The following is a 53,929-nucleotide window of genomic DNA, read 5'->3' as shown; positions in this document are numbered from 1 at the left end:
CTCTTGCGTGGGAATGCGTATTACCCAATCGTCATCAAACTGGCATTGCCACCCGCTGCTGCGGTATTGGTGCTAATGCTTTGCTCATGGACCAGGCCCAGCCAGGGATATTGTTTGCCCTGGATGATTTCTTCCGGGCTTAATCCGTAAGCAATAATAATTGGCCCCTTGCGCTGGCTTAGCCGCAGGTTCAGGCTGCGCAGGTCATCACTGTCCCCTTCAAACAAGGCGGCATCAAAGCCGGTCTCGTCAATTTGGGTATCGGCAATCAGGCTTGCCTGTTCACGCAGGCTAGGATCTGCCTGGTCCAGCCATTGGTGGGTTTCGGGGGTATCAATAAACAGGGCTTTGTTGCCGGTGGCGGTGATCTGGTGCAACTGGGTGGTAAAGCCTTGCCCGCTTTGTGGAAACGCCAATACCGTGCCTCGGGGTACCAGACGGTACACGTTGGTTTCTCCGGTCGGGCCGGGCAGGGTCAGCGAAAGGCTGTCCGGCTGGCTTGGGTTGAAAGGGGCTGGCAGTTGGTCGTTGCCCTGGGAGAGCAGGCGGAACAGATATAAGGGACCACCCGCTTTCGGTCCGGTGCCTGACAGGCCCTGGCCGCCAAACGGCTGTACGCCAACCACGGCACCGACAATATTGCGGTTGACATAAATATTGCCAGCATGAATGCGTTTGGAAAGATGGGTAATGGTTTCGTCAATCCGGGAATGGATGCCAAAGGTCAGGCCATAACCGGTCTGGTTGATGGCATTCACCAGGGAATCCAGATCCTGGCGCTGGTAGCGCGCCACGTGCAGGACGGGTCCAAATACCTCACGTTCCAGCTCTGCAATATCATTGATTTCAATCAGGGCTGGCGCAACGAAGGTGCCAAATTCCGTGTTCTTGTCCATCGAAATTTGCGTAACCTTGTGGCCGGCCTGGCGCATTTTTTCAATATGGCGCTCGATAATCTCCTTGGCTTCCCGGTCAATGACGGGGCCTACGTCGGCAGACAGCAAATCGGGCCGGCTTACCGAAAGTTCTTTCATTGCCCCTTTGAGCATGGTCAGGATTTGATCGGCGGCGTCTTCCTGCAGGCATAAAATACGCAGGGCGGAACAACGCTGGCCAGCGGAATCAAAGGCCGAGTTCAGGACATCAAAAACCACCTGTTCGGACAGGGCAGAGGAGTCGACGATGAGGGCGTTCTGGCCGCCGGTTTCGGCAATCAGGGGAATGGTGTGGCCGTGTGGGTCAAGCCTGCCCGAGAGTTTGCCGGCAAGAATGCGCGCCACTTCGGTAGAGCCGGTAAACATCACGCCACGGATGGCTTCATGTGAAACTAGTTGGTCGCCCACGGTTTCGCCATTGCCGGGTAACAGCTGGACGGCTTCACGTGGAATGCCTGCAGCGTGCAAAATGGCCACCGCCTGTGCGGCAATCAAGGGGGTTTGTTCGGCAGGCTTGGCCAATACGGTATTGCCTGCCGCCAGGGCCGCACTGACCTGGCCTGTAAAAATGGCCAGCGGGAAGTTCCAGGGGCTAATGCAAACCACGGGTCCCAAGGGGAGATGTACTTCTTCTTTGAAGTTAAGTTCGATCTGCTCGGCGTAATAACGCAGGAAGTCAACCGCCTCACGTACTTCGGCAATGGCGTTAGGCAGGGACTTGCCCGCTTCCCTGATAATTAGCCCAAGCAGTACCTGCATATTGTTTTCCATGAGCTGGGCTGCGGTGCGCAGGCAATGGGCGCGCTCCTTGATCGGCGTGGCTTGCCAGATGGGTGCCATCTTGACTGATGCCGCGACGGCCTGGCGGACGTCGTCCTCGCTGGCCTCGATGACCTTGCCTACTTCATCGCGATGGTCTGCCGGATTCAGTGATGCCAGTGCACGTTCATCGCTCCATGCCTCTTCGGGCAGGAGGGTAGGGGCTGCCTTCCAGGCCTGGGAGGCGCTGTTCAGCAGGGCGGCAGACAGGGATCCAAGGCGGTGTTCGTTGCTTAGGTCAATGCCCGAGGAGTTTTGGCGCTTGCTGCTGATACCTGGTTTGCTGGCGTGGTAGATCTCAAGTGGCAGGGGGATTTTTTCATGGGGAGCGCCCAGTGGCGTGATGCGGGCAACCGTTTCCAGCGGATTTTCCACCAGCGTGTTGATATCAATGCTTTCATCGGCAATCTGGTTCACAAAAGACGTATTGGCACCGTTTTCCAGCAGGCGGCGCACAAGGTAGGCCAGCAGGGTTTCGTGGGTGCCAACGGGAGCGTATACACGACAAGGACGGTTCAGTTTTTTGGGGCCAACCACTTCTTCATATAAAGGCTCGCCCATGCCATGCAGGCACTGAAATTCGTACTGGCCAGGGTAGTAGTTTTTGCCGGCCAGGTGATAGATGGCTGACAGGGTTTGGGCATTATGGGTGGCAAATTGCGGGAAGACGGCATCGGGAGCATCCAGCAGTTTACGGGCACAGGCCAGATAGGCCACGTCGGTATAGGATTTGCGGGTATAAACCGGGTAGCCTTCCAGGCCCTCTACTTGGGCCCGCTTGATTTCGCTGTCCCAATAGGCGCCTTTGACCAGGCGGATCATGAGACGGTGGTGGGTGCGCCGGCCCAGGTCAATGACATAGTCAATCACATACGGGGCACGTTTCTGGTAGGCCTGAATCACAAAGCCGATGCCGTTCCAGCCGTCAAATTCGCTGTGGTGGCAAAGCGCTTCGAGCAGGTCCAGCGACAGCTCCAGGCGGTCGGCCTCCTCGGCGTCAATATTCAGACCGATATCGTAGGATTTGGCCAGTTTGGTTAATGCGACCAGGCGTGGCAGCAGTTCATTCATGACGCGTTCGCGCTGGGCGCGGGAATAACGCGGATGCAAGGCCGACAGCTTGATGGAAATGCCCGGTCCTTCATAAATGCCGCGACCCTGTGAGGCTTTGCCAATCGCATGAATCGCTTGTTCGTATGAATCGTAGTAGCGTTGGGCGTCTGCCATGGTGGTGGCTGCTTCACCCAGCATGTCATAGCTGTAACGGAAACCGCGGGCTTCAAATTTGCGGCTGTTGGCCAGTGCGGAAGAAATGGTTTGTCCTGACACGAACTGTTCACCCATCATGCGCATGGCCATGTTCACGCCCTGGCGAATCAGGGGTTCGCCACCCTTGCCGATCAGGCGGGTAAGGGCCGAGGAAAGGTTTTGTTCACTATTGACGGCTACCAGTTTGCCGGTCAGCATCAGGCCCCAGGTAGCGGCATTGACAAACACTGATGATGAGCCGCCCATGTGGGATTTCCAGTCGCCATGGCTTAATTTGTCGCGAATCAGGGCGTCACGGGTGGCTTTGTCGGGAATGCGCAGTAGCGCTTCGGCCAGGCACATCAAGGCCACACCTTCCTGGCTGGATAGGGCAAATTCCTGGATCAGCCCTTCAACCCCACCCGAAGGTCGCTTGTCTTTGAGGGCTTTCACCAGCGACAGGGCCAGTTCCCGGGTTTGTTCGGGCTGGGCAATGTGCGCTTGCTCCAGCAAAACGGGCAGGCATTCGGTTTCGGGGCGACGATAGGCAGAGGTAATGGCTGCGCGCAGTACCGACTGGGGCTGGATATCCTGGCCAAACTCGTAAAATGGCGGGTTGACCGCATCATTGTCGGGAATGTCGATGTCGCCTTCGCTTGCCTGGATCACCAGATGAGCCAGTTCTTCGGGGGTGTGTCCCCGTTCGATCTGGTCCAGATAGGCCAGCAGGGCCTGTTTGTGGAGCCAGTGAGGGGTGCAGTTGAGTTTGCTGGCATTGTGCTGCAAACGTTCTTTCAGGGTGGAATCGACCTTGATTCCCAGGGTGGTGTTATTGTTGGCCATTTTTTTCTGCCGTCACGGGTTGCTCATGACAGCATAGGTTATAGATTTTTATGGCCTTGTAATATTAGGGTTAACCATTATTAAGAAAAGGTTAACCCAATGAAAGTAAATTGTTTATATAGGGGTAATACTACCCAGCAGGGCCCCGGCAATCAGAAAAATACCGGTCCAGATATTGGCGCGAAACAGGGCAAAGCTTTTGTCCCGGCGGTTAATGTCGAAGGTGTACAGCTGCCAGAAAAAATGCAGCACAATAATGGCCATGAATACGCCGTAACCCCAGCCCATTTCCATTTCAAGACCGGCCCAGATCCACAGCATCGCCGTTGCCGCATAAAATCCGCTTAGCCAGGTCAGGCCTTTTTCACCAAATCTCAGGGCGGTTGAGCGTAGTCCGAGTTTGATGTCGTCTTGCATGTCGGCATAGGCATAAATGGTGTCATAACCAATTTGCCACATGACGGCGCCCAGCCACATGGCAATGGCAGCGGTGGGAACCGTATTTTGGGTGTCTGACCAGGCCATGAGCATGCCCCAGTTGAAAGCAACGCCCAGTACGGCTTGGGGCCAATAGGTAAATCGCTTGCAGAGCGGGTAAATAAAGACGATGGGCACTAGCAATACCGCCAGCCAGCGGCTGTAACTGTTGATGAAAAATAGCAATACGGCAGCCAGGGCCAGTTGGGCAAACAGGAAAACATAAGCCTGCTTAAGGGTGATTTGGCCGCTGGTCAGGGGGCGGTAACGGGTGCGCGCCACGTGTTTATCAAAATCGCGGTCGCAAATATCGTTAATGGTGCAGCCCGCACTGCGCATGAGCAGGGCGCCCAGGCAAAAAATGAACAGGCGCCAGAAATCGGGCAGGCCGTTGGCCGCCTGAATCAATGCGGCAATGCAAGGTAACAGGGTAAGCCAGGTGCCAATCGGACGATCCAGCCGGCAGATACGGGCATAGGGTCCCCAGGAGGCAGGCAGGTAACGCGCGACCCAGTCGTTATGGTGAATATCGCTTAAATCGGGTTGTTGGGTGTTGACAGTCATGGATATTGCGCATCGGTTCAGGACAAAGTAGCCGCATTTTAACGTGTTTATCGGGTTCGCGGCAAAACCCGGCGGTTTGTGTCAAGGCGGCAAATAAATTGCAAAAGTATGTTGCATAAGGGTGATATGGCGGTTGGGCTGCGTTTGTTCCTATACAATAATTTCTTTTGGTAACAGACCCGGCACCAAATAACTACATTTTCAGTTGCCTTCTGTTTGATTGGTCACCTTGTTTTCAGGTTCATTTTATATGCCCGGCTATATAGAGACACTTGCAACCGTTTTGTTTGCAATCGCGATTATTCATACTTTTTCGGTTTCTTATTTTGCAAAACTGGCCCATAAGCCCGGACCCCATGCGGGCATGTGGCATTTGCTGTCTGAAGTGGAAGGGGTGTTCGGTGTCTGGGCTGCCATCCTGATCGTTTGCATGGCATTGGCCGGTGGGTTGAATGCCGCGGTTGAATACATGGACAGCCGCAATTTCACCGAGCCCCTGTTTGTATTTGCCATTATGGTGGTGGCCGCCAGCCGGCCGATTCTTCAGCTGGTTAGCGGTACAGTGCGATTTATTGCCAGAGTGGTTCCCGTGCAAACCGAAGTGGCCACGTTTTTCATTACCCTCTCGTTGGTGCCCCTGGCCGGCTCTTTCATTACCGAGCCCGCTGCCATGACGCTGGCTGCCTTGATGTTAAAAGAAGGTTTTTTTACCCGCAGCGGCAATGTGCGCTTTAAGTACCTGGCGCTGGGCGTATTGTTTGTCAATGTCTCTATTGGTGGCGTGCTTACCGCCTATGCGGCGCCACCAGTGTTGATGGTGGCACAGAAATTTGGCTGGGACTCCTTGTATATGGCCACTCATTTTGGCTGGAAAGCCGCTATTGCGGTCATTGCCAATGCCCTGATCATTACCTTGATTTGTCGCAAGGATATCAAGGCGCGTGCAGTGGGTACCGGTCGTGGTATCAATGCGCCTAAAAATCAAACCCCTGAGAAGGTTCGTCCGCCGGTACCGTTGGGCGTTATCCTGATACATTTGCTATTCCTGGTGGGCATTGTGTTGTTTGCGCATCATGTAGCCATTTTCCTTGGCCTGCTGATGTTGTTTATTGGTTATTGTGAAGCCTATAAACGCTACCAAGACCCACTCATGATCCGTGAAGGCCTGATGGTTGGCTTCTTCCTGGCCGGGTTGGTTATCTTGGGCGGACTGCAGCAGTGGTGGTTGCAAGATGTGCTGGGCGGCATGTCGCCAACCGTGCTGTATTGGGGATCTACGGCCTTGACGGCAGTCACTGATAATGCAGCGCTGACTTATTTGGGTTCCCTGGTGGAAGGTACCAACGAAATCTGGCGTTATATGCTGGTTGCGGGTGCGGTAACCGGGGGCGGTCTTACGGTTATTGCCAATGCCCCCAACCCGGCCGGGTTTTCCATTTTGCGTGGTTGCTTTCCCCATGGCGCGATTTCACCGAAATGGTTGCTGGTGTCTGCCTTGTTGCCAACAGGCATGGCTGCCATCATGTTTTTATTGCCCGCATAGAATTCTTCAGGTACAGGTTTGTAAAAACACGTTAAAATAAACGGTTTTATTGGATTTTACATTGGGCAAGGTGTATTTATGCCTGCCCGTGTTTATTTTTTGTGAGTTAAGCCGTGCCAATTTATGCGTATAAATGCAGCGCTTGCGGTCATGAGCAGGATGTGCTGCAAAAAATGTCTGATGAACCCCTTACCGTTTGCCCCAAGTGCAATCAGGAAACCTACGCCAAGCAGGTTACTGCAGCCGGTTTTCAATTAAAGGGAACAGGGTGGTATGTGACTGATTTCCGTGGTGGGAACTCGTCTTCTGGTGGATCATCAGCAAGTTCCAGTTCATCTTCCGCTTCAGGAAGCAGTGCCGCCGCCTCATCAGGAAGCAGCAGTACTTCAGCTTGATTTTTAACTAGGATATTGGTGGCATTGTTTATGCAATGCCCATCGTTTACAGATTTTTCGGAGCATTTCAATTATGCGTACCTGCTATACCGGTCAGGTTTGTCTTGATCACCTGGATCAAACCGTTACATTATTTGGTTGGGTGCATCGTCGTCGCGATCATGGTGGCGTTATTTTTATCGACCTGCGCGATCGTGAAGGGCTGGCACAAATTGTGTTTGATCCCGACAATGAAGCCGCATTTGAAATTGCCGAAAGCATTCGCAACGAATACTGTATCCGTATTACTGGCCTGGTGCGCAAGCGTCCCGAAGGCACGATCAACCCCGACCTGAAATCCGGTGAAGTAGAGATCCTGTGCCGTGAGGTTGAAGTCCTGAATGCATCGGTCACGCCACCCTTCCAGCTGGATGACGACAATCTGTCTGAAACCACCCGTCTGACCCATCGTGTCCTTGACCTGCGTCGTCCGCAAATGCAGCGCAACCTCATGTTGCGTTACCGTGTTTCAATTGAAGTGCGCAAATACCTGGATGACCTGGGCTTCATCGATATCGAAACCCCCATGCTGACCAAGAGCACGCCAGAAGGTGCCCGCGATTACCTGGTGCCTTCCCGCGTTCATGACGGCCAGTTCTTTGCCTTGCCGCAGTCTCCCCAGCTGTTCAAGCAAATGCTGATGGTATCCGGTTTCGACCGTTATTACCAAATCACCAAATGCTTCCGTGACGAAGACCTGCGCGCCGACCGCCAGCCTGAATTTACCCAGATCGATTGCGAAACCTCTTTCCTGAACGAAGAGCAGATCCGTGATATTTTCGAAGGCATGCTGCGTCATATCTTCAAGGTAGTGCAAGGGGTAGACCTGGACGCTACTTTCCCGATCATGACTTGGGACGAGGCCATGCGCCGCTTCGGTTCAGACAAGCCCGACATGCGGGTGAAACTTGAGTTCACCGAGCTTACCGATGTCATGAAAGACGTTGATTTCAAAGTGTTTTCTGGTGCAGCTAACCAGGCCGGTGGCCGGGTTGTTGCCCTGCGTGTGCCACACGGTGCTGCCCTGTCACGCAAGGAAATAGACGACTACACCCAATTCGTGGCGATTTACGGTGCCAAGGGCCTGGCCTGGATCAAGGTTAATGAAGTGGCCAAGGGTCGTGATGGCCTGCAGTCACCTATCGTGAAAAACATTCACGATGCGGCCCTGGCCGAAATCATCAAGCGTACCGGAGCCCAGGATGGCGATATCCTGTTCTTTGGTGCTGACAAGGCCAAAGTGGTTAATGATGCCATCGGTGCCCTGCGCGTCAAGCTGGGTCACAGCGATTTTGCCAAAGAGCATGGCCTGTTCGAGCAAACCTGGAAACCGTTGTGGATTATCGACTTCCCGATGTTTGAGTACGATGAGGAAGAAGAGCGCTACACCGCTGCACACCATCCATTCACCAGCCCCAAAGACGGTCACGAGAACTATCTTGAAACCGATCCTTCCAAAGCCTATGCCAAAGCCTATGACCTGGTGCTGAACGGTTGGGAAGTGGGTGGCGGATCAGTCCGTATTCACCGTGAAGAAGTCCAGAGCAAGGTATTCCGCGCCCTGAAAATCAGCGCTGAAGATGCACGTGCCAAGTTTGGCTTCCTGCTGGATGCCCTGCAGTATGGCGCACCTCCGCACGGTGGCCTGGCCTTCGGCCTTGACCGCCTGGTTACTTTAATGGCTGGCGCCGATTCCATTCGTGATGTGATTGCCTTCCCCAAAACCCAGCGTGCCCAATGCCTGTTAACCCAGGCACCTTCTGCGGTAGACGAGAAGCAATTGCGTGAGCTGCATATCCGCCTGCGCAATATTGAAGTGAAGTAAGCATACCACCCGTACTCATTCCCACGCTCTGCTTGGGAAATGCAGACCACCCCGGCGCTTCGCGCCACCCCTCCATAGAGGGGAATTGTTGGGGGCTTCGTTGGGCGGTTGGTTAGGTTAGAACCACCCCATCGCTTCGCGACACCCCTCCACCGGAGGGGAATGTGTGGCACAGACGTTTCCACGAAGAAGGAAAATTCCCCTCCTGCGGAGGGGGGGCAGGCGAAGCCTGACGGGGTGGTCGCGTAACAAGTCACGGTCCCAAGCGAAGCTTAAACACTTTCGCTTAACTGTTCCATGACATGAGGATTCTCTAGCGTAGAGGTGTCCTGGGTGACCGTTTCGCCTTTGGCCAGTGTCCTTAGCAGGCGGCGCATGATTTTGCCTGAACGGGTTTTGGGCAGGTTTTCACCAAAGCGGATGTCATCAGGCTGGGCAATCTTGCCAATTTCGTGAGCAACCCAACTCTTCAGTTCGGCAGCTACTTTCTTGGCTTCTTCACCTTCGGGACGATCGCCTTTGAGCACCACAAACGCGACCACAGCCTCACCTTTTAGTTCGTGGGGCTTGCCCACTACAGCGGCTTCAGCCACCAAGGGGTTGGCTACCAGGGCTGATTCAATTTCCATTGTGCCCAAGCGGTGACCGGATACGTTCAGCACGTCATCAATACGGCCCATAATCCAGATATAGCCCTGCGCATCGCGGTAGGCGGAGTCGCCGGCCAGATACATCTTGCCGCCGAATTCGTCGGGGAAATAGGTGGCAGCGAAACGTGCATCATCACGCCAGATGGTGCGTAGCAGTGACGGGAATGGTCGTTTGATGACCAGAGAGCCGCCTTTGCCTTGCTCTACCGAGGCGCCAGACTCATCAACAATGTCAGCCATAATGCCGGGCAATGGCAGGGTGCAAGAACCGGGCTTGATAGGGAAGGCACCGGGAATAGGGGCAATCATGTGCGCACCGGTTTCGGTTTGCCACCAGGTGTCCACAATCGGGCAGCGGCTTTGGCCAACGGTTTCGTAGTACCACATCCATGCTTCAGGGTTGATCGGTTCGCCCACGGAACCGAGCAGGCGCAGGGAAGACAGGTCAAACTTGCCAGGCAGATCGGGGCCCAGTTTGATCAGCGAACGAATCGCGGTGGGGGCGGTGTAGAAGGTCGTGACCTTGTGTTTTTCGATCATCTGCCAGAAGCGCGAGGCATCCGGATAGGTGGGTACACCTTCAAACACGATCTGGGTGGCACCAACGGCCAGCGGCGCATAGCAGATAAAGGTATGACCGGTAATCCAGCCCACATCGGCGGTGCACCAGAACACATCATTGGATTTGTAATCGAACACCCAGCGCATGGATAACACGCCACCTAGCAGATAGCCGCCAGTGCTGTGCTGAACGCCTTTGGGCTTGCCGGTACTGCCGGAAGTGTAAAGGATGAATAAAGGATCTTCGGCGTTCATCCATTCGGGTTCGCACTGGCTGGGCTGGCCCTGGATGATGTCATGCCACCAGACATCGCGTGAATCGTCCCACGAAGTCTCGGTGTTGGTGCGTTGCAGGACAATCACTTTTTCCACGCTGCTGCAGTCACCATGCGACAGTGCTTCGTCAACGGTTGATTTCAGTGGAGTGAACTTGCCGCCTCGCACGCTTTCATTGGCGGTAATAATGATCTTGGCTTCGGCATCAAGGATGCGGTCACGTACGGCACCAGAAGAAAAGCCCCCAAAAACCACGGAATGGATCGCACCGATACGGGCGCAAGCCTGCATGGCCACGACAGCTTCGGCGGTCATGGGCATATAAATGATTACACGGTCGCCTTTGTTTACTCCCAGGCTTTTCAGGGCATTGGCAAACTGGCATACGCGGTCGTGCAGTTGCTGGTAGGTAATATGTTCGCTGTGTCCATCATCTTTTTCATAAATAATGGCGGTTTTGTCAGCCTTGTCGATAAGATGGCGGTCGATACAGTTATAGGAAGCATTCAGTTCACCATCGGCAAACCATTTATAGAATGGCGCATTGCTTTCATCAAGCACCTGGGTGAAGGGTTTTTTCCATGTCAGGTTTTCCCTGGCTGCATCTGCCCAAAAGCCCTCGTAATCTTCATTGGCCTTGTTGCACAGGGCGTTGTAGGCATCGCTGCTGATATTGGCGTTATTTACAAAATCGTCGTTGGGTTGGAAAACCCGGCTTTCTTTCAATACAGATTCAATTGCTGACATGATTTGTCCCTTGTGTTTTAGTTAAAATTTAATAGTTGCCGGATAGATGATAACCAACTATCCGGCCGTTATTTTATTTTAATGTTGTGCGGCTCCTGCGGCACCAATACCCGTCATTGAGCGAACATATTGTGCCTGGAATCCTGCTTTGTCCAGTTTGGCCCGTTCAGAGGTATCTGTAACGGAAACCAGCCATGCCACGATAAAGGTCAGGGGAATGGTAAACAGTGCGGGGTTACCATATGGGAAGATGGGTGCTTCATTATGCAGCACGCTTACCCATACGGTTGGTCCCAGCACAATCAGGACAGATGCTGCAATCAGGCCACTGAAGCCACCCACCACGGCACCGCGTGTGGTCAGGTTCTTCCAGAACATGGACAGGAACAGGATAGGGAAGTTGGCAGAAGCGGCCAGTGCAAAAGCCAGGCCCACCATAAAGGCCACGTTCTGGTTTTCGAAGGCAATGCCCAGGATAATGGCCAGCACACCCAATACTAATGTTGTCAGGCGGGAAATGCGCATTTCATCATGGGGACGGGCTTTACCTTTCATAATGACCGACGCATACAGGTCATGGCTTACGGCAGAGGCACCGGACAGTGTCAGGCCGGCAACCACGGCCAGAATGGTGGCAAAGGCAACCGCTGAAATAAAGCCCAGGAAAATATTGCCACCCACCGCATTGGATAAATGCACGGCAGCCATATTGGTGCCACCAATAATCTGGGTAATTTCAACGCCGTCTTTAATCGTGGTTTCAAAAAACTGTGGATCTTTGGTTAGCAGCATAATGGCGCCAAAACCGATAATGAAGGTCAGGATGTAGAAGTAGCCAATAAAGCCGGTTGCTACAAACACCGATTTACGTGCCTGTTTAGCGTCTTTTACCGTGAAAAAGCGCATCAGGATATGCGGCAGGCCTGCGGTGCCAAACATTAAGGCAACACCGAGTGACAGGGCATCAATCGGGTTTTTCACCAGTCCGCCGGGACTCATGATGGAGGTGCCTTTTTCATGCACTTCGGTGGCTTTTTTAAACATGATTTCAGGGCTGAAATCGGCAATTTTCAAGACCATGAAGGCCATGAATGTTGCACCCGACAGCAGCAGGACTGCCTTGATAATCTGCACCCAGGTGGTGGCCAGCATGCCGCCAAACAGCACGTACAGCACCATTAGCACGCCTACAATCAGCACGGCCCAGATATAGTTCATGCCAAACAGCAACTGGATTAGTTTGCCGGCACCAACCACCTGGGCAATCAGGTAAATCATCACTACCAACAGGGTGCCCGAGGCGGCAAAAAGGCGTACAGGTGTTTGCTTAAGGCGATAAGCGGCCACATCGGCAAAGGTGAATTTGCCCAGGTTGCGCAAACGCTCGGCAATCAGGAACAGCACGATGGGCCAGCCCACCAGAAAGCCGGTGGAATAGATAAGGCCATCGTAGCCGGTGGTGTAAACCATGGCGGAAATGCCCAGGAATGAAGCGGCAGACATATAGTCACCGGCAATGGCCAGGCCATTTTTAAAGCCCGAAATGCCACCGCCGGCGGTATAGAAATCGCTGGTGGTGGTGTTTTTACGGGCGGCCCAGTACGTAATGTACAGGGTGGCGGCCACGAACAGGAAGAACATGATAATGGCCGGATAGTTCATGGGTTGTTTTTCAACGGCGCCGGTCAGGGCATCGGCCCATACCGAAGTGCTGAATAGGCTAGCTAGTGAAGCCAGTAAATACTTATTCATGGTTTTGCTCCTGCACGGCACGAATTACCCGTTGGGTGGTTTCTTCGAATACGCCATTGGCTTTATGCACATAAATCCCGGTAATCGCGATGGCAAACAAAATCACGAACAGGCCAATATAAATGCCCCAGGTAGTAATGCTGTTGGTTCCTACGGGTACCCCGAAGGATTCGGGACTGATCCCGATATACAGGATGTAAACCACATAGATGCTGAACATGAGGATGGAGAAGCTCCACCCCAGCACACTTTTTTGATGTGCCATTTTTTGGAACTCAGGGTTATCCAATACCCTTTGTGTCAGTTTATCCACTTTATGTCTCCGGTAAAGTAAAACTGTTTTTTTAAAAAGAAGGGACTGCTTTGTTGTTATTGGACTTTGCGTAATGTAAAGGCCATAGGGCAGGTTTTTCTAATTTTCTTTTTTGATTGTTATTATTCAATCAAATTATGAGTGCTTTTAAATATCAATAAAATCAAATACTTATTGATTAATTCTGGATAATTAAGGAGAGTTGTAAAATATTTCCAGGATGATTTTTTTGATTGAAATCAAAATATAAATTCTTTTCTTCGGAAAAGTTTTTGTGTCACAGGCGTACAATAAATACGCGTTAAGCAAACGTTGTCAAAACGCGTACTCAAGACATTTAAAAATACTAAAAAAACAATTATTAAAAAGTTTAAATTTAAACCGTAGTATCCAGGAGGAGAAATGGATCTGACTCAACTGAAAAGTTTTGTGGCAGTGGCCCATTACGGGCATTTGACGCAGGCGGCAGAATCCCTGCACTTGTCACAACCGGCAGTAACCGCACAAATCAAGGCTATAGAACGCAACCTGGATGTCAATTTGTTTGAACGCAATACCCAGGGCATGAAGCTTACTCCGGCGGGAGAAGCCTTTTTACCCAAGGCCGAATCCATCTTGCAGCAAATGCGAGAACTTGATGTGTTTGCCCTGAGCCTGTCATCCACCTATGTGGAACAGGCTAAACTGGGCATTATCCAATCGGTTGACCGGCAGATGCTAAGCCGCCTGGTCAACCGTGTCCTGGAGCTGGATAGTTCCCTGTACCTGCACGTGGAAAACAGCCTTAGTGGCGAGGTCTTGAACAAGGTGCGCAAAAAAGAGCTGGATGCCGGTTTTTTCCTGGGTGACAACCCTTACCGCACGGTTTATTCCATAGCACTGGACGAAGTGCATTACGTGCTGGTCGTGGCGGTGCAGCGGCTTGCCGAAGCCATTGAAAATCCCAGGACATTTTTCAACACCACCACCTGGATAGAGCGCCCGGCCTTTTCAGCCGGAGACAAAATCAGCAACCGTTTCTGGCATCAGCACAAGCTGTCACCGCAAACTGCACTGGTTTGTGATGACATTGATTTATGCATAGAACTGGTGGCCAGCAACCTGGCCATCACGCTTATTCCTTCGCGTGAAGCCTACCGGGCCATCAAGGCAGGTAAAAACATTGCCTTGGTGCCCGGCTATGAAATGCGTTCCCGGCTTAGTTATATTTATCCGGCCGAATACGAAACGGATAAAAACAGTCAGCTTATCCGCCAGGCAGTTTGTGATACGTGGGGTGTGTCACCATAAGCTTCATCATTCTTCCGCTTAAACCTATGCTATGCTTTTTGTGCGTTAATATTTGCAAATACCCGTCGAATTCATGACGGATTCAAAATAAGTACATCAAATGGCATTAAGATCGTTTAATTAAACCCAAACAGGAATGGAGTTAAGCATGACAACAGAAGTACAAACCTCGTTGAAAGGAAAAGTGGCTTTGGTAACGGGCGCTGCCAGTGGCTTGGGACGTGAAATCGCCCTGGCCTATGCCAGGGCGGGCGCAGCGGTTGGGATTGCCGACCTGAATATTGACGGGGCTAACAAGGTTGCCGATGAAATCATTAATGCCGGTGGCAAAGCTATTGGGGTTGCCATGGATGTGACTAGCGAAGAACAGGTCAACCAGGGAGTTGATGCCGTGGTGGCCGAATTCGGTTCAATCGACATCCTGGTTTCCAATGCGGGTATTCAGACCATCGAATCCATCGACAAATTCGATTACGCCAAATGGAAACAGATGCTGGCGATTCATCTTGACGGCGCATTCCTGACGACCAAGGCGGCCCTTAACCACATGTATCCCGCTGGCCGTGGCGGGGTGGTCATTTATATGGGATCGGTTCATTCCCACCTGGCTTCCAAACTGAAAGCGCCTTACGTGACCGCCAAGCACGGTTTACTAGGCCTGGCTCGTGTACTGGCCAAGGAAGGTGCCGAACATAATGTCCGTTCGCACGTCATTTGCCCCGGATTCGTGCGTACCCCGATTGTTGAAAAACAAATTCCCGAACAGGCCAAAGAGTTGGGTATTTCCGAAGAGGAAGTGGTTAAAAATGTCATGCTGGGTGGCACGGTAGACGGGGAGTTCACCACCACTGAAGATATTGCCCAAACGGCCCTGTTTTTGGCGGCTTTCCCCAATAAAGCCCTTACCGGCCAGTCAATTACGGTCAGCCACGGCTGGTACATGCATTAAGTTGTTTTTATTCGGAGAAGTCATTGAATTTGCCTAATTATGAACGCATCGCCCTGGTGTTGCAGGGTGGCGGGGCACTGGGTGCTTATCAGGCCGGGGTGTTTCAGGGCCTGGATGAAGCGGGTATCGTGCCCAATCATATTTCCGGGATCTCTATCGGGGCCCTGAATACGGCCATTATTGCCGGTAATCCCCCCAAGGATCGGGTTGAAAAACTGCATCAATTCTGGGAAAGCATCTGTCAGCCCAATCTGGGCATGTCAATGTTGCCGTTTTTCGAGCAGGGCCTGTTCAATATGCATGACTGGTTCAAGATTGGCCTGGGCAATATGTACGGTTTAAGTGCTATTTTTGATGGCCAGAACGGTTTTTACAAGCCACGTTTTCCACCGCCGGTGATGGTTGGGAATGGCCAACCAGAGCGGGCCAGTTACTACGATACCTCGGCCCTTAAAGACACCCTGGAAAAATTCTGTGATTTTGACCGTATTAACAGTAACAAATGCGATCTTCATGTGTCGGTGGGGGCAGTGAAAGTCCGTACCGGCAACTTTGTTTATTTTGACAACGAATGCCACCAATTGCGGGCAGAACATTTCATGGCTTCGGGGGCACTGCCGCCGGCCTTTGCCCCGGTGGAAATTGATGGCGATTACTATTGGGATGGCGGTATTGTTTCCAATACGCCATTAACCTACGTGCTAGATGCCAAGCCCAGCCGTGATACCCTGGTGTTTCAGGTTGACCTCTGGAGTGCCCGCGGACATGTTCCACAAAACATGGAACAGGTCAATGATCGGCAAAAAGAAATTCAATATTCCAGCCGTACCCGTATGCTGACCGATTACTGGAAGCATGTTCAGGAAATGCGCCACGCGATTGGCCACTTGCTTGAGCTGGTACCCGCTGAAAAACTGGCTGAAAATCGTTCGCTTGAAAGACTCAAAGAACTTTCTGACCGGCACAAATTCAACGTTATCCAGTTGATTTATCGCGACCGCCCTTATGAAAGCCATAACAAGGACTATCAGTTTGGCCTTGCCAGTATGAAAGACCACTGGCAATCGGGTCTGATGGATATTCGCCAAACTCTGGCTAAACCTGAATTCCTGGCCATGCCTGACAATGATATCGGTTTCGTCTCACATGACGTTCACCGGGATGAGGTCTATGTTCCCAAGGGGGTGAAAGCCAAATGAGTTCCACGCCTTACCGTAGCCTGCCTTATTTGATGCTTACCGTGCGAGAAGCATTGATGGTGCATTTTCGTCCCCTTTTGCATGCGGAAGGCCTGACCGACCAGCAATGGCGGGTATTGCGTGCCCTTGGAGAGCAAGAGCCCCTTGAGCCTAACCAGCTTTCCAGCGTCTGCATGTTGCTGGGCCCCAGCCTGACTCGCATGTTAACGGGTATGGAGCGGTCTGGACTGATCAGTCGCAGTCGCTCGCGCCAGGACCAGCGCAGGCAGGAGGTGTACCTGACTGAAAAAGGGCTGGCCTTGCTGGACCGGATCAAGCCACTGATTGAAAACCGGCATCAAGAACTGGAAGAAAAAGTGGGCAAGGAATTGATGGACCGGATATATGGCGATCTTGATAGCCTGCTGGAAAAAATTCCGCAGGAAACAGTGATAAGGAAATGAACCCCTGATGACTTTTTTACAAAAATACAGTCATAAAGCGGTATTTTTGCCTGCAGCATCACTTTTAATTATGACATTTCGTTGCTTATCATGAGCTGGATCGATAAACTCAAATTTCATCACCTGAAAATTCTGGTGGCGCTGGCCGAGCAGAAAAACTTGACCCGGGTGTCCGAACTCATGAACATCACCCAGCCGGCCTTGTCAAAATGGCTGTCCGGCCTGGAAGAAGAAATTGGCATGCCCCTGTTTGAAAGGCATAGCAAAGGCATCAGGCCTACACCGGGCGGTATGCTGGTGGTTAAGCATGCGCGTCGCCTGGTTAACGATCTGGAGCGTTCCTCCAAGGACATTGAGCTGTTCAAGGAGGGCATACAGGGAACCCTCATGATTGGCAGTTCGCCGGTTGCCACCGATGTTGTTTCAAAGGCCGTGCTGGCCCTGCTCAAGGACTATCCGAATGTTCATGTGCGGATCATAGAAAGTGTCATGACACCACTGCTGGAGCAACTGGTTTCGGGTCATATTGATGCCGTGATTGGCCGGGTGGGTGGCAACGCCCTGCGACTGCCCCTGAATTACAAGGTGCTCTATACCGAACCCATTTGTTTTGTAGTCAGGCCGGGACATCCCCTTGCAGGCCAGAATAATCTTGATTGGGTGCAGTTAGCTGGTTATTACTGGATTGTCTGGCCCACCGGTACCCCTATTCGAAGCAGTATCGACCATGCCCTGGTTGACCTGGGCATGATGATGCCGGCCAATCATGTGGAATCCGGTTCAATGAGTGCCACCGTGCGCATGCTGCAGGGGAGCGATATGGTGGGTATTTTGTCACAGCGCCTGGCTGAAAGTTTTGCCAATGAGCAGCAGCTGGTTATTCTGGATTTGCCTAAAATAGCGCAAAAAGGCAGTGTGGGTATTTTCTGGCGCCAGAACGAACCTCCGTCAGATGCGCTGGAAGCCTTTTTAGGGCATTTGGAGCAAGCTTCAAAATAAGGTACTGAACCTGCCTTGGGTTGTTAGTGGTTTGTGATCTACCCCTTGCAGGCAGGCATATGTGTGCCCATGCTCCTGCGTGGGCACGAGTATATCAGGCAGTAGCTGGCACGATATAGTCGGGCTGGTTTTCAGGGGCTGCGGCCTTGAAGGCGGGCAGTGCTGTGCAATGCTCATATACTTTCATGCAACGTGGATAGGCACTTACGTCGCATTTCATGCGGATGGCATTGGCCAGTTGCGGAATCAGGCAGCAGTCGGCCAGGGTAGGGGTGTCTCCCACGCAGAAATGGCCGGAGTTGGCTTTTTCCAGCAAGGCTTCGATGCTTTGCAGGCCCATCGCGATCCAGTGCTCGTACCAGGCCTGTTTTTGTTCATCGCTGACCTGAAGGTCTTTGCTTAAGTACTTCAGGATGCGCATATTGTTCACGGGGTGAATGTCGCAGGCAATGCCATAGGCAATTTCCAGAACCAGGGCACGCTGTGCAGTGTCTTCCGGGATTAGCGGGGTAGCGGTGGGATATTTCCGGTCCAGATAATCAATAATCGCCAGTGATTGGCCAATAGCACCCTCTGGAATATCCGTTAGGGCAGGTACCAGGGCCATTGGGTTCACTTTGCAAAAATCAGGTTCATTTTGCTCGCCGACACGAATATTAATGCCTTCGGTATCGTACTGGACGCCTTTCAGGGCCAGGGCGATACGTACACGGTAAGAGGCGGAACTGTTGAAAAAGCTGTAAAGTTTAGTCATTGTTTGTCTTCTTTGATGGTTAATGCCATTTGGCTGCTGCGGAAGATAGCCCTTGAAGAAGGGTTATCTTCCAATTTTTATGCTTTGGTTTAGCGATAAATACGACTTGATTTACGATACATTGGCAGGTGTTGCGTTAATTTGGCTACCATGGCGGTTATGTTTTTGTTTTGCTAGCGAAAACATATACAGCACCAGAATGCAGGAAGCGGTAATTAAGGCCGGGAAGGCCAGTGTCTTGAAGATGGTGGTGAATTCATACCCCCATGAAATCATGGTGCCACCGGCAAACGCACCGAAGATGGCGCCACAGCGTCCGGCTGCATTGGCCCAGCTAACGCCGGTTGCACGGCACTCGGTGGGATACAAAATGGCCGACAAAGAATTGAATCCGACCTGTGCGCCACTAATGCCCACGCCTGCCCCAAAAATGCCCAGCACCAGGAGGGGGATATTGCTGGTTGAAAAGCCAATTAGTGCAATGAAGCCGGCACCCAGGATATAACTGATAATCAACACTTTATAAGGGTTGCGCTTGTCCATCAGGTTGCCTAAATAAATGGCGCCCAGCGTGCCGCCAATCTGGAATGCAGCGGTAATCCAGGAGGCTTTGGACAGTTCTACGCCAATGCTGCCAAGCAGGGTGGGTACCCAGCTGGAAAACAGGTAAATAATCAGGAAGCTCATGAAAAAAGCCAGCCACAAGACGGCCGTTACCATGACCAGGCCGGGCTGGAACAGGGCGGTCACCGCACTTTTGCCGGTTTTGATTTCATCCAGATGGAAGACGGTATTGGGGTAGGCTTTGCCGGTAATCTTGCCCATGAAGGCGGCAATGCTTTCGGCCGGTTCGTTTTTGCTGACGCGATAGCGGGGAGACTCATCCAGGAAGAAGTAAAGCACAACAACCAGTACTAGTGGTAGCACACCACCCAGCACCAAAATACCGTGCCAGTCAACCAGATGCAGCAATTGTGCGGTTAGCACACCACCCAGGGCCGAGCCTAGCGTAAATCCACAAAACATCAGGGTGACCAAGGCCGAGCGACGACGGGCAGGCAGAAACTCGGAGGTCATGGTAATGGCGGTTGGCATTGCGCCACCCAAGCCGATTCCGGTTAAAAAGCGCAGGAAGGCCAGGGTTTCCATGTTGGGGGAAAACGCCGATAACAGGCTCATCAGGCCAAAAAAGAAAACACTGAAGATAAGGATTTTCTTGCGTCCCAGGCGGTCAGCCAGCGGGCCAAAAATTATAGCGCCAATGGTCAGGCCAACAAGGCCCGAAATGAAGAGGGGCGTTAGCTGGGGTTTCGTTAAGCCCCAATCGGCAATAATGGCCGGGGCGATGAAGCCGATGGCAGCCGTATCAAGGCCATCGGTGGCAACAATCAAAAAGCACAGCAGGATGGTTTTCCACTGGTAGCGGGAAATGGGGGCATCATCAAGGGCTTTTTGGACACTTAATGACTGGGACAGATTGGGCATTAGAAAAACTCCGGAAAGACATTGCCGGGTCTTTGCAACGAGTAACAGTGGTTCCCGGCAGTATCATGAAAACAATGCATTTTCATGTGTGTTGCCAATGTAACCTGAGGTAGGGTTGAAAATAAAATGGTATTTATGGCGTTGTCATAACTTTTTTATTATGACAATCTTGCTGCTCACTTATTAGACGGGAGGTTGGTTTTTATATGCTTATCGGGCGCTGGCAAAGGTATCGCACTGTGCGATATTGCCGTTTTCCAGGCCCCGCTTGAACCAGGTCATGCGTTGTTGCGAGGTGCCGTGTGTAAACGCATCGGGAACTACATAACCTTGTTGCTGCTTTTGCAGGCGGTCATCGCCCACAGCCGCTGCTGCATTCATGGCCTCGTCAATATCCCCGGATTCAATAATATCTCCCTGGCGGTGCAGTTCATTGGCCCAAATGCCAGCCAGGCAATCTGCCTGCAACTCGGACAGCACTGAAATGGCATTGGCCTGTCGTTGGTTGCCACGGCTACGCACTTGGTCTACCTGTGCTAGGATGCCCAGCTGGTTTTGGACATGATGGCCAATTTCGTGGGCAATGACGTAACCTTGGGCGAAGTCGCCATGTGCTCCCAGGCGCTGGCCCATTTCCCTGAAAAAGCTTAAGTCCAGATAAACTTTTTCATCAGCCGGACAATAAAAAGGTCCCATTGCCGCTTGGCCCATGCCACAGGCACTGCGTGTGATCCCACTGTACAAGACCAGCTTGGGTTGCGGATAGGCTCCCCATCCCTGTTGCTGAAATATTTTGCCCCAGGCATCTTCGGTGGTTTTAAGCACTTTGGCCACAAATTTTTTTTCTGCATCGCTGATGGCTGGTGTTGAACTTTGTGAGTATGTGGTTTCTTCATATTGTGAAGGGGCGTCTGAACCGGTCATTTGCAGTAGCATGTTAGGGTCAATCCCGAAATACATGGCAATCAGGATAAGCACGATAGTTCCGAGGCCAAATTTTTTGCCGCCGCCACCACCACGGCCAAACCTGCTACTACCCATACCTGTGCGGCTGTCCCGACGATCTTCTATGTTTTTGCTTTCAGCGGATTCATCCAAGCGCATCTTATTTTCCTTGAAACCATGGCTGCGTCACTGCGTGCGCCGTTCAAAAGTCTTGTCCCATTTTAAACAAAATAGTCACAAGATTCTTAGGCTTCATGTAAATGATTGCAAGTTTTGCGTTCTTGCAAGCCAGTCTTTTTACTTAACAAGCCAGCAAAGAACTTGCTGTTAAAATGAGACTCTATAACAGGGCATCGCATTAATTTACAAACATAATACTGTGATGCACGTTTGCCCGCCCATGTTGGGCCTACCGGTTTTCTGGAGTCGTTTTGTGGATTTTGGCCAAATAGTTCAATCAATTACCGTTTATGCGTTGCCGTTGCTTTTTGCAATTACTTTGCATGAGGCTGCTCATGGTTATGCCGCCCAAAAATTTGGTGATCAAACCGCTTTCATTCTTGGGCGAATCAGCATAAATCCGGTCAAGCATATTGACCCTGTAGGTACCATTGTCGTTCCTCTGGCCATGGCCCTGCTCAATACCGGATTTATTTTTGGCTGGGCCAAACCGGTGCCAGTTAATTTCAACAATTTGCGCAATCCCAAAAAAGACATGATCTGGGTCGCCGCAGCCGGGCCTGGCGCCAATCTGGTCATGGCTGTTCTTTGGGCCATCATGGCTAGAGTTGCGCTGGAACTGGGTGGTTTTGGCAGCTTTTGGTGGCTCATGGCGATTGCAGGCATACAGGTTAATGTCATTTTAATGGTGTTCAACCTGTTTCCCTTGCTACCTCTGGATGGTGGGCGGGTGCTGTCGGGATTACTGCCACCAAAACTGGCTTGGGAATATAATAAAATTGAACCTTATGGCATGTTTATACTCATAGGATTAATAGTAACCGGTTTGCTCACCCCTATTATTTTTCCAATTATCCAGATGGTTGTTCAATGGCTGGTTACCCTGTTCATTCTTTAAGGAACAAGCAAAAACATGACAGTATTAAAAATTGTCAGTTATAACATTCACAAAGGAAAAACGGCCTTGGGGCGTCGCAGTTCGCTGCTTGAGCTTAGTGCCGGCTTGTCTGGCCTGAGGGCGGATCTGGTTTTCCTGCAAGAAATACAAGGGCGAAATGAAATAGAACATCATCAGCACGCCCAGCCTGCTTTATTGGCCGGGAATTTGCATATGGAAGTGGCCTATGGGTGTAACGCTGTCAGGAAAAAAACCGATCATGGCAATGCCCTGTTGTCGAAGTATCAAATTATTGATCATGAAAATGAAGATATTTCCGACCATAAGCTGGAACAGCGTGGCGTACTGCATGCACGGGTAAAAATCGGTGAGCAGTTGGTGCATTGTTTTGTCGTGCATCTGGGGCTGTTCAATGGTAGCCGGATCCGTCAGGTAGCGGCCATCATCGAGCGGATCAAGCGCCTGGTGCCCGAGGACGAACCTTTGATTATTGCTGGCGACTTCAACGACTGGAATGAAAAACTGGCACCTTATTTTGCAAGGCAACTGGGCGTTCATGAAGTATTTGCCAACACACCGGTTCGGATTGATGACGAACTGCCTCGCATGAAGGTTTCTTTCAAGCGCCTGTGGGATACGTTCAGTTTCAGGAAAATGATGGAAACCGAAAAACAGTTGCGTTACCAGCGCATTAAAATGTCCCGAATTTCCCTGAAAACCCTGCCAAAAGTGCTTAAGCATTTGCAAGAGTCAAGCGAATTGCCCCCACCGCGTACTTTCCCGGCAGCGTTCCCTTGGTTAAGGCTGGACAGAATGTATCAGCGCGGTTTTGAGATTCGCTCGGCCCAAGTGTTAAAAGGCCGGCCTTGGAGCAAAATATCCGATCACGCACCACTTTGCGTTGAGCTGGCTTTGGCGAAGCCTCAGACTGCGGCTTGAGGCTGCCCAGCCTTACGCAACCACCCCGGCGCTTTGCGCCACCCCTCCGCAGGAGGGGAATGTGTAGTACAGACGTTGCCAAGAAGAAAGAAAATTCCCCTCCCGTGGAGGGGTGTCAGGCGAAGCCTGACGGGGTGGTTGTATAGCAACTCACAGTCCCAAACGAAGTGACGGGGTGGTTGTATAACAACTCACAGTCCTAAACGAAGCCTGCCAGAGTGGATGCATAACCACCCGCTTACCGTTGGTCGTCCTGGTGGATATCCAGCGCTTCCAGAAAACGTGACACCATATTGTAGGCGCCAATAGTGGCGGTTAATTCCACCAGTTGCTGGTTGCCGTAATGTTTGCGCACGGCCTCAAACACTTCTTTAGGTACCTGGATTTGCCGGGTCATTGAATCTGTGTAGGCCAGTACGGCGCGGGTTTTGGCATCAAACAAATCACTGTTTTCCCACTGGTCCAGCGCATCAAGCTGGGCCTGGGTGATACCCTCTTTCAGGGCAATCGGGGCATGTTGGTCTGCTTCGTAGGGGGCACCGTTCAATACCGCCACCCGCATGATAATCAATTCACGGATATCACCGGGCAGGCTGCTTTTCTGGCGTATTGCGGTTAAATAGTCTAGCCAGCCTTGTGCAATGGTGGGGCTGTGCAGCAGCATTTGGTACAAATGAATCACACTGCCGCGTTCGGCCACAATCTGGTCTACCAGCGGTTTGGTTTGCGGGGTGGTTAAATCGGCATAAGGTAAACGTGCCATTGAACGGGATCTCCTGTTGTTATATAAAATTGGCTTCGCCCCGCTTTTAATAGCGGGGTTTGCCGTGTCATGACTAATAATAAGAAGCTAGGACAGGCAGTTTGCCTTGTCATGATTAATAAAAAGAAGCTTGAACCGGTAATTTGCCTGAGCTACAAGACTTTTTGTATCGTATCGGCCAGCCGGTTCACAATTTCACTAATGTCTGCATCGGTGCAAATGAAGGGTGGGGCAAGTAAAATGTGGTCGCCCTGCCGACCGTCGATGGTGCCGCCCATGGGGTAAACCAGCAAGCCGTTTTCCTTGGCCTCTGCCTTGATTCTTGCGTGGGTTTTAAGGGCCGGGTCCAGGGGTTTCTTGCTGTCCCGGTCTTGTACCAGTTCAACTCCCACAAAAAGCCCGCGCCCGCGAATGTCGCCAATATACGGGTTATCGGCAAAGGCTTGCCGTAATTCGCTGCGGAGTTGTTCACCACGTTGCAAGACATTGGCCAGCAGGTTTTGTTCCTGAATGGTTTTTTGCACAGCTAGCGAAGCCGCACAGGCGGTGGCGTGCCCAATATAGGTATGGCCGTGCTGGAAAAAACCGCTGCCATTAATAATTACATCGTAAATTTTATCGGTGCAAAGGGTGGCGCCAATCGGTTGGTAACCGGCCCCCAGGCCTTTGGCGATGGTAATAATATCGGGTACCACGCCATCTTCTTCGCAGGCAAACAAATGGCCGGTGCGGCCCATGCCCGACATGACTTCATCAAGAATTAGCAATACACCGTATTTGTCGCAAACCGCACGTATTTTTTTAAGGTAAGTTTTGACCGGTGGCACGGCACCTGCCGTTGCGCCCACTACTGTTTCAGCCACAAACGCGGCGACTGTTGAAGGACCCAATTCCAGGATTTTGTCTTCCAGTTCCTGGGCCAGGCGGCTGGCATATTGTTCTTCGGATTCACTTTCAAGCTGGTCCCGATAAGCGTAGCAGGGAGAGACATGATGAGCTTCTATTAGCAACGGCAGGAAAGGCTGGCGTCGCCAGGCGTTGCCGCCAATCGCCAGGGCACCCAGTGTATTGCCATGATAGCTTTGGCGGCGGGCAATAAAATGCCGTCTTTCGGTTTGGTCAATTTCCACAAAATACTGGCGTGCCAGCTTCATGGCTGCTTCCACCGCTTCAGAGCCACCGGATACAAAGTACACGTGGTTCAGGTTGCCTGGTGCTTTCTGTTGCAGGAAATCGGCCAGGTCTTCGGCGGCCTGGGTGGTGAAAAATGAAGTATGCGCATAGGCAATCGTGTCAAGTTGGTGCTTGATGGCTTCAATTACGGCCGGATGTCCGTGGCCGAGGCAGGAAACCGCCGCTCCGCCGCAGGCGTCTATATAGCTTTTTCCGTCGCTATCAAATAGACGGATTCCCTTGCCGTTTACGGCTGTTTTCAGGGACACTTTGGGGTTACGGTGGAAAACATGGGTCATTTTTCCGGACTCCGGGTAAATCCCTGTTTGTATGTCGTGGACAGGGTAGATAAAAATAAGCAAATGCAGGCTGTGTGGCCTGTATTTGCCGGTTCGGTGCAACGATGAATACGTCCGACTATTCTATACCCGGAAGTGAAAATTTCAAAACTGGCAATATTCAAGTAAAATGCAGGCATCAACATGGCAAAACCAGCAAAGGTATTCTGTTCACTTTGACAACAACATAATATGACAACAAAAATTCTTATTGTTCGCTCTTCTTCGCTGGGCGATCTGGTACACATGTTGCCGGCCATTTCCGACATTGCCAAGCATGTGCCGGATGCCCAAATAGATTGGGTGGCCGAAGAGGCCTTTGCCGAAATTCCTGCCTGGCATCCTGCGGTGCATGAAGTCATCAAGGTAGCTCACCGCCGCTGGCGTAAAACCTGGTGGTCGGCGCCAACAAGACAAGAAAGGGCTGCGCTTAAGCGCAAGCTAAACAGTACTCGCTATGATATTGTGCTGGACATGCAGGCCTTGATGAAATCCGCCTGGATCGTGCGGCAGGCCAAAGGTGTCAAGCATGGACTAGACTGGAAATCGGCCCGTGAATCCATGGCTTCCCTGTTTTATGATGTCCGCCACTCGGTGGCGTTCTGGCAGCCTGCGGTTACCCGTCAACGAATGCTGGCAGCCGCCACCTTCAACTACCAGTACGAAGGCGATCCCGATTTTGGCTTGCAACAATTCACCGATGGGGTTGCCATACAGGATTACGTGGTGATCATGCCATCGGCCAGTCGCGAAGACAAATTGTGGCCCGAGTCCGACTGGCATGCTGTTTTTCGTGAACTGAATGCCGCTGGCCTGGGCCTGAAGCTGCTTGCTGGCAATGAAAAGGAAACCGAACGCGCCAAAGCGCTGGTGCGCGATTTCCCCGATGCAGAGATTCTTCCACGCATGTCCCTGACCGATGTGGCCCGGGTGATTGCGCCTGCCCGCATGATGATTGGCCTTGATAGCGGACTTACCCACTTGTCGGCAGCGCTGGGTCGACCTACCATTGGCATTTACAGTGCTTCTACCCCGGTTCGTACGCCGCTGGTGGGGGCTGCCTTTACGGCCAGCATGGGTGACAGGGGTATTCCCCCCACACGGGAAATGGTGTTGTCAAAACTGAAACAGGCCTTGGCTAGCGAATAATGAACCGATTCTTTTATACCAATACGCTGCGCCTGATTGCCCCGATTGCCTTGTGGCTGCTGGAACGTCGTGCCCGCAAAGCCGGAGGAAAATGGGATATTCGCAGTGATGAGCGGTTTGGCCGCTATCCTCATCCGGCGCCAGTCGCCAGCAGCGTTGCGCATGATGATGAAGGCTATGCCGAAACCATTTTCAGTTTCAGGCGTCCGGTTTGGGTGCATGCTGTCAGCCTTGGTGAAACCCGTGCCGCCCATCCCCTGATCCAGGCGTTGCTAGACCAGGGATATCCCGTTTTGCTTACCCATATGACGGCCACCGGCAGGGCGCAAGGCGCCCGCATGTTTGCCGACGCAATAGGCCAGGGCATGTTATGCCAGGCCTGGGTGCCTTATGATTTTCCAGAGGCCGTCAAGGGTTTTATCGAACATTGGCAACCGCGTTGCGGAATTTTGATTGAGCGCGAAATATGGCCCAACATGGTGGCAGAGGCCAATCGCCAGAAAATGCCCCTGATTGTGGCCAGTGCCCGGTTTTCCGACTCCGCCTATAAACAGGCACATTGGTTGGGCAGCGTGATGCGCAATGCCCTGGCCGGCCTTGATTTGGTGCTTACCCAAAGCCGTGCCGACTCTGCAAGGCTCGAGGACCTGGGTGTCAAGCGCATGCAGGTGGTGGGTAATCTGAAGTTTGATCTGAATATTTCTTACGGCCAGGTACATGCCGGCCAGGTTGTGCGACAGGTTATTAACCGTAGGGTAGTGGCTATTGCCAGTACCCGTGATGGTGAAGAAGAATATTTCCTTAAAGCCATCAGGGAGATTGTCAAAAATCGTGAACGGCAGGCGGAACTTCAGGAAAATGAGCCGTCTTTGCCCTTGTTCATGATTATTCCCCGTCATCCGCAGCGTTTCAAGGAAGTCGAAACCCTTATCCAGCAAAGCGGCCTGAATTACCGGTGCCGCTCGCAAAACCCCATCGACAATGATCTGAAGACGATTGATGTTCTCTTGTGTGACAGCGTTGGGGAAATGTTCTTTTATTATGCGATGTCTGACCTGGCGATTGTGGCGGGCAGCTTTGGCGAGTATGGCGGCCAAAACCACATAGAAGCCTGTGCCGTGGGGTTGCCGGTGATTGTTGGGCCGCATACCGAAAATTTCCAGCAATCGGTGGAAGACGCCTTGTCTGAAGGGGCGGCACGCCGCACCCAAAACGAAGAAGAAGCCATAAAACTGGCACTGAAGATATTGAATAATGAAGAACAGCGGCTAGGCATGAGCAAGGCGTCCAAGCAATGGTTATCATTGCATGAGGGGGCGACCGATCGCATCATGAACGCCCTGAAGCCCTATCTTCGTTAGTGTATTTCCAGAGTTATCGATAATGACCATATTGCCCGATGCAGGCACGCTGCAGAAAACCCTGTTTTCTGCCTTGCCTGACTTCTCTTCAATTGCCTGGGTTGAGCAAATTGATTCAACCAATACTTTTCTCATGCAGGAAGCCCGTAATCCGCAAAGCCAGTGGGGGAGGCCAGCCCTGATTGGTGCGCATCACCAGCAAAAAGGCAAGGGGCGCGGCGGGCGCAAATGGGTTGACAACGCGGGGGCCACCCTGATGTTTTCCTGTGCTTATGATGTTTTCCTGCCTCCGGCGCAATTGCCCATGCTGGCACCGGTTGCCGGTATTGTGGCATGCGAACAGTTGCGTAAAATGGTGGGGCCAGCCGCCCAGGACCGCTTAACCATGAAATGGCCCAACGACATTCAGTTCGATGACGGCAAGCTCTCGGGCCTGTTGGTTGAGTCGGTCAAGCCGGGTAATGGCCGGGTCAATGACCGCCATCATGTGGTGGTGGTGGGCATGGGCATGAACCTGTCCCAGGCCGAGGCCCTCAGCCAGGACCTGGGCCGTAAAGTGGCCGACTGGACATCGGTGTTAATCAGCCTGAACCGGCAAGATCAGCAGGCCGAGCATATTGGCCTGCTGGTGGCCCGGATTGCCCGAGCCTGGTCCGAGGCCTTTGCACTATACGAGCAGGAAGGGTTTGCACCTTTCCGGCAACGTCATGAAAACCTGGACGCCCTTAAATCATGTGAAATAAATGTGTTGTCTGGTGATAAAATTGTACTGACAGGCACCGCCAAAGGGTTAAATGATCAGGCATGCCTGGTGGTTGAAAACGGGCAGGGCCAGCATCTTGTCACCAATGGTGACATCAGCATTCGTGCCCGTGCCAATACCTAGGAGCGCGCCATGCTCATGCTGCTGATCGATTCGGGTAATACCCGGATAAAAATCACTTATCTTATCAACCAGTTCCGCCAAACCGAAGATCTTCTGGTGCTGGAGCACGACCAGATAGAAAAATTGCGCGAATGGTGCAATACCTTGCCCGAAGTTCCGGCAAGGGCGATTGGTGTTAACGTGGCGGGTGAAGACATTGCCCACCAAATCCAGCAGGCACTGCCCGCTTCCTGTGGGCTGCACTGGCTTGCCGCACAGGCGCAAACCCTGCACCTGAAGAACAGTTATACAAACCCTGCACAACTGGGGGCTGACCGCTGGATGGGGCTCTTGGGGCTTGCCGAACATCGTCAACATCCCGAACTGCCTGCCATGCTGGTTAGCTTTGGCACCGCTACGACCGTAGACACCCTGGACGCTGATAACATGTTTATGGGCGGGTTGATCTTTCCGGGTGTCATGTTAATGCGTGCCAGCCTGCATAAGGGCACGGCCAACCTGCCTGCCATCGACCTGCGTAAAAGTGAAGTTCCTCCAGCTTTTCCGCACAGTACCGAACAGGCTATCCTGAGCGGCATTATTGCGGCACAGGCCGGGGCCATTGTGCGGCAATGGAAAGCCGTGCTGGACAAAACCAAACAGCAACCAAAGATTTTCGTGACGGGTGGTGCCCGGCATGGCGTGTTGCCAGAGTTGCTCAGGTTGCTTAACGACATCGCCTTGTTACAGGGATTTGATACAATCACTTTGCAGGAAATTGAATCACCCGTACTGGATGGCTTGCGTATTTATGCACAGGCCGAATGGAATCATTAATTATGCGAACCTTGTTTTTTGTTATTTTGCTGGCCAATGGCTTTGTTTATGCCCATGGCCAGGGCTGGATTGGCACGCCACCCAGTGAAATAAAGTCGGGGATGGCCGGCAAGCCACCTGTAGAATTCAAATCGCATGCACTTAAAACAGGGCCGGTGGGCCAGTAAGCGCTATGGCAATCAAAACAGAAAAAATCATCCTGAATGGCATGGCCGGCAATATAGACTGCGCCATCGATTGGCCTGATACCCCCATCAGGGGTTGGGCCTTGGTATTGCATCCACATCCCCTGCACGAGGGCACGCGAGACAATAAAATCGTGACCACCGTGGCCCGTACTTGCGCCCAGAATGGCCTGCTTGCCGTACGCCCTAATTTCAGGGGTGTTGGCCTGTCCGAAGGTGAGTTCGACAGGGCCCATGGTGAAACGCACGATATGCAAATGCTGATTAGCCAAATAGAGCAGCTGTACCCTGAAGTGGACCATAAAAAATGGGTGCTGGCCGGTTTTTCATTTGGGACAGCCGTGGCAGCGCAGTTGTATGCCGAACAAAAAGAAGCCCAGCATAAATTGCCTGATGCCATGATGCTTCTGGGGCCTGCAGTATGGCGGTTTCAGTACCGCGATATTGAACTACCTGACGATTTGCTGGTCGTACATGGTGAAAAAGATGAAGTTGTGCCTTTGCAGGAAGTTTTTGACTGGATCAGGCCCTATCAGATTCCGGTTACCGTCATGCCCGAGGCGACTCATTTTTTTCACGGGTTCCTGATTCAATTGAAGAAATTGATACAAATTAAGCTGGACCAAATCCTGAAATAAGTTAGTGCTGGCGTGGGTTTTCCGGCAACAAGGCTTATAATAATCTGCAATTGCATGGTCTTTCATGTCATTGTCTTACCTTACAACTCTAACCGGATACTGTGTTTTTATGTCTTCCCGTCGTTTATTACTTGGTTTGATCGTTGTGGCACTCGCAGGGGGTGCCTATTATTTTTATGATAATAATAAAACACCTGCCCAGGCAGAAACCACGGTAAACGGTTCGGTTGTCACCTCGGTGCTGAATAACCCTGCACCAGTGCTTGCGCAGGCGCCTGAAGTGCGCTCAAGCATTACCGTTACCAATGCACAAACACCGGTTGTTAGTGATTTTGCCAGCGTTGCACCACCGAACCCACCCATCAAGGCATGGATGGTTTTTGATGTAAACAGTGGGCAAATCATTGGTAATGTAGAGCCCGACCTGCAAATTTCACCCGCCTCCTTAACCAAGCTCATGACTGCAAGCCTGGTGTTTTCAGCTTTGGACGATAAACGTATCAGCCTGGACCAAATGGTGACCGTTTCCGAGAAAGCCTGGAAAACCGGTGGTTCACGGATGTTTATTGAAGTCAACAAACAGGTCCCGGTGGGCGATTTGCTGCAAGGCATGATTGTGCAATCTGGTAACGATGCCACCATCCAGCTGGCAGAAACCGTGGCGGGCAGCGAAAGTGTTTTTGTAGGGCAAATGAACCAGGAAGCCAAAGCTTTTGGCATGAACAATACCAATTTTGCCGATCCTACCGGCTTGCCTTCGCCAGACACCTACACGACTGTGCGTGATCTTTCGATACTGGCCCAGCATATTATCAAAGACCATCCCAGCTATTACCATTATTTCAGCCAGCCTGAATTTACCTATAACAAAATCAGGCAGCCTAACCGTAATGGCCTGTTGTATCGCAATATTGGCGTAGACGGGCTTAAAACCGGCCACACTGACGATGCCGGCTATTGCCTTATTTCCACTGCAGTGCGCGATGGCCGCCGCATCATTTCTATCGTGGTGGGAGCTAACTCTATCCGTGACCGTGAACAAATTAGCCAAACCTTGTTAGATTGGGGTTTCCAGAACTTTAGCAATAAAACCGTTGCCGAGGCGGGTAAACCGCTGGTGCAGCCACGGGTGTGGGAAGGTGAAAGCAAACAGGTCAGCCTGGGTTCGCTTGACCCGGTTACCGTTACCGTCCCCCGTGGCCAGGAAAGTGCCGTACAGGTGGTTACCCAATACAACGACAAACTGGTGGCTCCGCTAGCCAAAGGACAAACCGTGGGGTCTGTCCAGTTTGTGCTGAATGGCAAGATTCTTAAGCAAGAGCCCCTGGTGGTGACTGAAGCGGTTGCCCAGGCCGGTTTTGTGGGTCGTATGTGGGATAAACTGCTGGGTATGTTCTAGGATTGTATGTATGCGTTCCCACGGGGCGTGGTAACGAGTAAAATCCCCCTCCTGCGGAGGGGTGGCGCATAGCGCCGGGGTGGTTCTTTCTGGTTCCCACGGTCCCGCGTTTGAACGGGTATTTGACACAATTTTAATTTTCAGGCCGCCTTGAAAAACTTCAGTCCGGCCTTATTTACACGGCATAGAGGTTTACGGTGATACAAGGCATTAGCAGCGACAGCCTGGTTTATCTGAATGGCGAATACCTGCCACTCAGTCAGGCAAAAATTTCGGTTCTGGACAGGGGTTTTATTTTTGGCGATGGCATTTACGAAGTGGTGCCTGCCTATAACCGCAAACCGTTCCGCCTGAATGAGCATGTGGCCCGCCTTGAGCGCAGCCTTAAAGCCGTTAAGCTGGAAACTGGCAAAACCACGGAAGATTGGCGTCAGCTCATGACCGACATGGTTAACAAAGCCGAGACCGATGATACCTTTGTTTACCTGCAAGTCACCCGTGGCGTGGCCAAGCGCGATCATGCTTACCCCAACCCGCCGGTAGCACCTACCATTTTCTTGATGAGCTCTCCGTTTGTGCGGCCTTCCGAAGAATTGCGGACCAAAGGTTTCAGGGTGGTTAGCATGCCAGACGAACGCTGGTACCACTGTGACATTAAAAGCGTTTCCCTGCTGGGCAACATTCTGGCCAAAGAATATGCGCATGCCAAAGGGGTGGACGACGTCATCCAGTTTCGTGACGGCTTCATGACCGAGGCCTCTTCGGCCAACATTTGGGTGGTTAAAGACGGCACGTTGCTGGCACCGCTTAAAAACAATCTTATTTTGGAAGGCATTCGCTACGGTTTAATGGAAAAACTGGCTGCCCAATGTGGTATCCCGTTTGTCGCCCAAAACATTAGCGAAGAACAGGTCGCCCAGGCCGACGAACTGCTGTTTACCTCGGCCACCAAAGAAGTGCTGCCGATTCTTGAATACAATGGCCAGCCGGTGGGCCAGGGCGTTGCGGGCCCCATATACCAAAAGCTGCGTGCCGCTTACGATTTGGAAATTGAACAGTTATGATGAAAGAAATTCCCCCCGAAGAGTCCCTGATTGAATACCCCTGTGATTTTCCGATTAAGGTCATGGGCGTTAACCACCCCGAACTGGCGCAAATGCTGGTTGAGCTGGTCTTGCAGCATGACCCTGGTTTTGACGCCAGCACTGTGGAAATGCGTGCCAGCAAAGGCGGTAACTACATCGGTTTGACCTTTACCGTGCGCGCCACTTCCCGCGAGCAGCTGGACACCATCTACCGCACTCTGCACGGACACGAGCTGGTTAAAGTAGTGCTGTAAGCGCATGACGCAGCTTAAACGGATTGAAGGCCTGGCCGATTACGAAAGTACCTGGCAGGCCATGAAAACCTTCACGGAAAACCGCCTGCCAGACACTGAAAACCAGATCTGGCAGGTGGAGCACCCGCCTGTCTATACCCTTGGGCAGGCTGGCAAACCGGAACATATTCTTAACCCGGGCAATATCCCGGTGATACGCTGTAACCGGGGTGGACAGGTCACCTACCACGGGCCCGGGCAGGTGGTGATTTACCCCTTAATCAACTTGCACCGTGCCAATATGTTCGTGAAAGAATACGTTACCGCGCTTGAAGACGCCATTATTCATACCTTGAATGATTATGGTATTAACCAGGCCTGTCGTAAAGACGGCGCGCCTGGGGTGTATGTGCCTATGGAAAACGGTGAACTGGCCAAAATTGCCGCTTTGGGCGTGAAAGTCAGCCGTGGTTGCACTTATCATGGTCTTGCCATTAATGTGGATATGGACCTGAACCCGTTTGACGGCATCAACCCCTGCGGCTATGCCGAGTTAAGAACCATTGACATGAAAACCGTTGGCGTGCAGGCTAATTGGCAGGATGTGGCGGACAAGGTAAGCGGGTATTTGCTGGACGTGTTTGCGTAAAGGCCGTAAAGGCAAGAATCACTTGAATCCGTGGTTCCCATGCTCCTGCGTGGGAACCCATATGTGTTACAAAAACATACTACAATTGCATACAAATTTATTTGCAATACCAAACAGGACTCACCCCACCCCATGAAAACCAAATATCAAACCCATCTAGACAGTACGTTTGTACTAATAAGCGCATTGATGTTCTTGTTTGTGGTCAGTAACCAGGACTTGCCCAGTGGGGTGTTTTATGTGTTGTGTGTTTTATCTTTGCTGGTATGGGGTGCCAACCGTAAAAACAGTCAAAACGATTCCACGGTTTATTCAAATCAATACAAAACCCTGTTTATCCTGTGTTCGGTCAACCTGCTGGCTGTGCTGGTATCCAAAATAGCGCACCAGCATCTTTCCGGCTCTGAAATAGAAAAAGCCGCGCGGTTTTCTGTTGGGTTGCCCTTGTTAATACTGGGCATGCAATACATTCCTGCAGAAAAACTGAAGCATTGCCTGTGGGGTGTTTATGCGGCGGTGTTGTATGCTTTTGCTAATATTTTTTATCTATCATGGCCTACCTTTATAAGGTCAGAACACATGGGTGCCTACAATGCCGTCAGTTACGGCGTTATTACTTTGTTATTAAGCTGTATGACCTTTTATTCCATTGGGGTGTCATTAACCGGCAAACCCCATTTGGAAAAAAATGCCAAGGTTATCATAGGCTTTTTGGGTATGGCGGGTTTTATGTTGACACAAACCCGTACAGGCCTGGTTGCATTTCCCCTGTTTTTACTGTTGGGTATTTTGCTGGCCTGGAAAGACAAGTCACGAATCAAAATTGTGGTTGGCTATCTGGTAAGTTTGGCTGTTGTGTTTGCCCTGCTGTTTTCCATTCCAATCGTACAAAAACGGGTGGAATTGGCTAAAAATGAATTTTTGCACTGTGTACAGGTTGATCCTACTGCAGACACCTCTATTTGTATTCGCTTGCAATTGTGGAATTCAGCCATTGATATATGGCAGCGAAATCCATTAGCTGGAACGGGTAGCAATGGACAATATCAAGAAGAATTAAAGACGCACGCGCTGGCGAAAGGGCTGGTATCAGAATATACCGCGAACGATTTTGGTGAACCGCACAGTGATTATTTGCAGGCTTTAAGCAGCTTTGGTCCATTGGGCGTATTAGGCCTGTTGTTTTTATATTTTGCCCCTGCCTGGATATTTGTAAAGCGGTTGATTCAATCCCGGCAAGTGGCCATTCGCAGTTTTGCCGCTATGGGAGCCGCTGTTTGCCTGGGCTTTGCCATATACGGTATGACCGAGCTTATGTTTCGTGGCATGCGAACACTTTCTTTTTATACCTTCATGGTGGCAGTATTCTTGTTGCTGTCTTCCTCCCGGAAAGACAATCAAGTGTCCGGCAAACAGACTTAAGGCTGATAAGCTAAACGCGTAAGGACCCAAGGGTTTTCAAGTATTGCCGATTGAATAACGCTAAAATGAGTAATTCTGCCTGGTAAAACCGGGCACGCGCCAGATAAACTGCAAGGTAAGACAGACATGAGTACCGATTCAGCCGTAACATCCGCTTCAAAAAACGCCTCTTACGATGCGACCAAAAAACAAAAATCATTTGAAAAAACGTCGCGTATTCCCATCAAGATCATTCCTGCCGAGCGTTTGAAAAAGCCCGACTGGATTCGCGTGAAGGCCGCTGCGCCCAACTCTCAATTCAACGACATCAAACGTATATTGCGTGAAAACGATATGTTTACCGTGTGTGAAGAAGCCTCCTGCCCGAACATAGGCGAATGCTTTGGCAAGGGCACAGCCACCTTCATGATCATGGGTGACAAATGTACCCGCCGCTGCCCCTTCTGTGATGTGGGTCATGGCCGCCCTGATCCGCTAGATGTGAACGAGCCTGCCAACCTGGCCAAATCCATTGCGCAAATGCGCCTGAAATACGTGGTGATTACCTCGGTTGACCGCGATGATCTGCTGGACGGTGGCGCTGGCCACTTCGTTGAATGTATTAATGAAGTTCGTGAGCGTTCACCCCTAACCACGATTGAAGTGCTGGTGCCTGATTTTCGTGGCCGCTTGGAAAAGGCCCTGGACATTTTTGCCCAAGGCGTGCCCGATGTCATGAACCATAACCTTGAAACCGTGCCCCGTTTATACAAGCAGTCTCGCCCGGGGGCAGATTACATGCACTCGTTAAAACTGCTTAAAGATTTCAAGGCCCGTCATCCTAAGGTCCCCACCAAGTCTGGCTTAATGGTTGGCCTGGGTGAAACCGATGAAGAAATTCTGCAGGTTATGCGTGACATGCGTGAGCATGATATTGAAATGCTGACCATTGGCCAGTATTTGCAGCCTTCCGAGCATCATTTGCCCGTGACGCGTTATGTGCACCCTGACACCTTCAAAATGTTTGAAGAAGAGGCGTATAAAATGGGCTTTACCCATGCGGCGGTGGGGGCAATGGTAAGGTCTTCTTATCATGCGGATCAGCAGGCGCATGCGGCTGGGGTGTAAACAGTTTTGGTGATTTAAAAATATAAAATGCTCTGCTAGAAAGCAGGGCATTTTTGTTTGTAAAGAACCCTATTTAGCTTAATGTGCCTGTTTGTAGGGGATAACCGTGTTTAAATCGCTACGAAGCAAAATTATCATTCTTAAAAACCACCAGGGTTTTCAGCGCTATGCTGCCAATACCACCTGGCTGATGGTTGAGCAAATATTACGCATTATTGCGGGTATATTGGTGGGTATTTGGGTAGCGCGTTACCTAGGACCCGAGCAATATGGGATTTTTAGCTATGTATTGGCGTTTACGACTATTTTTGGTGGTATTGCCAAATTGGGGTTGGATGGCATCCTTGTACGTGAATTGATTCATCAGCCAAAGCAGCAAGATATTTATATGGGTACGGCTTTTTGGCTGAAAGTCATAGGGGCGGTAATGGTTATTGTTTTTATGGCATGCATCGTACCGTTTATGTCCAATGATGCAACTACCAATTTGTATATTTTCATTATTGCGGGCGGTCTTTTTTTTCAAAGTTTTGAAGTTGTAGAGTTTTACTTTCAGTCTCAGGTTCTGGCCAAGCTAATTTCCATTTGTAAAGTCATACAGCTGATATTTTCATCCATTATTAAAATTTACCTTGTGCTTATACAGGCGGATCTATTCTGGTTTGTGTGTGTCATGAGTTTTGATATGTTCAGTTTAGCGTTGAGTTATTTCATCGCTTACAGAACTCAAGGGAATGCGAGTTTTTTTAAATATTTTGATTTTGATGTAGCAAAAAAACTGTTGAAAGACTCCTGGTTGCTGATTTTTTCATCTCTAGTAGTGATGATTTATATGCGTATAGATCAGATTATGATCAAGGAAATGCTGGGTGATTACGAAGTTGGCATCTATTCTGCAGCCGTTAGATTAAGCGAGGCCTTCTACTTTATTCCTGTGCTTCTTACTGCTTCAATTTTTCCAGCCATTATCAATGCAAGGAAAGAAAGTGCCTTGTTATATCAACAAAGAATGCAGCGTCTTTATACTTTTTTGATATGGGTGGCAATTCTTGTTGCCTTGCCAATGACGCTGCTAAGTGAGTGGCTTATTATGCTGCTATATGGTGAAGCTTATTTGCCTGCCGGGCAGGTTTTAATGATTCATATATGGGCCGCTGTTTTTGTTTTTATGGGTGTGGCCTGCAGTCAATATCTTCTGGCGGAAAACCTTCAGAAAATTGCCTTTCAACGAACCTTGTTGGGTGCTATTGCTAATGTGTGCCTGAATTTTATCCTGATCCCAACATACGGATTGAAGGGGTCCGCCATTGCAACCTTGCTGGCGCAGTTTATGGCAAATTATATGTATGATTTTTTTGATAAAAGGTTGCACAATCAATTGCGGTTAAAAACCCAGGCAATTTTTTTACCCTTTAAAACATTGAAATAGAATTGGCATAATATGAAAATTGCGGTAGCTGGAGCAGGTTATGTAGGCTTATCCCTGGCGGTCCTTTTGGCACAGAACAATCAGGTGGTGGTTTTAGATGTGGACTTGAAAGCAGTCAATTGCATCAACACCAGGAAGTCACCAATATATGATGTTGAAATTGAAGGTTTTTTGCATAACAAGAATTTAAGCCTTACTGCTACATTAGATAAGAATTTTGCTTTTTCGGATGTTGAGCTGGTTATCATCGCCACGCCGACAGACTATGATGCTGATACCCAGTGCTTTAATACTAAAAGTGTAGAAACACTTATTTCAGATGTTTTGTCGATTAATCCACATGCATTAATGGTGATCAAATCAACTATTCCTGTTGGTTTTGTTCAGCGTATGCGTGAAAAATTCAAGACAGATCAGATCATTTTTTCACCTGAATTCCTGCGAGAAGGACGTGCGCTTTTTGATAATCTCTACCCTTCCAGAATAGTAGTGGGGGAACGCTCCAAGCGTGCTGAAGCTTTCGCCAAACTTTTGATTGATGGTGCAATAAAAAAAGACGTCCCGGTGTTGTTGTCTGGCCCTGAAGAAGCAGAAGCCATCAAGCTCTTTTCCAATACTTATCTGGCCATGCGAGTGGCTTATTTCAATGAGCTGGATACCTATGCAGAAATGCAGGGACTTGATACTCAACAGATTATTGAAGGACTTGGGCTAGATCCACGCATTGGCAATCATTACAATAATCCATCATTTGGCTATGGCGGCTACTGCCTTCCCAAAGATTCCAAACAGTTACTGGCTAACTATGATTATGATCAAATCCCGCAGAGCCTGATAAAAGCGATTATTGCCTCCAACGAGATCCGCATGGATTTTATAACACGGCAAATTCTGAGTCGAAACCCAGATAAAGTGGGCGTCTATCGCTTGATCATGAAGGCAGGGTCAGATAACTTTCGTGGTTCTGCCATACAAGGTGTGATGTATCGCTTGCAAAGCCAAGGATTAAAATTGCTTATTTATGAACCTGAGTTGGCGGCGGATGAATTTAATGGGATTGGTGTCATTAATGATTTTGGACAATTCGCAGCAGAGGTTGATCTCATCATCGCAAATCGAGTAGATGATTTATTGATGGGATATAAGCATAAAATTTATACACGAGATTTACTGGGTAAAGACTGAACATGCGGAAAAAAATATTAATAACTGGTGGGGCTGGTTTTATTGGCAGCCATTTATGCGAACGGCTGGCAAGTGATCCTGACAATCAAGTTATTTCCTTGGATAATTATTTTACCGGTAGTCAAACCAATCATATTCCAGGTGTCACTTACATTCACGGTAATACAGCCCAAATAGATAAGTTAATTGATTTTTTCCCTGATCATATATACCATTTGGGCGAATACTCACGCGTTGAGCAAAGTTTTAGTGATATTGAAAAGGTGTGGGAATTTAACAAACAGGGGACTTTTTCGGTACTGCAGTTTTGTAGAAAAACGGGTGCAAAACTGATTTATGCCGGTAGCAGTACTAAATTTGGCGATGGTGGGTTGGGCAGAAGCCAAAGCCCCTATGCATGGACAAAGGCCGCCAATACTGAACTGATTAAAAACTATGGCAGCTGGTTCAATATTCCTTATGCAATCGTGTATTTTTACAATGTTTATGGCAAGCGTGAAATTGCCACAGGTAAATATGCAACACTTATTGCGCTTTTCACAGAAAAAATGAAGGCGGGTGAACCTTTGTCGATTGTTAGTCCTGGCACGCAAAAACGTAATTTCACTCATATTGATGACATCGTTGATGGTTTGGTGCTTGTAGGAGAGCAGGGCTATGGTGATGATTTTGGTATTGGCAGCCCAGAATCGTTAACGGTGCTTGAGGTGGCCGCTCTTTTTGGAGGTGAAATTGCCATGTTGCCCGAGAGAAAGGGGAATCGTATGACTGCGGATGTGGTCACAGATAAAACTCGGGCACTTGGTTGGCGACCCAAAAAAAATCTTGCTGATTACATTTCCCACCTTAAAAGAAACAACTGGAATAAGTAATGAACACCCTTCAACCCTTTGTGCCACCACACGCTTTAACCTCAGCGGTGCTTTTTTTAGTTTTTAACCGATTGGAAACAACCCGGCGGGTTTTTGAGGCTATTCGCCAGGCCAAACCCCCAAGGCTTTATATTGCGGCAGATGGCCCACGAGATAACCGTGACGGTGAAGTGGAAAAGGTTAAGGCGGTTCGTGATTATGTAATGGCCCACATTGATTGGAACTGTGAGGTTAAAACCCTGTTCAGGGGAAAAAATCTAGGCTGTAAACATGCAGTAAGTGAAGCAATTACCTGGTTTTTTGAGCAGGAAGGACAGGGTATCATTCTGGAAGATGATTGTTTACCAAGCCAGAGTTTTTTCTGGTATTGCGAAACCTTGCTGGAAAAATACAAAAATGACGATTCGATTTATTTGATCTCTGGTTACGGGCGCGGCTCTGAACCGTTCATTAAGAATGCCGATTACGGATTTTGCAAGTATGCGTTGATTTGGGGTTGGGCCTCTTGGGCAAAAGTATGGGAAAAATACGATCCGGAAATGAATGACTGGCCACAATTTTCAGATACGGTCATACATAATGTCAGCAAAAGAAGCGGGGCAAAGCGTTATTGGTCAGATGCCTTTTCATTGACATACAAGCATAAAATTGATACCTGGGATTACCAGTTACATTACCTTCTTTTAAAAAATGGTGGTAAATCTGTTGTCCCTAGGCTTAATTTGATTTCAAATATTGGTTTCGGTGCAGATGCTACTCATACTTTTGATGTGAATTCTGAAAATTCAAATCGTAAAACGTATGATTTTTCATTCCCGCTTAAAACTGAACCTGATCTAGACTCTGAGTTTTGTATTGATGATTTTTATGATCAATATGAGTTTTCAAAAAAATCATTGGTTGAACGCTTAATAAATAAAGTTGTAAGATTAACTTTCGGTAAGAGTGTTTTGTGATATAAATCTCGATTTTAAATTGATTGTGCGCCAAGGGAAGTGTAGATGAAAGAAGTTACTTTTTATTTTGAAATGTTTCCCAAAAAATTGGAGCGGTTTGTCAGAATATTCTTCAATTCAAATATTGGAAATCGTTATTATCTAGGTTGTTTTGAAAGGCAGCTAGGTGAAAATCGTTATGCTGTTAAAAATTCTAGGTGACGAGAAGTTATAAAAATGAAGATTTTGATTGTTAATACACTAGATATTAAAGGTGGTGCTGCTAAGGCTGCGTATCGTTTACATCATGCTTTACGGGCTGAAGGTGTGGATAGTCATATGCTGGTACAAAATAAGTCATCAGATGACTTTACTGTGATTGGCCCAATTACTAGTCGTCAGAAGGTTTTGTCTAAAATACGGCCTTTTCTGGATATGCTTCCGTTAAATTTTTATAAAAATAGGACTAAAACGTTTTTTAGTCCTGCATGGGTACCTTTTAGCGATATAGTGAGTCAGATCAATAAGTTAAAGCCAGATATTGTGCATCTGCACTGGATTACGGGGGGAATGATGCGTATAGAAGATATTGCACGTATTAATGCTCCCGTTGTTTGGTCTCTCCATGATGATTGGGCTTTTACCGGCGGTTGTCATATTAAATGGGAATGTAAAAAATACACAAAAAGTTGTGGGGCTTGTCCTAGATTAGACAGTAGTAAAGAAAAAGATCTTAGTTATAAAGTTTGGAGACGGAAACGTAAAATTTTTAGTAAAAAAAAATTAACGATTATAGGGGTAAGTCAATGGTTGACGAATTGCTCCCTGAGTAGCTCTTTACTTGGCGAAAAATCCCATGTTACTTTACCTAACCCCTTAAATACTCAAATTTTTAAGCCCCAATTTAGAAAAACTTGTAGGAAGCTATGGAATTTGCCATACGATAAAAAATTGATTCTTTTTGGTGCGAATAGCGCCACAAGCGATATTAACAAAGGTTTCAAAGAGTTAAGTGAGGCGTTGAAGCTTATCAAAACAACAAATATTGAATTTGTGGTTTTTGGCAGTAGTGAACCTGAAGAACCGCTAGATTTTGCTTGTAAAACACACTACTTGGGCCATTTGTATGATGAGGTAAGTTTAGTGGCACTTTATAGTGCAGTAGATGTGATGCTAGTCCCTAGCTTACAAGAGGCATTTGGCCAAACGGCTAGTGAATCCATGGCTTGTGGTACACCTGTTGTTGCGTTTGGTGCTACGGGGCTCTTGGATATAGTAGACCATAAAAATAACGGTTATCTAGCTAATGCTTTTGATAGTAGCGACCTAGCTAACGGTATAGACTGGGTCCTTGAACATGATGATCCGCAGCAATTAGCAGATAATGCTAGGCAAAAGATCGTCAAGTGTTTTGATAGTGAAGTGATTGCTAGAAAATATATAAATTTATATCGCGATATATTAAGTAAGGAAACATAATGAAAAAAGCACTAATTACTGGTGTTACTGGTCAAGATGGTTCATACCTCGCAGAGTTTTTGCTGGAAAAAGGATATCAGGTTCATGGCATTAAGCGCCGTGCATCGTCTTTTAATACGCAACGTGTAGACCACATTTATCAAGATCCGCATGTGGATAATCAGAATTTTATTCTACATTATGGTGATTTAACCGATTCTTCCAACCTGACGCGTATCCTGCAGGAAGTTCAGCCCGATGAGGTATATAACCTGGGAGCACAATCCCATGTGGCGGTTTCCTTTGAGTCACCGGAATATACGGCTGATGTAGATGCCATCGGAGCCTTGCGTTTGCTAGAAGCAATACGGCTGTTAGGTCTGGAGAAGAAAACCCGGTTTTATCAAGCGTCCACTTCTGAGCTATATGGTTTGGTGCAGGAAATACCGCAAAAAGAAACTACACCCTTTTATCCACGCTCGCCTTATGCTGTGGCTAAACTGTATGCGTATTGGATTACCGTTAATTACCGTGAAGCCTATGGTATGTATACCTGTAATGGCATTTTGTTCAACCATGAGTCCCCTCGTCGTGGTGAAACCTTTGTGACTCGTAAAATCACCCGTGGCCTGGCCAATATTGCCCAAGGTCTGGAACAATGCCTTTACATGGGTAATATGGATGCCTTGCGTGACTGGGGACATGCTAAAGATTACGTTCGTATGCAATGGATGATGCTGCAGCAAGAACAACCTGAAGATTTTGTGATTGCTACCGGTGTACAGTATTCTGTTCGCCAGTTTATAGAATGGTCTGCCAAAGAGCTTGGTATTACCTTACGCTTTAAAGGCAAAGGTGTTGATGAAGTGGCCATTATTGCTGGGATTGAAGGCGACAAGGCGCCAGCATTAAATACGGGCGATATTATTGTGCGTGTAGACCCACGTTATTTCCGACCAGCCGAAGTGGAAACCCTTCTGGGAGATCCTTCCAAAGCCAAAGCCAAATTGGGTTGGGTGCCAGAAATTACGGTACAGGAAATGTGTGCCGAGATGGTTGCCGAAGACCTGAAAATCGCGCAGCGCCATGCATTGCTTAAGCAGCATGGTTACGATATACCTTTTTCTGTTGAGAATTAATCTGGCATGGCAACACAACGTATATTTATTGCAGGGCATAACGGCATGGTGGGTTCTGCACTGGTGCGCCAGCTGGAAAATCTGCCAGACTCACAGTTAATTGTGCGTAATCGCAATGAGCTGAACTTGGTAGATCAGCATGCCGTACAGCAGTTCTTTAAAGCTGCAAATATTGACCAGGTTTATTTGGCGGCAGCCAAGGTGGGCGGTATTCATGCCAATAATGAATACCCAGCCGAATTCATTTACGAAAACCTGATGATAGAAGCTAATATCATTCATGCAGCCCATTTGGCGGGTGTGCAAAAATTGCTGTTTTTAGGGTCTTCTTGCATTTACCCCAAAATGGCAGAGCAACCCATGACTGAAGCCGCTTTGTTAACGGGTACGCTTGAACCCACCAATGAACCATACGCAATTGCCAAAATTGCCGGTATTAAGCTGTGTGAAAGTTATAATCGTCAATATGGACGGGATTACCGTAGTGTTATGCCAACTAACCTGTATGGTGAAAATGACAACTTCCACCCTGAAAACAGTCATGTCATACCGGCCATGATGCGTCGTTTCCACGAGGCAAAATTGGCTAATGCCAGTCAGGTTGTGGTGTGGGGTAGCGGCAAGCCTATGCGTGAATTCTTGCATGTGAACGATATGGCTGCAGCCAGCGTGCATGTCATGAATTTGAAAAATGAAATATATCAGGCCAATACCCAGCCTATGTTGTCGCATATTAACGTGGGAACCGGGGTAGACTGTACTATTCGGGAGCTGGCAGAAACCATGAAAAAAGTGGTGGGATTTAAGGGTGACTTGGTGTTTGATACCAGCAAACCCGATGGCACTCCCCGCAAATTAATGGATGTATCACGTCTTAAGGCATTGGGTTGGCAGGCCAGTATCAGTCTTGAAGATGGTTTGGCAAATACTTATCAATGGTTCTTGCAGCATCAGGAGCGATTACGTGGTTGACTCAGTAAAACTACCTGAATTATTTTGACTAACTTATTTGTGTCTGAAGGCACCATGATTAGCATTCTTGATTATTCTACGACACGATGTCTCACATCTGAAAAACCCTCTTGCTTTGAAACGCTAGAAAATGGTAAGGGCACCTTGTTGAAAATTCCTGATAGTGCCGGCAAAATTGCCGAGGGTGGCTTGCGTCTGCAGGGCTTCTATAAAAAAAACAGTCAAGATAAACCACTCATCACTGTCATAACTGTAGTTTATAATGGTGCAGCATTTTTGGAAGACACAATCAAAAGTGTGCTTGAGCAAACCTACGATAATGTTGAATACATTATTGTAGATGGCGGTTCAAAAGATAATACGCTGGATATTATTAAAAAATATGATCATGCGATTGATTACTGGGTAAGTGAACCGGATAAAGGCATGTATGATGGCTTGTCTAAAGGATTTCAAACGGTTAGTGGCACCATCATGGCCTATCTGAATGCAGGAGATCTTTATGTTAAAACAGCACTGGAAGCGGTTGTGTCCACATTCAAGAAAACGGGTTGTGAGTGGCTGACAGGTATGAGAAGTGTCTGCAATGAAGCTAATCAGATAATAAAAGTGGATACTCCTTTCAGGTATAAACCAAGTCTGATAAGAAAAGGCGTGTATGGAAAATATTTGCCTTACATACAACAGGAGTCTACATTTTGGCGTAAAGATTTATTGTCTGCCTTGGATATGAGTTTTTTCAAGCGTTTACGCTATGCAGGAGATTACTATTTATGGTTCTGTTTTTCAATGCTTGCGGAACTAAGGGTAGTACAAGTACAGTTGGGTATTTTTAAATTGCATGAAGGCCAGCTTTCTGAAAGCCTGGATAAGTATTGGCTTGAAATAAAGGGTTTTTCTGAAAAACTAAGTCTTGTGAGTTATTTGGCTGTTTTACTGGAAGTTTTTCCCTGGGTGTTAAGTGATAAGTTCAGAAAGATTTTCCATTCATCCAGAATCACCCTCTCTAATAGTGAGTAAAAGCATGATTGTCCCTGTCATTATGGCGGGCGGTACCGGCTCGCGTCTTTGGCCTTTATCTCGTCAATTACACCCAAAGCAATTCCTGAAACTGTGTGGCGATAGTACGTTGTTACAGCAAACGCTTGCGCGTCTGAATGGACTGGATACGGCTGCTCCTTTAATTATTTGTAATGAAGACCACCGGTTTTTGGTGGCTGAACAAATACGCCAAATTAAATTGCAGGGGGCGGGTATTTTGCTGGAACCGGTTGGAAAAAATACGGCACCTGCGATTGCTTTGGCTGCATTACATGCATGCCAGGAAGGCCAGGATCCTGTATTGTTGGTACTGGCAGCAGATCACTATATCGCTGATGAAGCTGAGTTTCGAGATGTGGTAAATTCTGCATCGCAATTAGCCGAGCAGGGTAAGCTTGTAACCTTTGGTATTGTTCCCACTCATGCAGAAACAGGCTATGGTTATATTCAGCGTGGTGTTGCCTTTAGCCAGACAGGATATCAGGTTGTCCGTTTTGTTGAAAAGCCCAATCGTGAAAAAGCGGAAGCCTATCTGCAAAGTGGAGATTATTACTGGAATAGTGGAATGTTCATGTTTAAAGCCAGTGCATATCTTAAAGCACTGAGTGAATTCCGGCCGGATATTTTGGACGCTTGTAAAAAAGCGCTGCAGCAGGGTCAGAAGGATATGGATTTTATTCGTGTAAATGCAGACGCTTTTATTCAGTGCCCGGAAGACTCTATTGATTATGCAGTCATGGAAAAGACTAATGATGCAGCGGTCATTCCACTTGATGCTGGTTGGAGCGATATCGGTTCTTGGTCTGCTTTGTGGGAAATTGGCAATAAAGATGCTCATGGTAATGTATCCAAGGGTGATGTTTTAGCTTTGAATACGAACAATTGTCTGATTCATGCTGACCATAAACTGGTTGCTACCGTAGGCGTTGATAACCTTGTGGTTGTAGAAACCAAAGATGCGGTATTGGTAGTGCATAAAGATTGTGTTCAGGATGTTAAAAAAGTGGTAGAGGCCATTAAAAAAGACGGTCGCCACGAACATATAAATCATCGGGAAGTATATAGGCCATGGGGCGTATATGATTCTGTTGAGGCTGGTGAGAGATATCAGGTAAAACGCATTACAGTAAAACCTGGCGCTAAGCTATCGGTGCAAATGCATCATCACCGTGCAGAGCACTGGGTGGTTGTTAGCGGCACAGCTAAGGTTACCAATGGGGATAAGACCTTTTTGGTAACTGAAAATGAATCAACGTATATCCCTATCGGTGAAATTCATGCTTTGGAAAATCCCGGTAAAATTCCCTTGGAGCTAATTGAAGTGCAGTCAGGAAGCTACCTTGGGGAGGACGATATTGTTCGCTTCGATGACAAGTATGGACGCAGTTAATTGGTAAGCTATTTGAAAAATATAAATATCAATATTTTAAATGGCTAAAAACATCAAAGTTAAAACTTAAGAAGAGATGGTTTTTGAAAATATCTATTATTACTGTTTGCTTTAATAGTGAAGCAACAATTCGTGACACGATAGAGTCTGTGCTGGCGCAAAAATATTCAGATATTGAATATATTATTGTTGATGGAAAGTCGACAGATAAGACCATGGATATTGTTCGGGAGTATCAAGGTCGTATTGCAAAAATTATTTCTGAACCTGATAAGGGTATTTATGATGCAATGAATAAGGGAATCGAAAAAGCAACAGGCGATGTAATTGGTATTTTAAATTCTGATGATTTTTATCGTACAGAAAATTCTATCTCGGAAGTTGTTGTTGAATTTCAAAAATCAGCTACCACTGATATGGTTTTAGGTGGTGTTGATTTTGTACATGAAGATGAATTGAATCATGCTGTAAGATACTATAAGGCAATTGGCTTTAAGCCTTGGAAGTTACGTTTTGGTCTTATGGCTCCACATCCTGCGGCTTTTATTCGTCGCGAAGCATATAAAAAAGTAGGCACTTATAAGCTTAATTATAAAATTAGTGCCGATTTTGATTTTTTTGTGCGTGCTTTGTTGGTACATGAGTTGAGTTTTATAACAGTAGATAAAGTCTGGGTAAGAATGCGTGTTGGTGGAGTAAGTACTTCCGGTTTGCAAAGCTATAAGGTTTCAACTCAAGAAATGCTTCGTTCATTTAAAGAAAATGAGAGATATACTAATTTTTTATTTTTGCTTTTAAGGTTGCCATTGAAATCGTTACAGTTAATTAAACGTGAAAAGAAAAAAGAATAAAGAAAATTTTAAAAGAAGCTTACCTGGCACCAAAACCGGTCAGCATTGTACGAATAGTTAATAAAATAATATAAAAATCAAATGAAATTGAGCAGTTTTTTATGTAATAAAAATCATGTTCAATTTTTACTTTTGTTTCATCTGAGTTTGCGGCATAACCATGTCGAACCTGTGCCCATCCAGTAATGCCTGGTTTAACCACATGCCGGTAGCTATAAAATGGGATTTGCTTATCAAACTCTTCAACAAAACTGGGTTGTTCAGGTCGTGGCCCAATCAGGCTCATATCACCTTTAATAATATTTAAAAATTGTGGCAGTTCATCAATACGAAGTTTGCGAATAATTTTACCAACCCGGGTAATTCTTGGGTCATCTTCTCCCGCAAATTTTTCAGGGGCAGCCCTGTCAAAGCGCATACTGCGTATTTTGTATATGGTAAAGGGCTTATTCCCTTGCCCAATTCTGGTTTGTGTATAAAAAACAGGCCCGGGGCTTTCCAGTTTAACCAATATCGCGGTAAGTAAAACGATGGGTATTGTAATGGGAAGTGTAAGTATTACAATTAACCAATCCAGGCATATTTTTACTCTTTCATAAAATACAGAAGGTAAAAGAGCACCTATATTATTTTCAGACATATTGCGTATTCTGACTCTGCCAGTGACAGATTCAAAAATTTGATTGGCATTGTAAATGGGTGTTCTTTGCAAGGCACATTGGGTTAGAAAACGTTGCCACTCTGGCGTAATAGTGGCAAAATCAGCCACTATGGCATCGTAACGCTTCTCATTAAGTATGGGTATTGATAAAGGACGCGCATCAATAGTGTTAAGCGCCAATAGCTCTTGGGTATTGGGTTGTACAACAACGGCCAGTTTGGGAATACGGTATTTATATGTGAAAATATACTCTATATATAGCCATACCAAAGTAATGAGACCGCTGGTTATAATAATTAGCCTGGATGCATTTATTTGAAATAAAAAGGTGCCTAGAATTACACATAAATATACAAAAAATATTTGTGGGGCAATCAGGAAAGCAGATCTTCCACCCGGGTAAGAAGCAGTTAATGAATTGCACCAGGTATGGCTTAAAACAAAGGCAATACTGGAAAGCCAAAGCGCATTGAATTGGCCATTATCAATGTAGTTTATATCCCTAAAACCAATATGTATGGCAAAAGGCAGGGCAACGGCAATGCACCATCCCAGCATTAATGAAAACGTACGGGACAGTAAAATTTGTTCGTGTAATTTATGAAAACGTCTTTGTGAAAAATTTTTCATGCAGATTTATAAAATGATGTCTGTATTTTTATATTCATCGGCTATTGTATGTCACTATGTGACAGTAAGGTCTGACATAGTTGCTACATTTATGATTGTTTATTATTAATTGCCCTCATGTCGTAAGAATTATTGTTTTAAACTTGCGGAATTTTTTCCATTTTCGTAGCCAAGACCTAATCAGCTCAACGTCTCAGAGTGCAAACTGGGCAGTACAATTGGGTTTGGTGCTCATCCACTAGGGTAAGCTAACGCTTGGGCAACACAGGTAAAATTCCAGGTTATAGGTCTTTGATGTAATTTTTGGTATTTGCTGTGTAAAAACGGTAAACTTCTTTTTTCTTCATTGCTTCAAGGCTATGACAATTTTCGTAACCGGTGGCGCCGGTTTTATAGGCAGTAATTTCATCCTGGATTGGCTTGGCCAATCTGGCGAGCCTGTTGTAAATATAGATAAGCTCACTTATGCAGGCAATCTGCAAAGCCTGTCTTCTATTGAAAATCACCCCGGTTACCATTTTGTTCAAACCGATATTGCCAACCAAAATACCATCTCCCAGCTGTTAACCCAATATCGGCCTAGGGCAATTATTAATTTTGCGGCCGAATCGCATGTGGACCGTTCCATTCATGGGCCAGCCAGCTTCATACAAACCAATATCGTGGGCACTTTCAGTTTGCTGGAATGCGTTCGCGCTTATTGGCATACATTGGCTGCTTCTGAAAAGGAGAATTTCCGTTTTCTGCATGTGTCTACCGACGAAGTCTACGGTTCTTTATCGTTAGCAGAGCCGGCATTTACAGAGTCGTCCTGCTACCAGCCTAACAGCCCGTATTCTGCCAGTAAGGCGGCCTCTGATCACTTGGTGCGGGCGTGGCACCATACTTATGGCTTGCCTGTGTTAACCACCAATTGCGGTAATAATTATGGCCCGCGTCAGTTTCCTGAAAAGCTTATTCCACTGGTGATTATGAATGCGCTGGCAGGCAGGCCTTTGCCCATTTATGGGGATGGCTTGCAAATACGTGACTGGCTGTATGTAGGCGATCATTGTGCGGCCATTTCGACGGTATTGGCCAAAGGCATACCGGGGGACACTTACAACATTGGTGGTGGCAATGAACGCACCAATCTGGATGTTGTGCAAGCCATATGTGATGTGCTTGATGAAATCCGCCCGCGTGCAGGCGGGCAGTCATACCACCGGCAAATTGCTTTTGTGGCAGACCGCCCCGGCCACGACCGGCGTTATGCCATTAATGGCACTAAAATAGTGCAGGAACTGGGTTGGCACCCGCAGGAAACTTTCACAACGGGTTTGCAAAAAACCATCCAGTGGTATTTAAATAACAGTGATTGGGTGCAAGGCGTGCAAAACGGTTCTTACCGCGACTGGATGGCTTTGCATTATGGCCATCATCATGGCAATGGGGGCAGGGTATGACGCAGCGTAAAGGCATTATTCTGGCGGGTGGCTCGGGTACACGCTTGTATCCGGTTACGCTGGCGGTGTCCAAGCAGTTGCTGCCGGTTTACGACAAACCCATGATTTATTACCCCCTAAGTACCTTAATGCTGGCCGGTATCCGCGATATTCTGCTTATTTCAACGCCTTGGGATTTGCCACGGTTCCAGCATTTGTTGGGTGATGGCAGCCAATGGGGGCTTAACATTAGCTATGCAGAACAACCCAGTCCCAATGGTCTGGCCCAGGCTTTTATTATTGGCCGCCAGTTTGTGGGTAATAGTTCGGTTGCCCTGGTATTGGGCGATAACGTTTTCTACGGGCATGACTTGCCCCGCCAGTTAGCGCGCGCCTGTGCCCGGGAAGAGGGCGCCACGGTATTTGCCTATCATGTGCAAGATCCCCAGCGTTACGGGGTGGTGGGGTTTAATGGGCAGGGCAAGGTGGTTTCTTTGGAAGAAAAACCCAAACAACCCAAATCCAATTTTGCCGTTACCGGCCTGTATTTTTATGACAACCAGATTCTTGATATTGCTGCCTCATTAAAGCCTTCGGCACGCGGAGAGTTGGAAATTACCGATTGCAATTGTGCTTACTTGAATAAAGGGCAGCTTTCGGTTGAGCTAATGGGCCGTGGTTATGCCTGGCTGGATATGGGTACGCATGAAAGCCTGATTGATGCGGGTAATTTTATTCAAACCATTGAAAAGCGGCAGGGGTTAAAAGTGTCCTGCCCAGAGGAAATTGCCTATCGCAAAGGCTTTATTAGTGCCACCCAGCTTGAAGCATTGGCACAGCCCTTGGCCAAGAATGAGTATGGCCAGTACTTGTTGCGCCTGGTTAAAAATAGTTGAATCATGAAGATTATTAAAACCCGGCTTGCCGATGTCTTGCTTGTTGAACCTGATGTGTTTGCCGATGAGCGTGGTTTTTTTATGGAAAGCTTTAATGCCAGGAAGTTTGAGCAGGTGGTGGGAAGGCGGGTAAGTTTTGTGCAAGACAACCATTCCCGTTCCCAGGCCAATGTATTGCGGGGCCTGCATTATCAAATTCAACAGCCGCAGGCCAAGCTGGTAAGAGCGATTGTTGGAAAGATTTTTGATGTGGTGGTGGATTTGCGCCGTTCATCGCCCACGTTTGGGCAATGGGTGGCAGAAGAGTTAAGCGCCGAAAATAAACGCCAGGTTTGGATTCCTGAAGGTTTTGCGCACGGGTTTTTGGTGCTGTCCGAGGTGGCCGAGGTGGAGTATAAAACCAGTGATTACTATGCGCCTGAACATGAGCGTTGCATAGCCTGGAATGATCCGGATATTGATATACAGTGGCCATTGACGGCGGCCCCCGTCTTATCTGTCAAAGACCAGTCTGGAAATAGTTTACGAAACAGTGAGTTGTTTGATTAACGGGCGTTTGATTGAGCTTTGGCTCTTTTTATCCGAGCTTAGGATTGCCTTTCTTTCTTCACCCGCCGCTTATGCTCTTTTTGCGTCAGGCATTTCATTAAAAAACCGACCAGGCCAATATTGCCTGAAACCGTAACACGTGGCAGGCCAAACAAATCATCCTCTTTCAGGGCCAGTCCCTTTACCGTTAACGTGGCATTGGTATAGCCCGCCTGGCGGGTCATTTCCCTTACCGCGGCAGATTCATCCCCATACGGGTAGCAAAAGGCGGTAACTGGTACGCCAAAAACGGCTTCTAATCCGTGTTTGGAGGCTTCAATTTGCCGCCGTGCCTCATCTTCCGGCAGCTGGGTTAAATGAACATGGTCTATGGTATGTGAACCAATTTCCTGCCCGGCATTGGCCCAGTTTTGTATTTGTTGTTCGTTCATCAGCCCCGAGCGGGGAATGCCTTTTTCAATATCCCAGTGGTTATGCCCGCCCGGGTGCCCGGCCACAAAGTAGGTGGTGGCGGTAAAGCCCAGACGTTGCAGAACGGGCAGGGCATTGTCGTGTACATTGGTGTAGCCGTCATCAAAGGTGATCCCGAAAACCTTGCCGCTTTTTTTTCCTTCCAGATAGGGCAGCAGGTCTTGCATGCTTAGGCCACGGTAGCCCAGCCGTTTAAGCCATTGCATTTGTTGCGCAAATTTTTTGGCTGGCACGCATAGGCCACGGTAGGGGGTGCCTTTGGGGGGCAGGTCGGCAATCTGGTGGTACATCAGAATAGGTATCATGGCTGCAAAGGCAGGCCCAAAGCCTGCTGGTACGTGTTCAGGGTTTTACGGGCAAAGGTGTCCAGGTTAAAGTGCTGTTCAGCCGTTTGGCGGCTGGCCACCGAAATTTTGTGAAGTAGCGCGGGCTTATCCAGGATTTCCTGCAATAATGTTTGCAAGGCCTGCGGGTTTTGGGCTGCTACAATCCAGCCGTCTTTGCCATGCTGTATGTTTTCGGGCAGACCGCCCGCATTGCTGGCAATGGTGGGCAGGCCCAGGGCCATGCTTTCACGGCAGGCAAAAGAAAGCGCCTCTTTGTGTGACAGGACAAAGCCCAGGTCACAGGCCGCCAGAATGTCCCGCACATCGTCAACCAGGCCCGGGAAAACCAGCTGTTTTTCCATGCCCAGTGTTCTTACCCGGTTCATTTTTTCTTCATTGGGCGGGTCGCCGGCCATGATAATGCGGCAGCGGATTTTAAGGTTTTCTGGCAGTTGCGACACGGCTTGCACCATTTCCAGCCAGCCTTTTTCATAATCGGTGCCACCGGTGCTGCCTAGCAAAATCAATTCCCCATTGGCGGCTTCATTACCCAGCAAGGCCTGGCGGCATTGTTGTTTGTGCTGGGCACTGGCGGGGGCAAAATACAGGGTATCTATGCCGTGGTGAATCATGTCCAGCGGGATATGCGCATAGGGCGAGTTGTGGAACATGTCCGCCACAAAGCGGCTAACCGCAATAATGCGGTCGGTGGCCAGTTTGGCCCTTAGTTTGTGCCCAAAACTGCTCACGGGGTGGTCATTGTGTTTGGTAAAAATGATTTTAGGGCGGTGCTGTAGCCCCAGGCAGGCCAGCATGACGTGCCGGTGGTCTGCCGAGGCATTCACATGAATAATGTCAAAGTTTTCCTGTTGGATCCGCTTCCTGAGTTGCTTTATTTCGGGCAAGAGTTTGCCAATGCGCGAGTTGATGCCCTGGTCTATGCACCGTACATTGGGAACTGCCTGGGCAAAGCGGTACAGGCGGCTGGTGCCGGGGGTGGCCACGAAGCATTCATGTTCTGGCGCCAGCTGGGCAAGCAGGTTGATAATATACGTGGCATGCCCACCGCCGTTTCGTTTATGGAAATTGGTAAACAGGATTTTCATTGTTTTAATTTCTGGTCATGAGTTTTTTGTTCCACCACCCCGTCGCTTCGAGGAAATACCTTGTGGCTCAAGGCAACCACCCCGTCAGGCTTCGCCTGCCACCCCTCCGCAGAGGGGAATTGTTTGAATTCTTTGCCCTGATCAAAAAAGTTTAGAAAATTCCCCTCCGTGGAGGGGTGGCGCGTAGCGCCGGGGTGGTTATCCGCGCCGTGGTAATGCAAAGCAGAGTGGTAATGCAAAGCGCCGTGCTGGTACAAAGCGCCAAGCTTGCACATAGCCCCAGGGAAGTTACTCACCATCAAACGCACTGGTATCGCTTTCA

The 53,929-nt window shown here is 48.8% G+C and carries 49 protein-coding genes (1 of these 49 running past the window's edge); 35 read left to right on the top strand and 14 right to left on the bottom strand.

Annotated features, from left to right (window positions below; translation table 11 throughout):
* Positions 1-20 precede the first annotated feature (20 nt).
* On the bottom strand, positions 21-3,845 hold the full coding sequence (putA, locus tag ACM5Q9_RS08815; protein ID WP_418144357.1) for a trifunctional transcriptional regulator/proline dehydrogenase/L-glutamate gamma-semialdehyde dehydrogenase: 3,825 nt from the start codon (positions 3,843-3,845) through the stop codon (positions 21-23).
* Positions 3,846-3,959: 114 nt separating this feature from the next.
* Complete coding sequence (gene ubiA / locus ACM5Q9_RS08810) at positions 3,960-4,886, bottom strand: 4-hydroxybenzoate octaprenyltransferase (RefSeq protein ID WP_418144356.1); 927 nt, start codon at positions 4,884-4,886, stop codon at positions 3,960-3,962.
* A gap of 250 nt (positions 4,887-5,136) precedes the next feature.
* Here ubiA and ACM5Q9_RS08805 point away from each other — a divergent pair, with 250 nt between their 5' ends.
* From ACM5Q9_RS08805 to aspS, 3 genes are all read left to right on the top strand, one after another.
* Positions 5,137-6,429, top strand: coding sequence for a putative Na+/H+ antiporter (locus ACM5Q9_RS08805; protein ID WP_418144355.1), 1,293 nt, complete (start codon positions 5,137-5,139; stop codon positions 6,427-6,429).
* A gap of 113 nt (positions 6,430-6,542) precedes the next feature.
* Entirely contained in the window at positions 6,543-6,824 is a 282-nt protein-coding gene (locus ACM5Q9_RS08800; protein WP_418144354.1) for an FmdB family zinc ribbon protein, read from the top strand.
* 73 nt (positions 6,825-6,897) lie between these two features.
* Positions 6,898-8,688: an aspartate--tRNA ligase gene (gene aspS / locus ACM5Q9_RS08795; protein ID WP_418144353.1), complete on the top strand. Its 1,791-nt coding sequence runs from the start codon at positions 6,898-6,900 to the stop codon at positions 8,686-8,688.
* A gap of 272 nt (positions 8,689-8,960) precedes the next feature.
* Here aspS and acs read toward each other — a convergent pair whose 3' ends face one another.
* The 3 genes from acs to ACM5Q9_RS08780 form a co-directional block, all read right to left on the bottom strand.
* The gene (gene acs, locus ACM5Q9_RS08790; RefSeq protein ID WP_418144352.1) at positions 8,961-10,922 is read right to left on the bottom strand and encodes an acetate--CoA ligase; all 1,962 of its coding nucleotides are present in this window, start codon (positions 10,920-10,922) and stop codon (positions 8,961-8,963) included.
* A 78-nt stretch (positions 10,923-11,000) separates the two neighbouring features.
* Positions 11,001-12,674 (bottom strand): cation acetate symporter, encoded by a 1,674-nt coding sequence (locus tag ACM5Q9_RS08785; RefSeq protein ID WP_418144351.1) that lies wholly within the window; start codon positions 12,672-12,674, stop codon positions 11,001-11,003.
* A complete protein-coding gene (locus ACM5Q9_RS08780) occupies positions 12,667-12,987 on the bottom strand; it encodes a DUF485 domain-containing protein (protein ID WP_418144350.1) in 321 nt (106 codons plus the stop codon). The genes ACM5Q9_RS08785 and ACM5Q9_RS08780 overlap by 8 nt, the downstream gene beginning before the upstream one ends.
* Positions 12,988-13,389: 402 nt before the next feature.
* Here ACM5Q9_RS08780 and ACM5Q9_RS08775 point away from each other — a divergent pair, with 402 nt between their 5' ends.
* From ACM5Q9_RS08775 to ACM5Q9_RS08755, 5 genes are all read left to right on the top strand, one after another.
* Entirely contained in the window at positions 13,390-14,277 is an 888-nt protein-coding gene (locus tag ACM5Q9_RS08775; RefSeq protein ID WP_418144349.1) for a LysR family transcriptional regulator, read from the top strand.
* 148 nt (positions 14,278-14,425) lie between these two features.
* Positions 14,426-15,226 carry a 3-hydroxybutyrate dehydrogenase gene (locus ACM5Q9_RS08770; protein ID WP_418144348.1) on the top strand — a complete coding sequence of 267 codons (801 nt, stop codon included), beginning with the start codon at positions 14,426-14,428 and terminating at the stop codon, positions 15,224-15,226.
* 23 nt (positions 15,227-15,249) lie between these two features.
* The gene (locus ACM5Q9_RS08765; protein ID WP_418144347.1) at positions 15,250-16,425 is read left to right on the top strand and encodes a DUF3734 domain-containing protein; all 1,176 of its coding nucleotides are present in this window, start codon (positions 15,250-15,252) and stop codon (positions 16,423-16,425) included.
* Positions 16,422-16,868 (top strand): homoprotocatechuate degradation operon regulator HpaR, encoded by a 447-nt coding sequence (gene hpaR / locus ACM5Q9_RS08760; RefSeq protein WP_418144346.1) that lies wholly within the window; start codon positions 16,422-16,424, stop codon positions 16,866-16,868. Before ACM5Q9_RS08765 ends, hpaR begins: the two co-directional genes overlap by 4 nt.
* A 90-nt stretch (positions 16,869-16,958) precedes the next feature.
* A complete protein-coding gene (locus tag ACM5Q9_RS08755; protein ID WP_418144345.1) occupies positions 16,959-17,867 on the top strand; it encodes a LysR family transcriptional regulator in 909 nt (302 codons plus the stop codon).
* Positions 17,868-17,961: 94 nt separating this feature from the next.
* Here the strand turns inward: ACM5Q9_RS08755 and maiA are convergent, their stop codons facing one another.
* The 3 genes from maiA to ACM5Q9_RS08740 all read right to left on the bottom strand — a co-directional run bounded on the left by maiA (position 17,962) and on the right by ACM5Q9_RS08740 (position 21,210).
* Positions 17,962-18,621 carry a maleylacetoacetate isomerase gene (gene maiA, locus ACM5Q9_RS08750; protein ID WP_418144344.1) on the bottom strand — a complete coding sequence of 220 codons (660 nt, stop codon included), beginning with the start codon at positions 18,619-18,621 and terminating at the stop codon, positions 17,962-17,964.
* A gap of 111 nt (positions 18,622-18,732) precedes the next feature.
* Positions 18,733-20,106, bottom strand: a complete 1,374-nt coding sequence (locus ACM5Q9_RS08745) for an MFS transporter (protein ID WP_418144343.1) — start codon at positions 20,104-20,106, stop codon at positions 18,733-18,735.
* Between the two features lie 210 nt (positions 20,107-20,316).
* Positions 20,317-21,210, bottom strand: a complete 894-nt coding sequence (locus ACM5Q9_RS08740) for a neutral zinc metallopeptidase (protein ID WP_418144342.1) — start codon at positions 21,208-21,210, stop codon at positions 20,317-20,319.
* Between the two features lie 241 nt (positions 21,211-21,451).
* Between ACM5Q9_RS08740 and ACM5Q9_RS08735 the strand changes: the two genes are divergently transcribed.
* Both ACM5Q9_RS08735 and ACM5Q9_RS08730 read left to right on the top strand, forming a co-directional pair.
* Positions 21,452-22,129, top strand: a complete 678-nt coding sequence (locus tag ACM5Q9_RS08735) for a site-2 protease family protein (RefSeq protein ID WP_418144365.1) — start codon at positions 21,452-21,454, stop codon at positions 22,127-22,129.
* A 15-nt stretch (positions 22,130-22,144) separates the two neighbouring features.
* A complete protein-coding gene (locus tag ACM5Q9_RS08730) occupies positions 22,145-23,068 on the top strand; it encodes an endonuclease/exonuclease/phosphatase family protein (RefSeq protein WP_418144341.1) in 924 nt (307 codons plus the stop codon).
* A gap of 238 nt (positions 23,069-23,306) precedes the next feature.
* On the opposite strand, the gene ACM5Q9_RS08725 is transcribed toward ACM5Q9_RS08730, so the two are convergent.
* Positions 23,307-23,831, bottom strand: a complete 525-nt coding sequence (locus ACM5Q9_RS08725; protein WP_418144340.1) for a carboxymuconolactone decarboxylase family protein — start codon at positions 23,829-23,831, stop codon at positions 23,307-23,309.
* Positions 23,832-23,983: 152 nt separating this feature from the next.
* A complete protein-coding gene (locus ACM5Q9_RS08720; protein WP_418144339.1) occupies positions 23,984-25,303 on the bottom strand; it encodes an aspartate aminotransferase family protein in 1,320 nt (439 codons plus the stop codon).
* Between the two features lie 231 nt (positions 25,304-25,534).
* Here ACM5Q9_RS08720 and waaC point away from each other — a divergent pair, with 231 nt between their 5' ends.
* The 22 genes from waaC (at position 25,535) to ACM5Q9_RS08610 (ending at position 47,544) form a co-directional block, all read left to right on the top strand.
* Positions 25,535-26,491, top strand: a complete 957-nt coding sequence (gene waaC / locus ACM5Q9_RS08715; protein ID WP_418144338.1) for a lipopolysaccharide heptosyltransferase I — start codon at positions 25,535-25,537, stop codon at positions 26,489-26,491.
* Entirely contained in the window at positions 26,491-27,852 is a 1,362-nt protein-coding gene (locus ACM5Q9_RS08710) for a 3-deoxy-D-manno-octulosonic acid transferase (protein ID WP_418144337.1), read from the top strand. The genes waaC and ACM5Q9_RS08710 overlap by 1 nt, the downstream gene beginning before the upstream one ends.
* A 22-nt stretch (positions 27,853-27,874) precedes the next feature.
* Positions 27,875-28,738, top strand: coding sequence for a biotin--[acetyl-CoA-carboxylase] ligase (locus ACM5Q9_RS08705; RefSeq protein WP_418144336.1), 864 nt, complete (start codon positions 27,875-27,877; stop codon positions 28,736-28,738).
* Positions 28,739-28,747: 9 nt separating this feature from the next.
* Positions 28,748-29,554, top strand: coding sequence for a type III pantothenate kinase (locus ACM5Q9_RS08700; protein WP_418144335.1), 807 nt, complete (start codon positions 28,748-28,750; stop codon positions 29,552-29,554).
* Positions 29,555-29,556: 2 nt separating this feature from the next.
* Complete coding sequence (locus ACM5Q9_RS08695; RefSeq protein WP_418144334.1) at positions 29,557-29,721, top strand: hypothetical protein; 165 nt, start codon at positions 29,557-29,559, stop codon at positions 29,719-29,721.
* Positions 29,722-29,726: 5 nt separating this feature from the next.
* The gene (locus ACM5Q9_RS08690) at positions 29,727-30,377 is read left to right on the top strand and encodes an alpha/beta hydrolase (RefSeq protein ID WP_418144333.1); all 651 of its coding nucleotides are present in this window, start codon (positions 29,727-29,729) and stop codon (positions 30,375-30,377) included.
* A gap of 109 nt (positions 30,378-30,486) precedes the next feature.
* Positions 30,487-31,776, top strand: coding sequence for a D-alanyl-D-alanine carboxypeptidase family protein (locus tag ACM5Q9_RS08685; protein ID WP_418144332.1), 1,290 nt, complete (start codon positions 30,487-30,489; stop codon positions 31,774-31,776).
* Between the two features lie 197 nt (positions 31,777-31,973).
* Positions 31,974-32,840 (top strand): D-amino acid aminotransferase, encoded by an 867-nt coding sequence (locus ACM5Q9_RS08680; RefSeq protein ID WP_418144331.1) that lies wholly within the window; start codon positions 31,974-31,976, stop codon positions 32,838-32,840.
* Entirely contained in the window at positions 32,840-33,115 is a 276-nt protein-coding gene (locus ACM5Q9_RS08675) for a DUF493 family protein (RefSeq protein ID WP_418144364.1), read from the top strand. The genes ACM5Q9_RS08680 and ACM5Q9_RS08675 overlap by 1 nt, the downstream gene beginning before the upstream one ends.
* A gap of 4 nt (positions 33,116-33,119) precedes the next feature.
* A complete protein-coding gene (lipB, locus tag ACM5Q9_RS08670) occupies positions 33,120-33,743 on the top strand; it encodes a lipoyl(octanoyl) transferase LipB (protein WP_418144330.1) in 624 nt (207 codons plus the stop codon).
* Between the two features lie 132 nt (positions 33,744-33,875).
* Positions 33,876-35,165 (top strand): O-antigen ligase family protein, encoded by a 1,290-nt coding sequence (locus ACM5Q9_RS08665; protein ID WP_418144329.1) that lies wholly within the window; start codon positions 33,876-33,878, stop codon positions 35,163-35,165.
* Positions 35,166-35,291: 126 nt separating this feature from the next.
* Positions 35,292-36,272, top strand: coding sequence for a lipoyl synthase (gene lipA / locus ACM5Q9_RS08660; RefSeq protein ID WP_418144328.1), 981 nt, complete (start codon positions 35,292-35,294; stop codon positions 36,270-36,272).
* A 106-nt stretch (positions 36,273-36,378) separates the two neighbouring features.
* Positions 36,379-37,701: a flippase gene (locus ACM5Q9_RS08655; protein WP_418144327.1), complete on the top strand. Its 1,323-nt coding sequence runs from the start codon at positions 36,379-36,381 to the stop codon at positions 37,699-37,701.
* Positions 37,702-37,713: 12 nt separating this feature from the next.
* Complete coding sequence (locus ACM5Q9_RS08650; RefSeq protein WP_418144326.1) at positions 37,714-38,886, top strand: nucleotide sugar dehydrogenase; 1,173 nt, start codon at positions 37,714-37,716, stop codon at positions 38,884-38,886.
* Between the two features lie 2 nt (positions 38,887-38,888).
* Positions 38,889-39,758: an NAD-dependent epimerase/dehydratase family protein gene (locus ACM5Q9_RS08645; RefSeq protein WP_418144325.1), complete on the top strand. Its 870-nt coding sequence runs from the start codon at positions 38,889-38,891 to the stop codon at positions 39,756-39,758.
* Positions 39,758-40,714 carry a hypothetical protein gene (locus tag ACM5Q9_RS08640; protein ID WP_418144324.1) on the top strand — a complete coding sequence of 319 codons (957 nt, stop codon included), beginning with the start codon at positions 39,758-39,760 and terminating at the stop codon, positions 40,712-40,714. Before ACM5Q9_RS08645 ends, ACM5Q9_RS08640 begins: the two co-directional genes overlap by 1 nt.
* Positions 40,715-40,930: 216 nt before the next feature.
* Complete coding sequence (locus tag ACM5Q9_RS08635; RefSeq protein ID WP_418144323.1) at positions 40,931-42,172, top strand: glycosyltransferase family 4 protein; 1,242 nt, start codon at positions 40,931-40,933, stop codon at positions 42,170-42,172.
* Positions 42,172-43,290, top strand: coding sequence for a GDP-mannose 4,6-dehydratase (gene gmd / locus ACM5Q9_RS08630; RefSeq protein ID WP_418144322.1), 1,119 nt, complete (start codon positions 42,172-42,174; stop codon positions 43,288-43,290). The genes ACM5Q9_RS08635 and gmd overlap by 1 nt, the downstream gene beginning before the upstream one ends.
* A gap of 6 nt (positions 43,291-43,296) precedes the next feature.
* Positions 43,297-44,262 (top strand): GDP-L-fucose synthase, encoded by a 966-nt coding sequence (gene fcl, locus ACM5Q9_RS08625; protein ID WP_418144321.1) that lies wholly within the window; start codon positions 43,297-43,299, stop codon positions 44,260-44,262.
* A 54-nt stretch (positions 44,263-44,316) separates the two neighbouring features.
* Complete coding sequence (locus ACM5Q9_RS08620; RefSeq protein WP_418144320.1) at positions 44,317-45,282, top strand: glycosyltransferase family 2 protein; 966 nt, start codon at positions 44,317-44,319, stop codon at positions 45,280-45,282.
* 4 nt (positions 45,283-45,286) lie between these two features.
* Positions 45,287-46,693, top strand: a complete 1,407-nt coding sequence (locus ACM5Q9_RS08615; RefSeq protein ID WP_418144319.1) for a mannose-1-phosphate guanylyltransferase/mannose-6-phosphate isomerase — start codon at positions 45,287-45,289, stop codon at positions 46,691-46,693.
* Between the two features lie 83 nt (positions 46,694-46,776).
* Positions 46,777-47,544 carry a glycosyltransferase family 2 protein gene (locus tag ACM5Q9_RS08610; protein ID WP_418144318.1) on the top strand — a complete coding sequence of 256 codons (768 nt, stop codon included), beginning with the start codon at positions 46,777-46,779 and terminating at the stop codon, positions 47,542-47,544.
* Positions 47,545-47,563: 19 nt separating this feature from the next.
* Here ACM5Q9_RS08610 and ACM5Q9_RS08605 read toward each other — a convergent pair whose 3' ends face one another.
* A complete protein-coding gene (locus tag ACM5Q9_RS08605; RefSeq protein WP_418144317.1) occupies positions 47,564-48,835 on the bottom strand; it encodes an exopolysaccharide biosynthesis polyprenyl glycosylphosphotransferase in 1,272 nt (423 codons plus the stop codon).
* Between the two features lie 359 nt (positions 48,836-49,194).
* On the opposite strand from ACM5Q9_RS08605, the gene rfbB reads away from it, so the two are divergent.
* From rfbB to rfbC, 3 genes are read left to right on the top strand one after another with little or no spacing between them, the layout of a single operon-like run.
* Positions 49,195-50,280, top strand: coding sequence for a dTDP-glucose 4,6-dehydratase (gene rfbB / locus ACM5Q9_RS08600; protein ID WP_418144316.1), 1,086 nt, complete (start codon positions 49,195-49,197; stop codon positions 50,278-50,280).
* Positions 50,277-51,155, top strand: coding sequence for a glucose-1-phosphate thymidylyltransferase RfbA (gene rfbA, locus ACM5Q9_RS08595; protein WP_418144315.1), 879 nt, complete (start codon positions 50,277-50,279; stop codon positions 51,153-51,155). The genes rfbB and rfbA overlap by 4 nt, the downstream gene beginning before the upstream one ends.
* 3 nt (positions 51,156-51,158) lie before the next feature.
* On the top strand, positions 51,159-51,704 hold the full coding sequence (rfbC, locus tag ACM5Q9_RS08590) for a dTDP-4-dehydrorhamnose 3,5-epimerase (RefSeq protein ID WP_418144314.1): 546 nt from the start codon (positions 51,159-51,161) through the stop codon (positions 51,702-51,704).
* Between the two features lie 38 nt (positions 51,705-51,742).
* Here rfbC and ACM5Q9_RS08585 read toward each other — a convergent pair whose 3' ends face one another.
* The 3 genes from ACM5Q9_RS08585 to ACM5Q9_RS08575 form a co-directional block, all read right to left on the bottom strand.
* The gene (locus ACM5Q9_RS08585) at positions 51,743-52,480 is read right to left on the bottom strand and encodes a polysaccharide deacetylase family protein (protein ID WP_418144313.1); all 738 of its coding nucleotides are present in this window, start codon (positions 52,478-52,480) and stop codon (positions 51,743-51,745) included.
* Positions 52,477-53,607 carry a glycosyltransferase gene (locus ACM5Q9_RS08580; protein WP_418144312.1) on the bottom strand — a complete coding sequence of 377 codons (1,131 nt, stop codon included), beginning with the start codon at positions 53,605-53,607 and terminating at the stop codon, positions 52,477-52,479. Before ACM5Q9_RS08580 ends, ACM5Q9_RS08585 begins: the two co-directional genes overlap by 4 nt.
* Positions 53,608-53,895: 288 nt before the next feature.
* A protein-coding gene (locus ACM5Q9_RS08575) for a hemolysin family protein (RefSeq protein WP_418144311.1) crosses the window boundary here: on the bottom strand, positions 53,896-53,929 show its final stretch. The gene runs 1,286 nt beyond the window's last position; the window shows 34 of its 1,320 coding nt (coding positions 1,287-1,320); its start codon lies beyond the right edge, outside the window — the gene reads right to left on this strand; its stop codon occupies positions 53,896-53,898.

Origin of the sequence: Advenella sp. RU8 (assembly GCF_048381675.1) — a bacterium.
Classification (GTDB): Bacteria; Pseudomonadota; Gammaproteobacteria; order Burkholderiales; family Burkholderiaceae_B; genus Advenella.
Note: the sequence above shows the minus strand (reverse complement) of the source record. Positions and strands in the feature narration are given on the sequence as shown.

Coding starts and splice junctions, on each gene's coding strand:
- putA (WP_418144357.1), bottom strand. CDS start 3,845: ATGGCCAACAATAACACCACCCTGGGAATCAAGGTCGATTCCACCCTG.
- ubiA (WP_418144356.1), bottom strand. CDS start 4,886: ATGACTGTCAACACCCAACAACCCGATTTAAGCGATATTCACCATAAC.
- ACM5Q9_RS08805 (WP_418144355.1), top strand. CDS start 5,137: ATGCCCGGCTATATAGAGACACTTGCAACCGTTTTGTTTGCAATCGCG.
- aspS (WP_418144353.1), top strand. CDS start 6,898: ATGCGTACCTGCTATACCGGTCAGGTTTGTCTTGATCACCTGGATCAA.
- acs (WP_418144352.1), bottom strand. CDS start 10,922: ATGTCAGCAATTGAATCTGTATTGAAAGAAAGCCGGGTTTTCCAACCC.
- ACM5Q9_RS08785 (WP_418144351.1), bottom strand. CDS start 12,674: ATGAATAAGTATTTACTGGCTTCACTAGCTAGCCTATTCAGCACTTCG.
- ACM5Q9_RS08775 (WP_418144349.1), top strand. CDS start 13,390: ATGGATCTGACTCAACTGAAAAGTTTTGTGGCAGTGGCCCATTACGGG.
- ACM5Q9_RS08770 (WP_418144348.1), top strand. CDS start 14,426: ATGACAACAGAAGTACAAACCTCGTTGAAAGGAAAAGTGGCTTTGGTA.
- hpaR (WP_418144346.1), top strand. CDS start 16,422: ATGAGTTCCACGCCTTACCGTAGCCTGCCTTATTTGATGCTTACCGTG.
- ACM5Q9_RS08755 (WP_418144345.1), top strand. CDS start 16,959: ATGAGCTGGATCGATAAACTCAAATTTCATCACCTGAAAATTCTGGTG.
- maiA (WP_418144344.1), bottom strand. CDS start 18,621: ATGACTAAACTTTACAGCTTTTTCAACAGTTCCGCCTCTTACCGTGTA.
- ACM5Q9_RS08745 (WP_418144343.1), bottom strand. CDS start 20,106: ATGCCCAATCTGTCCCAGTCATTAAGTGTCCAAAAAGCCCTTGATGAT.
- ACM5Q9_RS08740 (WP_418144342.1), bottom strand. CDS start 21,210: ATGCGCTTGGATGAATCCGCTGAAAGCAAAAACATAGAAGATCGTCGG.
- ACM5Q9_RS08735 (WP_418144365.1), top strand. CDS start 21,452: ATGTTGGGCCTACCGGTTTTCTGGAGTCGTTTTGTGGATTTTGGCCAA.
- ACM5Q9_RS08730 (WP_418144341.1), top strand. CDS start 22,145: ATGACAGTATTAAAAATTGTCAGTTATAACATTCACAAAGGAAAAACG.
- ACM5Q9_RS08725 (WP_418144340.1), bottom strand. CDS start 23,831: ATGGCACGTTTACCTTATGCCGATTTAACCACCCCGCAAACCAAACCG.
- ACM5Q9_RS08720 (WP_418144339.1), bottom strand. CDS start 25,303: ATGACCCATGTTTTCCACCGTAACCCCAAAGTGTCCCTGAAAACAGCC.
- waaC (WP_418144338.1), top strand. CDS start 25,535: ATGACAACAAAAATTCTTATTGTTCGCTCTTCTTCGCTGGGCGATCTG.
- ACM5Q9_RS08710 (WP_418144337.1), top strand. CDS start 26,491: ATGAACCGATTCTTTTATACCAATACGCTGCGCCTGATTGCCCCGATT.
- ACM5Q9_RS08705 (WP_418144336.1), top strand. CDS start 27,875: ATGACCATATTGCCCGATGCAGGCACGCTGCAGAAAACCCTGTTTTCT.
- ACM5Q9_RS08700 (WP_418144335.1), top strand. CDS start 28,748: ATGCTCATGCTGCTGATCGATTCGGGTAATACCCGGATAAAAATCACT.
- ACM5Q9_RS08695 (WP_418144334.1), top strand. CDS start 29,557: ATGCGAACCTTGTTTTTTGTTATTTTGCTGGCCAATGGCTTTGTTTAT.
- ACM5Q9_RS08690 (WP_418144333.1), top strand. CDS start 29,727: ATGGCAATCAAAACAGAAAAAATCATCCTGAATGGCATGGCCGGCAAT.
- ACM5Q9_RS08685 (WP_418144332.1), top strand. CDS start 30,487: ATGTCTTCCCGTCGTTTATTACTTGGTTTGATCGTTGTGGCACTCGCA.
- ACM5Q9_RS08675 (WP_418144364.1), top strand. CDS start 32,840: ATGAAAGAAATTCCCCCCGAAGAGTCCCTGATTGAATACCCCTGTGAT.
- lipB (WP_418144330.1), top strand. CDS start 33,120: ATGACGCAGCTTAAACGGATTGAAGGCCTGGCCGATTACGAAAGTACC.
- ACM5Q9_RS08665 (WP_418144329.1), top strand. CDS start 33,876: ATGAAAACCAAATATCAAACCCATCTAGACAGTACGTTTGTACTAATA.
- lipA (WP_418144328.1), top strand. CDS start 35,292: ATGAGTACCGATTCAGCCGTAACATCCGCTTCAAAAAACGCCTCTTAC.
- ACM5Q9_RS08650 (WP_418144326.1), top strand. CDS start 37,714: ATGAAAATTGCGGTAGCTGGAGCAGGTTATGTAGGCTTATCCCTGGCG.
- ACM5Q9_RS08645 (WP_418144325.1), top strand. CDS start 38,889: ATGCGGAAAAAAATATTAATAACTGGTGGGGCTGGTTTTATTGGCAGC.
- ACM5Q9_RS08640 (WP_418144324.1), top strand. CDS start 39,758: ATGAACACCCTTCAACCCTTTGTGCCACCACACGCTTTAACCTCAGCG.
- ACM5Q9_RS08635 (WP_418144323.1), top strand. CDS start 40,931: ATGAAGATTTTGATTGTTAATACACTAGATATTAAAGGTGGTGCTGCT.
- gmd (WP_418144322.1), top strand. CDS start 42,172: ATGAAAAAAGCACTAATTACTGGTGTTACTGGTCAAGATGGTTCATAC.
- fcl (WP_418144321.1), top strand. CDS start 43,297: ATGGCAACACAACGTATATTTATTGCAGGGCATAACGGCATGGTGGGT.
- ACM5Q9_RS08620 (WP_418144320.1), top strand. CDS start 44,317: ATGATTAGCATTCTTGATTATTCTACGACACGATGTCTCACATCTGAA.
- ACM5Q9_RS08615 (WP_418144319.1), top strand. CDS start 45,287: ATGATTGTCCCTGTCATTATGGCGGGCGGTACCGGCTCGCGTCTTTGG.
- ACM5Q9_RS08605 (WP_418144317.1), bottom strand. CDS start 48,835: ATGAAAAATTTTTCACAAAGACGTTTTCATAAATTACACGAACAAATT.
- rfbB (WP_418144316.1), top strand. CDS start 49,195: ATGACAATTTTCGTAACCGGTGGCGCCGGTTTTATAGGCAGTAATTTC.
- rfbA (WP_418144315.1), top strand. CDS start 50,277: ATGACGCAGCGTAAAGGCATTATTCTGGCGGGTGGCTCGGGTACACGC.
- rfbC (WP_418144314.1), top strand. CDS start 51,159: ATGAAGATTATTAAAACCCGGCTTGCCGATGTCTTGCTTGTTGAACCT.
- ACM5Q9_RS08585 (WP_418144313.1), bottom strand. CDS start 52,480: ATGATACCTATTCTGATGTACCACCAGATTGCCGACCTGCCCCCCAAA.
- ACM5Q9_RS08580 (WP_418144312.1), bottom strand. CDS start 53,607: ATGAAAATCCTGTTTACCAATTTCCATAAACGAAACGGCGGTGGGCAT.